This is a genomic window from Mesorhizobium sp. USDA 3734, from assembly GCF_056279665.1.
Genome location: NZ_JBWCCW010000001.1, coordinates 7,362,192 through 7,417,558 on the forward strand (window position 1 = coordinate 7,362,192; position 55,367 = coordinate 7,417,558).

54 protein-coding genes and 1 pseudogene (2 of these 55 cut by a window edge) are annotated in these 55,367 nt (G+C 62.6%); 31 read left to right on the forward strand and 24 right to left on the reverse strand.

The window, feature by feature from the left end:
- From ACZ89F_RS35345 to phoB, 7 genes are all read left to right on the forward strand, one after another.
- Positions 1-2,677, forward strand: partial view of a PAS domain-containing protein gene (locus ACZ89F_RS35345; RefSeq protein WP_476096828.1) — the 3' portion only. It extends 1,904 nt beyond the left edge of the window; the window shows 2,677 of its 4,581 coding nt (coding positions 1,905-4,581); its start codon lies beyond the left edge, outside the window; its stop codon occupies positions 2,675-2,677.
- A 513-nt stretch (positions 2,678-3,190) separates the two neighbouring features.
- Positions 3,191-4,249 (forward strand): phosphate ABC transporter substrate-binding protein PstS, encoded by a 1,059-nt coding sequence (gene pstS, locus ACZ89F_RS35350; RefSeq protein WP_476096830.1) that lies wholly within the window; start codon positions 3,191-3,193, stop codon positions 4,247-4,249.
- Positions 4,250-4,311: 62 nt separating this feature from the next.
- Positions 4,312-5,301: a phosphate ABC transporter permease subunit PstC gene (gene pstC / locus ACZ89F_RS35355; RefSeq protein ID WP_056587429.1), complete on the forward strand. Its 990-nt coding sequence runs from the start codon at positions 4,312-4,314 to the stop codon at positions 5,299-5,301.
- A 3-nt stretch (positions 5,302-5,304) separates the two neighbouring features.
- Positions 5,305-6,156, forward strand: coding sequence for a phosphate ABC transporter permease PstA (gene pstA, locus ACZ89F_RS35360; RefSeq protein WP_476096831.1), 852 nt, complete (start codon positions 5,305-5,307; stop codon positions 6,154-6,156).
- On the forward strand, positions 6,153-6,956 hold the full coding sequence (gene pstB / locus ACZ89F_RS35365) for a phosphate ABC transporter ATP-binding protein PstB (RefSeq protein WP_476096833.1): 804 nt from the start codon (positions 6,153-6,155) through the stop codon (positions 6,954-6,956). The genes pstA and pstB overlap by 4 nt, the downstream gene beginning before the upstream one ends.
- A gap of 25 nt (positions 6,957-6,981) precedes the next feature.
- Positions 6,982-7,689 carry a phosphate signaling complex protein PhoU gene (gene phoU / locus ACZ89F_RS35370; protein WP_476096835.1) on the forward strand — a complete coding sequence of 236 codons (708 nt, stop codon included), beginning with the start codon at positions 6,982-6,984 and terminating at the stop codon, positions 7,687-7,689.
- Between the two features lie 19 nt (positions 7,690-7,708).
- Complete coding sequence (phoB, locus tag ACZ89F_RS35375) at positions 7,709-8,398, forward strand: phosphate regulon transcriptional regulator PhoB (protein ID WP_010911896.1); 690 nt, start codon at positions 7,709-7,711, stop codon at positions 8,396-8,398.
- Positions 8,399-8,414: 16 nt separating this feature from the next.
- Here the strand turns inward: phoB and ACZ89F_RS35380 are convergent, their stop codons facing one another.
- Positions 8,415-9,662: an ROK family protein gene (locus ACZ89F_RS35380; protein WP_476096837.1), complete on the reverse strand. Its 1,248-nt coding sequence runs from the start codon at positions 9,660-9,662 to the stop codon at positions 8,415-8,417.
- A gap of 270 nt (positions 9,663-9,932) precedes the next feature.
- Here ACZ89F_RS35380 and xylF point away from each other — a divergent pair, with 270 nt between their 5' ends.
- The 4 genes from xylF (at position 9,933) to ACZ89F_RS35400 (ending at position 15,061) form a co-directional block, all read left to right on the forward strand.
- Positions 9,933-10,973, forward strand: coding sequence for a D-xylose ABC transporter substrate-binding protein (xylF, locus tag ACZ89F_RS35385; protein ID WP_476096838.1), 1,041 nt, complete (start codon positions 9,933-9,935; stop codon positions 10,971-10,973).
- A gap of 144 nt (positions 10,974-11,117) precedes the next feature.
- A complete protein-coding gene (locus tag ACZ89F_RS35390; protein ID WP_476096839.1) occupies positions 11,118-12,470 on the forward strand; it encodes a sugar ABC transporter permease in 1,353 nt (450 codons plus the stop codon).
- 10 nt (positions 12,471-12,480) lie between these two features.
- A complete protein-coding gene (locus tag ACZ89F_RS35395) occupies positions 12,481-13,281 on the forward strand; it encodes an ATP-binding cassette domain-containing protein (protein WP_013529276.1) in 801 nt (266 codons plus the stop codon).
- A 151-nt stretch (positions 13,282-13,432) separates the two neighbouring features.
- Complete coding sequence (locus ACZ89F_RS35400) at positions 13,433-15,061, forward strand: CHASE domain-containing protein (protein ID WP_476096840.1); 1,629 nt, start codon at positions 13,433-13,435, stop codon at positions 15,059-15,061.
- Positions 15,062-15,154: 93 nt separating this feature from the next.
- Here ACZ89F_RS35400 and ACZ89F_RS35405 read toward each other — a convergent pair whose 3' ends face one another.
- The 6 genes from ACZ89F_RS35405 to ACZ89F_RS35430 all read right to left on the reverse strand — a co-directional run bounded on the left by ACZ89F_RS35405 (position 15,155) and on the right by ACZ89F_RS35430 (position 18,629).
- Positions 15,155-15,400 carry a YMGG-like glycine zipper-containing protein gene (locus tag ACZ89F_RS35405; RefSeq protein ID WP_015315393.1) on the reverse strand — a complete coding sequence of 82 codons (246 nt, stop codon included), beginning with the start codon at positions 15,398-15,400 and terminating at the stop codon, positions 15,155-15,157.
- Between the two features lie 85 nt (positions 15,401-15,485).
- Positions 15,486-15,812, reverse strand: a complete 327-nt coding sequence (locus ACZ89F_RS35410) for a hypothetical protein (protein WP_476096842.1) — start codon at positions 15,810-15,812, stop codon at positions 15,486-15,488.
- Between the two features lie 112 nt (positions 15,813-15,924).
- Complete coding sequence (locus ACZ89F_RS35415) at positions 15,925-16,104, reverse strand: hypothetical protein (protein ID WP_476096843.1); 180 nt, start codon at positions 16,102-16,104, stop codon at positions 15,925-15,927.
- 139 nt (positions 16,105-16,243) lie between these two features.
- Complete coding sequence (locus ACZ89F_RS35420) at positions 16,244-17,275, reverse strand: sensor histidine kinase (RefSeq protein WP_476096844.1); 1,032 nt, start codon at positions 17,273-17,275, stop codon at positions 16,244-16,246.
- Between the two features lie 184 nt (positions 17,276-17,459).
- On the reverse strand, positions 17,460-17,627 hold the full coding sequence (locus ACZ89F_RS35425) for a DUF1328 domain-containing protein (RefSeq protein ID WP_013529282.1): 168 nt from the start codon (positions 17,625-17,627) through the stop codon (positions 17,460-17,462).
- Between the two features lie 207 nt (positions 17,628-17,834).
- Entirely contained in the window at positions 17,835-18,629 is a 795-nt protein-coding gene (locus tag ACZ89F_RS35430) for a response regulator (RefSeq protein ID WP_136618858.1), read from the reverse strand.
- A 223-nt stretch (positions 18,630-18,852) separates the two neighbouring features.
- Between ACZ89F_RS35430 and ACZ89F_RS35435 the strand changes: the two genes are divergently transcribed.
- Both ACZ89F_RS35435 and ACZ89F_RS35440 read left to right on the forward strand, forming a co-directional pair.
- A complete protein-coding gene (locus ACZ89F_RS35435) occupies positions 18,853-19,056 on the forward strand; it encodes a NepR family anti-sigma factor (protein ID WP_476096845.1) in 204 nt (67 codons plus the stop codon).
- A 3-nt stretch (positions 19,057-19,059) separates the two neighbouring features.
- Complete coding sequence (locus ACZ89F_RS35440) at positions 19,060-19,611, forward strand: sigma-70 family RNA polymerase sigma factor (protein WP_476096847.1); 552 nt, start codon at positions 19,060-19,062, stop codon at positions 19,609-19,611.
- Between the two features lie 42 nt (positions 19,612-19,653).
- Here ACZ89F_RS35440 and ACZ89F_RS35445 read toward each other — a convergent pair whose 3' ends face one another.
- Entirely contained in the window at positions 19,654-20,058 is a 405-nt protein-coding gene (locus ACZ89F_RS35445) for a response regulator (RefSeq protein ID WP_476096849.1), read from the reverse strand.
- Between the two features lie 127 nt (positions 20,059-20,185).
- Between ACZ89F_RS35445 and ACZ89F_RS35450 the strand changes: the two genes are divergently transcribed.
- The 3 genes from ACZ89F_RS35450 to ACZ89F_RS35460 all read left to right on the forward strand — a co-directional run bounded on the left by ACZ89F_RS35450 (position 20,186) and on the right by ACZ89F_RS35460 (position 21,873).
- The gene (locus tag ACZ89F_RS35450; protein ID WP_056587389.1) at positions 20,186-20,947 is read left to right on the forward strand and encodes a Crp/Fnr family transcriptional regulator; all 762 of its coding nucleotides are present in this window, start codon (positions 20,186-20,188) and stop codon (positions 20,945-20,947) included.
- A 129-nt stretch (positions 20,948-21,076) separates the two neighbouring features.
- Entirely contained in the window at positions 21,077-21,403 is a 327-nt protein-coding gene (locus ACZ89F_RS35455; protein ID WP_476096851.1) for an ElaB/YgaM/YqjD family protein, read from the forward strand.
- Between the two features lie 11 nt (positions 21,404-21,414).
- The gene (locus tag ACZ89F_RS35460; RefSeq protein ID WP_476096852.1) at positions 21,415-21,873 is read left to right on the forward strand and encodes a hypothetical protein; all 459 of its coding nucleotides are present in this window, start codon (positions 21,415-21,417) and stop codon (positions 21,871-21,873) included.
- A 19-nt stretch (positions 21,874-21,892) separates the two neighbouring features.
- Here the strand turns inward: ACZ89F_RS35460 and ACZ89F_RS35465 are convergent.
- Positions 21,893-23,405, reverse strand: a pseudogene (locus ACZ89F_RS35465) (sensor histidine kinase).
- A gap of 180 nt (positions 23,406-23,585) precedes the next feature.
- Here ACZ89F_RS35465 and ACZ89F_RS35470 point away from each other — a divergent pair.
- On the forward strand, positions 23,586-23,759 hold the full coding sequence (locus tag ACZ89F_RS35470) for a hypothetical protein (RefSeq protein WP_476096854.1): 174 nt from the start codon (positions 23,586-23,588) through the stop codon (positions 23,757-23,759).
- A 29-nt stretch (positions 23,760-23,788) separates the two neighbouring features.
- Here the strand turns inward: ACZ89F_RS35470 and ACZ89F_RS35475 are convergent, their stop codons facing one another.
- Positions 23,789-24,709 (reverse strand): diacylglycerol/lipid kinase family protein, encoded by a 921-nt coding sequence (locus ACZ89F_RS35475; RefSeq protein ID WP_476096855.1) that lies wholly within the window; start codon positions 24,707-24,709, stop codon positions 23,789-23,791.
- A gap of 272 nt (positions 24,710-24,981) precedes the next feature.
- Between ACZ89F_RS35475 and ACZ89F_RS35480 the strand changes: the two genes are divergently transcribed.
- Positions 24,982-26,322 carry a PRC-barrel domain-containing protein gene (locus tag ACZ89F_RS35480; protein WP_476096857.1) on the forward strand — a complete coding sequence of 447 codons (1,341 nt, stop codon included), beginning with the start codon at positions 24,982-24,984 and terminating at the stop codon, positions 26,320-26,322.
- Positions 26,323-26,378: 56 nt separating this feature from the next.
- On the opposite strand, the gene ACZ89F_RS35485 is transcribed toward ACZ89F_RS35480, so the two are convergent.
- Positions 26,379-27,980: an alkaline phosphatase family protein gene (locus ACZ89F_RS35485; protein WP_476096858.1), complete on the reverse strand. Its 1,602-nt coding sequence runs from the start codon at positions 27,978-27,980 to the stop codon at positions 26,379-26,381.
- Between the two features lie 187 nt (positions 27,981-28,167).
- On the opposite strand from ACZ89F_RS35485, the gene ACZ89F_RS35490 reads away from it, so the two are divergent.
- The 4 genes from ACZ89F_RS35490 to ACZ89F_RS35505 all read left to right on the forward strand — a co-directional run bounded on the left by ACZ89F_RS35490 (position 28,168) and on the right by ACZ89F_RS35505 (position 31,243).
- Positions 28,168-29,100, forward strand: coding sequence for a VOC family protein (locus ACZ89F_RS35490; protein ID WP_476096860.1), 933 nt, complete (start codon positions 28,168-28,170; stop codon positions 29,098-29,100).
- Positions 29,101-29,104: 4 nt separating this feature from the next.
- Positions 29,105-29,740, forward strand: coding sequence for an alpha/beta hydrolase (locus ACZ89F_RS35495; protein ID WP_476096862.1), 636 nt, complete (start codon positions 29,105-29,107; stop codon positions 29,738-29,740).
- Positions 29,741-29,742: 2 nt separating this feature from the next.
- On the forward strand, positions 29,743-30,042 hold the full coding sequence (locus ACZ89F_RS35500; protein WP_056587365.1) for a GNAT family N-acetyltransferase: 300 nt from the start codon (positions 29,743-29,745) through the stop codon (positions 30,040-30,042).
- A gap of 142 nt (positions 30,043-30,184) precedes the next feature.
- On the forward strand, positions 30,185-31,243 hold the full coding sequence (locus ACZ89F_RS35505; protein ID WP_476096863.1) for a dipeptidase: 1,059 nt from the start codon (positions 30,185-30,187) through the stop codon (positions 31,241-31,243).
- Between the two features lie 6 nt (positions 31,244-31,249).
- Here ACZ89F_RS35505 and ACZ89F_RS35510 read toward each other — a convergent pair whose 3' ends face one another.
- From ACZ89F_RS35510 to ACZ89F_RS35525, 4 genes are read right to left on the reverse strand one after another with little or no spacing between them, the layout of a single operon-like run.
- Entirely contained in the window at positions 31,250-31,510 is a 261-nt protein-coding gene (locus ACZ89F_RS35510) for a hypothetical protein (protein ID WP_476096865.1), read from the reverse strand.
- Positions 31,511-31,512: 2 nt separating this feature from the next.
- Positions 31,513-32,784: an aminomethyl transferase family protein gene (locus ACZ89F_RS35515; protein ID WP_476096866.1), complete on the reverse strand. Its 1,272-nt coding sequence runs from the start codon at positions 32,782-32,784 to the stop codon at positions 31,513-31,515.
- 3 nt (positions 32,785-32,787) lie between these two features.
- The gene (locus tag ACZ89F_RS35520; RefSeq protein WP_476096868.1) at positions 32,788-34,353 is read right to left on the reverse strand and encodes a phytoene desaturase family protein; all 1,566 of its coding nucleotides are present in this window, start codon (positions 34,351-34,353) and stop codon (positions 32,788-32,790) included.
- Positions 34,340-35,959 (reverse strand): phytoene desaturase family protein, encoded by a 1,620-nt coding sequence (locus ACZ89F_RS35525; protein WP_476096869.1) that lies wholly within the window; start codon positions 35,957-35,959, stop codon positions 34,340-34,342. The genes ACZ89F_RS35520 and ACZ89F_RS35525 overlap by 14 nt, the downstream gene beginning before the upstream one ends.
- Positions 35,960-36,160: 201 nt before the next feature.
- Between ACZ89F_RS35525 and ACZ89F_RS35530 the strand changes: the two genes are divergently transcribed.
- From ACZ89F_RS35530 to ACZ89F_RS35550, 5 genes are all read left to right on the forward strand, one after another.
- Entirely contained in the window at positions 36,161-36,955 is a 795-nt protein-coding gene (locus tag ACZ89F_RS35530) for a class I SAM-dependent methyltransferase (protein ID WP_476096870.1), read from the forward strand.
- 6 nt (positions 36,956-36,961) lie between these two features.
- On the forward strand, positions 36,962-37,675 hold the full coding sequence (gene betI / locus ACZ89F_RS35535) for a transcriptional regulator BetI (RefSeq protein WP_476096871.1): 714 nt from the start codon (positions 36,962-36,964) through the stop codon (positions 37,673-37,675).
- Between the two features lie 29 nt (positions 37,676-37,704).
- Complete coding sequence (locus ACZ89F_RS35540) at positions 37,705-38,787, forward strand: ABC transporter substrate-binding protein (protein WP_476096873.1); 1,083 nt, start codon at positions 37,705-37,707, stop codon at positions 38,785-38,787.
- A gap of 114 nt (positions 38,788-38,901) precedes the next feature.
- A complete protein-coding gene (locus ACZ89F_RS35545; protein WP_476096874.1) occupies positions 38,902-39,978 on the forward strand; it encodes an extracellular solute-binding protein in 1,077 nt (358 codons plus the stop codon).
- On the forward strand, positions 39,975-41,285 hold the full coding sequence (locus ACZ89F_RS35550; protein ID WP_476096876.1) for a flavin monoamine oxidase family protein: 1,311 nt from the start codon (positions 39,975-39,977) through the stop codon (positions 41,283-41,285). Before ACZ89F_RS35545 ends, ACZ89F_RS35550 begins: the two co-directional genes overlap by 4 nt.
- On the opposite strand, the gene ACZ89F_RS35555 is transcribed toward ACZ89F_RS35550, so the two are convergent.
- Genes ACZ89F_RS35555 through ACZ89F_RS35565 form a run of 3 tightly spaced genes read right to left on the reverse strand, consistent with a single transcriptional unit; the run spans position 41,249 to position 44,077 of the window.
- The gene (locus tag ACZ89F_RS35555; RefSeq protein WP_476097460.1) at positions 41,249-42,322 is read right to left on the reverse strand and encodes an ABC transporter ATP-binding protein; all 1,074 of its coding nucleotides are present in this window, start codon (positions 42,320-42,322) and stop codon (positions 41,249-41,251) included. The genes ACZ89F_RS35550 and ACZ89F_RS35555 overlap by 37 nt on opposite strands.
- Positions 42,323-42,338: 16 nt before the next feature.
- A complete protein-coding gene (locus tag ACZ89F_RS35560; protein ID WP_183447856.1) occupies positions 42,339-43,163 on the reverse strand; it encodes an ABC transporter permease in 825 nt (274 codons plus the stop codon).
- Positions 43,160-44,077: an ABC transporter permease gene (locus ACZ89F_RS35565; RefSeq protein ID WP_109665225.1), complete on the reverse strand. Its 918-nt coding sequence runs from the start codon at positions 44,075-44,077 to the stop codon at positions 43,160-43,162. The genes ACZ89F_RS35560 and ACZ89F_RS35565 overlap by 4 nt, the downstream gene beginning before the upstream one ends.
- A gap of 272 nt (positions 44,078-44,349) precedes the next feature.
- On the opposite strand from ACZ89F_RS35565, the gene ACZ89F_RS35570 reads away from it, so the two are divergent.
- Complete coding sequence (locus ACZ89F_RS35570) at positions 44,350-45,771, forward strand: aminotransferase (RefSeq protein ID WP_476096877.1); 1,422 nt, start codon at positions 44,350-44,352, stop codon at positions 45,769-45,771.
- A gap of 37 nt (positions 45,772-45,808) precedes the next feature.
- Here the strand turns inward: ACZ89F_RS35570 and ACZ89F_RS35575 are convergent, their stop codons facing one another.
- Positions 45,809-47,011, reverse strand: coding sequence for an aromatic ring-hydroxylating oxygenase subunit alpha (locus ACZ89F_RS35575; RefSeq protein WP_476096879.1), 1,203 nt, complete (start codon positions 47,009-47,011; stop codon positions 45,809-45,811).
- A gap of 516 nt (positions 47,012-47,527) precedes the next feature.
- Between ACZ89F_RS35575 and ACZ89F_RS35580 the strand changes: the two genes are divergently transcribed.
- The gene (locus ACZ89F_RS35580; protein WP_476096880.1) at positions 47,528-47,938 is read left to right on the forward strand and encodes a hypothetical protein; all 411 of its coding nucleotides are present in this window, start codon (positions 47,528-47,530) and stop codon (positions 47,936-47,938) included.
- 120 nt (positions 47,939-48,058) lie between these two features.
- On the opposite strand, the gene ACZ89F_RS35585 is transcribed toward ACZ89F_RS35580, so the two are convergent.
- Positions 48,059-50,146: a GAF domain-containing sensor histidine kinase gene (locus ACZ89F_RS35585; protein WP_476096882.1), complete on the reverse strand. Its 2,088-nt coding sequence runs from the start codon at positions 50,144-50,146 to the stop codon at positions 48,059-48,061.
- Positions 50,147-50,225: 79 nt separating this feature from the next.
- Entirely contained in the window at positions 50,226-50,999 is a 774-nt protein-coding gene (locus ACZ89F_RS35590; RefSeq protein ID WP_476096884.1) for a response regulator, read from the reverse strand.
- Between the two features lie 46 nt (positions 51,000-51,045).
- Between ACZ89F_RS35590 and ACZ89F_RS35595 the strand changes: the two genes are divergently transcribed.
- Positions 51,046-51,732: a winged helix-turn-helix domain-containing protein gene (locus ACZ89F_RS35595; protein ID WP_476096886.1), complete on the forward strand. Its 687-nt coding sequence runs from the start codon at positions 51,046-51,048 to the stop codon at positions 51,730-51,732.
- A gap of 71 nt (positions 51,733-51,803) precedes the next feature.
- Here the strand turns inward: ACZ89F_RS35595 and ACZ89F_RS35600 are convergent, their stop codons facing one another.
- Together ACZ89F_RS35600 and ACZ89F_RS35605 are read right to left on the reverse strand one after the other, a co-directional pair.
- A complete protein-coding gene (locus ACZ89F_RS35600; protein ID WP_136620565.1) occupies positions 51,804-51,971 on the reverse strand; it encodes a hypothetical protein in 168 nt (55 codons plus the stop codon).
- Positions 51,972-52,026: 55 nt separating this feature from the next.
- Positions 52,027-52,359, reverse strand: a complete 333-nt coding sequence (locus ACZ89F_RS35605) for a hypothetical protein (protein WP_476096888.1) — start codon at positions 52,357-52,359, stop codon at positions 52,027-52,029.
- Positions 52,360-52,715: 356 nt separating this feature from the next.
- Between ACZ89F_RS35605 and ACZ89F_RS35610 the strand changes: the two genes are divergently transcribed.
- Positions 52,716-53,177, forward strand: a complete 462-nt coding sequence (locus ACZ89F_RS35610; protein ID WP_476096890.1) for a L,D-transpeptidase — start codon at positions 52,716-52,718, stop codon at positions 53,175-53,177.
- Between the two features lie 235 nt (positions 53,178-53,412).
- On the opposite strand, the gene ACZ89F_RS35615 is transcribed toward ACZ89F_RS35610, so the two are convergent.
- Positions 53,413-55,367 carry the 3' portion of an efflux RND transporter permease subunit gene (locus ACZ89F_RS35615; protein WP_476096891.1) on the reverse strand. 1,129 nt of this gene lie beyond the right edge of the window, so 1,955 of the gene's 3,084 nt are visible here — the last part of the coding sequence; its start codon lies beyond the right edge, outside the window; the stop codon is at positions 53,413-53,415.

A 55,367-nucleotide genomic window follows, 5' to 3' on the forward strand; every position in this document is an offset into this window, starting at 1 on the left:
CGGCGACCCGCAAGTCGACAAGCTCTACGACGACGATCCCGATCGCTGGCTGGATGCGATCCTCGCCCGCTACCGCTTGCCCAACTCCTCCTACGAGCGCCACAATCCCGACGGCCGCTGGTATCAGGTCTATGACATGCGGACCGACGATGGCACTTTCATCGGCGTGCGGGTCGACATCTCCGAGATCAAGAGCCGCGAAGCGGCATTGCGCGACTCGATGCGCCAGATCGATCTGTTCCGACACGTGCTGGACGAGTTGCCGGTGGCCGCCTTCATCAAGGCGCAGGATCTAAGCATCGAATTCGTCAACAAGGCCTGGTGCGCGATAACCGGCTTCGCCAAGGAGGATGTCATCGGCCGCACCGACCGCCAGCTGTTCGGCGCGCAGGACGCCGATGGCTACAGTCAGGACGACACGCAAGTCGCCGTGACAGGCGCCGTCAGGGAGGTCGAAGAACCCGTCACCCATCGCGACGGCACGGTTCGGCAATTGATGACGCGCAAGAGCCGCCTGGTGGCGCTGGACGGGTCGGTGCATCTGGTCGGTTCCAGCACCGACATCACCGACGTCAAGGCGCGCGAGCGTGCGCTGGAGGAGAGCATGCGCGAGAACGAGGTGTTCCGCAGCCTGATCGACAATGTGCCGGTGTCGATCTACGCCAAGCGCTCCGACCTCAGGCAGTTCTACGTCAACAAGGGCTGGTGCGATCTCACCGGTTTCAGCAAGGAAGAGGCTATCGGCAAGACCGACATCGAGATCTTCGGGCCGGATGGCCAAGCCTTCGTCGACAGCGACCTTGCGGTGCTGCGCACCGGTGAAACGCAGGAGGTCGAAGAGACCGTGACGGCGGCCGACGGCAGCGTCAGGCATCAATTTGCCCGCAAGGGGGCGATGATCGCCTCCGACGGGTCGCTCTACCTGATCGGCTCGACCACCGACATCACCGAGTTGAAGACGCGCGAGGCGGAATTGCGCGAGGCCCGGCAGCGCGCCGTGCTCGCCGATCGCGCCAAATCGGAATTCCTCGCCAATATGAGCCACGAGATCCGCACGCCGATGAACGGCGTGCTCGGCATGGCCGAACTCCTGGCCAAATCGGACCTCGACCCGAAGCAGAAGACGTTTACCGACATCATCGTGAAATCGGGCAACGCGCTGCTCACCATCATCAACGACATACTGGACTTCTCCAAGATCGATGCCGGTCAGCTGGTGCTCGATCCGGCGCCCTTCAATCTTGCCGAGGCGATCGAGGATGTGGCGACGCTGGTGTCGACACGCGCCAAGGAGAAGGACCTCGAGCTCATCGTGCGCGTCGAGCCTCGTCTCGAAAATCTGTTCATCGGCGATGTCGGCCGCATCAGGCAGATCGTCACCAACCTGCTCGGCAACGCGGTGAAATTCACCGATGAAGGCCATGTGCTGGTCGACGTCACCGGGGAGAGGGTTCCGACCGGGACGAAGCTGACGATCTCGGTCACCGATACCGGCATCGGTATCCCCGAGGAAAAACTGAAACTCGTGTTCGAGAAATTCAGCCAGGTCGACACCTCGTCGACGAGGCGGCACGAGGGAACCGGCCTCGGCCTCGCCATCACCTCGCGGCTGGTCGAGCTGATGGGCGGCGACATCGGGGTCGAGAGCGCCGAAGGCAAGGGCTCGACCTTCTGGTTCTCGGTGACGCTGCCGCGAGCCGGACAGCAGAACGGACAACGCATCATGCCGATCGACGTGACCGGCGCGCGCGTGCTGATCGTCGACGACAATGCCGTCAACAGGGCCATCCTGACCGAGCAGATGACATCGTGGACGTTCGATTCCTGCGCGGCCGAAAGCGGCGCCGAGGGTCTCAAGGTGCTGATCGCCGCCGCCGCCTATGGCGTGCCGGTCGATTGCGTCGTGCTCGACTACCAGATGCCTGAGATGAGCGGCGCCGAAACGGCGCGGATCGTGCGCAACACCGCCGGCCTTGCCGGCACGCCGATCATCATGCTGACTTCGGTCGACCAGTCGCTCGCCAACACCAGCTATCGCGATCTCGGCATCGATGCCCAGCTGATCAAGCCGGCGCGCTCATCGGTACTGCTGGAAACGCTGGTCGCTACCATCCAGCGGCATCGCCACAACACGAGTGGCAGCGACGCGCTGCCGCTCGCAGCCGACGTCGCTGCAAACAATGTTGCGCGGCCGCAGCCCTCTGCGCCTTCCGAACAGCGGGCGCTGCTGCAGCCGCCTTCGATTCGCCCCCGGCCATCCGTGGCGGGTGGCGGCGACAGACTGGACATCCTGGTGGCCGAGGACAACGAGGTGAACCAGATGGTGTTCACCCAGATTCTCGGCGAGACCGGTTATGGTTTCGAGATCGTCGGCAATGGCCGCAAGGCGCTCGACGCCTTCGGCCGGCTCAATCCGTGCATGATCCTGATGGATGTCTCGATGCCGGAGATGAACGGGCTGGAGGCGACCGCCGCCATTCGCAGGCTGGAGGAAGAAACCGGCACGCATGTGCCGATCGTCGGCGTCACCGCGCATGCGCTGAAGGGCGATCGCGAGCGCTGCCTGGAGGCCGGCATGGACGACTATCTGCCCAAGCCGATCAGTCCACGGGCCCTGCTCGAGAAGGTCGAGCGCTGGATCGGCGCCAGCCGCCAGGCCCAGCGCAACGCCGGGTAAGGGATTCTCGTCGCACCTGCTGGCGAGAAGCCATGCGGAGATTCGTGACGCGTCGCGCGTGCAGCACCATGGTGCGATCGCACCATATCAAAACTGTGCCTGATCGAGACAATGACCATATTCGAATTCCGCTCTTCCCAGTTACGGGCGGGAGCAGCGACCGCCGGCATGAGACAGCGTCAACCTACCCCAACGGACCTGTTTTCGGCGATGGCCCGGCCACGACACCGTCTGGCCGAGAGCAACGCGCTCCCGTCCGGATTTTCTTTGCCGAGGCGGCGATGCCGAAACCGCGGGCCAGCCGTGGTCTGAAACGGCGCAAGTGCCTGATTCCCGGAGCAAAGCCGGGCTCTATCGCGAGCGCCTGCCGGCCGGCATTTTCCTCACTCCGATGACGCGTTACCGGGGTGACATCAAACTGTCATGCGACTGTAATAATCGAAGGCTATTGGCCTCAGCGGGCGCCGAGAGGAATGGCGCCGAGAGACCATCTTCCGAACAGGAGCAGGCCACATGAGACATTTCATCCGCTCGGCGGCCGTTGCGATTGCAATGGCCGCGGCGTCCACCCTCACCCTTTCCGCGGCAATGGCTGCGGACATCTCCGGTGCTGGCGCCACTTTCCCCTATCCGATCTACGCGAAGTGGGCTGATGCCTACAAGAAAGAGACTGGCAACGGTCTCAACTACCAGTCGATCGGCTCTGGCGGCGGCATCAAGCAGATCAAGGCCAAGACTGTTACCTTCGGCGCCTCCGACGCGCCGCTGAAAGGCGAGGATCTCGAGTCCATCGGGCTCGTCCAGTTTCCGATGGTGATGGGCGGCATCGTCCCCGTCGTCAATCTGGAAGGCATCAAGCCGGGCGAACTGGTTCTCGACGGCCCGACCCTTGGCGACATCTTCATGGGCAAGATCACGCAGTGGGACGACGCCGCGATCAAGAAGCTCAATCCGGATGCCAAGCTGCCTTCGCAGGCGATCGCGGTGGTGCATCGCTCCGACGGTTCGGGCACCACGTTCAACTTCAGCTACTATCTCGCCGACGCCAACGCGGACTGGAAGTCGAAGGTCGGCGTCAACACGGCACTCGAGTGGCCGGTTGGCATCGGCGCCAAGGGCAATGAGGGCGTTGCCAACAACGTCTCGCAGACCGGCGGTGCGATCGGCTATGTCGAATACGCCTATGCCAAGCAGAACAAGCTCACCTACACCGACATGATGAACAAGGATGGCAAGAAGGTTGAGCCGACGGCTGCAGCCTTCTCGGCCGCGGCCGCCAATGCCGACTGGAACTCGCAGCCGGGCTATGGCGTCATTCTCGCCAACCAGGCGGGTGCGGAATCCTGGCCGATGACGGCGGCAACATGGGTTCTTCTGTACAAGAAGCCCGATGATGCCGCTGCCACGGGTGAAGCGCTCAAGTTCTTCGCCTGGTCCTATGCCAAGGGCGACGAGATGGCCAGCGAACTCGACTACGTCCCGATGCCTGACAACGTGGTCAAGAGCATTGAGGAGACCTGGGCCAAGGAAGTCGTCGGCAGCGACGGCAAGCCGATCTACTCGGCCATGTAATCCTTGACAGGGAGGGCGCCTTCCAGGCGCCCTCCCGTTTTTCTTTCGAACGCGAGGGCTAGATGACTACCGTTTCCGAAGCCATGCCATCGTTAGCCGCCATGCAGGCCAGGGAAGCGACGGTGCGGCGCTTCGCGCTCACGGATGCGATTTTCCGGGCGGCCACACGCTTCTCCGCCATTCTCGTTCTGCTGATCCTGGGCGGCGTCGCGATTTCGCTGTTCGTCGGATCATGGCAGGCGATGTCGACTTTTGGCGTATCGTTTCTGACAACCGAGAGCTGGAATCCGGTCACCGAGAAGTTTGGTGCGCTGGCGCCGATCTACGGCACCGTCGTCACCGCGGCCATCTCCATCCTGATTGCGGTGCCGATCGGCATCGGCATTGCGATATTCCTGACCGAGCTGTGCCCGCGCCCGCTGCGTAGGCCGATCGGCATCGCGGTCGAACTTCTGGCCGGCATCCCATCGATCATCTATGGCATATGGGGCCTGTTCATCTTCGCTCCTTTCGTGCAGACCACGATCCAGCCTTTCTTCATCAATCTTTTCCATGACGTCCCGGTATTATCGAGCCTCTTTGCCGGCCCGCCCTACGGCATCGGCCTGCTGACATCGTCGATGATCCTTGCCATCATGGTGCTGCCCTTCATCACCTCGATCACCAAGGACGTCTTCGACACGGTGCCGGCGGTGCTGAAAGAGTCCGCTTACGGCATTGGCTGCACGACCTGGGAGGTTACGCGCCGCGTCGTCATTCCCTACACCCGCGTCGGCATCATGGGTGGTGTCATGCTGGGATTGGGCAGGGCACTTGGCGAGACCATGGCGGTGACCTTCGTCATCGGCAATGCGCACCGTATCAGCGCCTCGCTGTTCGCGCCTGGCACGACGATTTCAGCGACCATCGCCAATGAATTCACCGAGGCCGATGGCGAGCTTTACACGTCATCGCTGATTGCTCTGGGCCTGATCCTTTTCGTCATCACCTTCCTGATCCTTGCCATCGCACGTTACATGCTGATGCGCATCGATCGCCGAACCGGAGCCTGACCGATGTCGACAGCCACATCGCTTCACCGCCGTCGCAAGACGAGGAATTCCGTGATGATGACGCTTTGTCTGGTCGCGGCGGGCATCGGCCTTGCCTGGCTGGCGCTCATTCTCGGCGCGCTTCTCTACAAGGGTCTCGCAGGCCTTTCGTTGTCGGTGTTCACCGAAATGACGCCGCCGCCCGGCGATGCCGGTGGCCTGCTCAACGCCATCTATGGCAGCGTGGTGATGACGGTCATCGCCGTCATCGTCGGCACGCCGATCGGCGTGCTGGCCGGGACCTATATGGCCGAGTATGGCCGCTTCTCGCGCCTCACCACGATCGTGCGCTTCATCAACGACATCCTGTTGTCCGCACCGTCGATCATCATCGGCCTGTTCGTCTACGAGCTCCTGGTGCGGCCGATGGGGCATTTCTCGGCCCTTGCCGGTTCCGTCGCGCTCGCCATCCTCGTCATCCCGGTTGTCGTGCGTACCACCGAAGACATGCTGAATTTGGTGCCGAACGCCTTGCGCGAAGCCGGCACCGCGATCGGCGCGCCGCGCTGGGTGGTCATCAAGTCGGTGGCCTACCGTGCCGCGCTTTCCGGTATCGTCACCGGCATCTTGCTGTCGATCGCCCGCATCTCCGGCGAGACGGCACCGCTGCTCTTCACAGCGCTCAACAACCAGTTCTGGTCGAGCAATCTCAACGCGCCGATGGCCAGCCTGCCTGTCACCATCTTCCAGTTCGCTCTCAGCCCTTACGAGGAATGGCAGCAACTGGCCTGGACCGGTGCACTCATCATCACATTGACGGTTCTCGCGCTCAGCATCGTTGCTCGCAGCCTGACCGGACGCAGAGAGGACAAATGAGCCAGATGTTGTCTCCAGACATGACGATCGCTGCCGAGGCAGCCGCCAAGATCAAGATCGAGGTGAAGAACCTCAACTTCTACTACGGCCAGTCGAAGGCGCTGAAGGACATCACGCTGTCCTTGCCCGAGCGCAGCGTCACCGCCTTCATCGGGCCTTCGGGTTGCGGGAAGTCGACGCTGCTGCGCGTCTTCAACCGCATCTACGAACTCTATCCCAAGCAGACCGCCGAGGGTCAGGTGCTGCTTGACGGCCAGAACGTCCTCGACCGCTCGCAGGATCTCAACCTGCTGCGGACCAAGATCGGCATGGTGTTCCAGAAGCCGACGCCATTTCCGATGTCGATCTATGAAAACATCGCTTTCGGCGTCAGGCTCTATGAAAAGCTCAGCAAGTCCGAGATGGACGGCCGTGTCGAGCAGGCGCTGAAGCGCGCGGCACTCTGGACCGAGGTCAAGGACAAGCTCAACGCCAGCGGCCTCAGCCTCTCCGGCGGCCAGCAGCAGCGGCTCTGCATCGCCCGCACCGTGGCGGTGAAGCCGGAAGTCATCCTGCTCGACGAGCCGGCCTCGGCGCTTGACCCGCTGTCGACCGCCAAGATCGAAGAGCTGATCGACGAGTTGCAAGCCGACTACACGATCGTCATCGTCACCCACAACATGCAGCAGGCGGCGCGCGTGTCGAAGCAGACGGCCTTCATGTATCTGGGCGAACTGGTCGAGTTCGACCGCACCGAGAAGATCTTCACGTCGCCCCGCGAGAAGCGCACGCAGGACTACATCACCGGCCGCTTCGGCTGAGTTCAGGCATACGAGGGACAAGATCATGGGCGAACACACAGTCGCTTCTTTCGACGAGGATCTCGGACAGATCAGCAGGCTCATCAGTGACATGGGCGATCTCGCCGGCTCGATGGTCGGTGGCGCCACCAAGGCGCTTTTGAATTCCGACAACGCCCTGGCACAGCGCGTCGTCTCCGACGATGCGATCATGGATGCGCGCCAGCGCGAGCTCGACGACCGCGCCATCACCTTGATCGCCAAGCGGCAGCCGATGGCCGACGATCTGCGCCATGTCGTCGGTTCGATCCGCATGGCCGGCGATCTCGAACGCATCGGCGACCTTGCCAAGAACATCGCCAAGCGCGTCGGCACCGTCGGCCTCAGCGTCACGCCGCGCGAGTTGTCGCATTCCATCGACGCAATGGCGCAGCTGGTGCTGATCCAGGTGCAGGGCGTGATCGAGGAGTATGCGGCCCGCGACGCCGCGGCCCTGGCAAAACTGCGTGCCGACGACGAACGCATCGACGTCAAATACACCTCGGTGTTCCGCGAACTCCTGACCTACATGATGGAAGACCCGCGCAACATCACGGCCTGCACGCATCTGTTGTTCTGCGCCAAGAACCTCGAGCGCATCGGTGACCATGTGACCAACATCGCCGAAAATGCCTATTATGTTCTGACCGGCACGCAGCTGCCCGCCAATCGTCCGAAGCAGGACGAGACGGCAATGTCCGCGCCGGCGGCATGACGACAGGGGTGACCAGTCTATGATCGCGCCACGCATCATGGTGGTGGAGGATGAGGAGCCGCTAGGCGTGCTGCTCCGCTACAATCTCGAATCCGAAGGCTACCAGGTCGAGGTGGTGACGCGCGGCGACGAGGCCGAGATCCGGCTGCAGGAGAACGTTCCCGACCTTCTGGTGCTCGACTGGATGGTGCCTGCGGTTTCCGGCATCGAACTCTGTCGTCGGCTAAGAATGCGTCCCGAGACCGAGCGGCTGCCGATCATCATGCTGACCGCGCGCGGCGAGGAAAGCGACCGCGTGCGTGGCCTGTCGACCGGCGCCGACGACTATCTGGTCAAGCCGTTCTCGACACCGGAATTCATGGCTAGGGTAAAGGCGCTGCTGCGCCGCGCCAAGCCGGAAGTGCTGTCCAGCGTGCTCAAGGTCGGCGACATCGTGCTCGATCGCGAGTCGCACCGGGTCTATCGCAAGAAGAGCGAGATCCGGCTCGGGCCGACCGAATTCCGCCTGCTCGAGTTCATGATGCGCCATCCCGGCCGCGTGTTCTCGCGCAGCCAACTGCTCGACAATGTCTGGGGCGAGACGATCTATATCGACGAGCGCACGGTCGATGTGCATGTCGGCCGGCTGCGCAAGGCGGTCAACAATGGCCGCATGCCGGATGTCATCCGCACCATTCGTGGGGCCGGATACGCGATCAGGGAAGACTGAACTCCCTCGTTTGAACTCACGCCACGTTCTTGCCGGTGAGGCCGGATCTCGTCTGCGCGCCGGGTGCAAAAATCTCCTGGTCGACGAAGGTCAGCGCGCGCATGGCGCAGCCTTCGCGGATCAGCGGCAGTTCGTTCGGCTCGGTGTCGAAGGAAATCGATTTCGAGTGCTGGCCGCCGGCGGTCTGGGCAATCGCCTTGCGCAATGCGGGCTCGATCAGGTCGAAGGCAGCGGCGCTGACGCCGACCATGGCAACGGGCGCCGGATCGATCAGCGCGAACAGGCTGCCGAGACCGTAGCCGAGCGCTTCGCCGGCCTTGCGATAGGCCTCGCGCTCGGGGCCATCCTTTTCGCGGGCCGCGGTCGCCAAGGCGCGCATGTCGGCGTCGCTGACATCGGCGACGGGTTCTGCGTCCTCACCCAACTGCCTGGCGTTGCGCCAGATGGCGTAGTTGCCGGCATAAGCTTCGACGCAGCCGCGCCGTCCGCAGCGACACAGCGCACCGTTCGGCTGATGGATCATGTGGCCGAACTCACCGCCCGAGGAATGAGTGCCGGTGAACAGCTCGCCCTTCAGCACCAGGCCCATGCCGATGCCGTGCGACAAAAGGATGGCGATGAAATCGTCGCGGTAGCGATCAGGATCTCGCCATCGCAGCGCTATCGCCATCATGTTGCAGTCGTTTTCCATGGTGGCGGGGATGCCGAACTCGTCCTCGAGTATGTCGGCGAAGGCGATGTCGGTGTGCGGCGTGATCGGCGACCACAACATGGCGCGGGCGCGGGTGTCGGTGATGCCCTGGATCGCCAGCGCGATGCGGGCGACGCTGCGGACGTCAAGGTCGGGGTCCTCAAGACGGCGCCGCACGATGGCGACGCATTCGCCGATCAGCGCCTCGCGGGACATCGTCAATGTGTCCAGCCGGCGCTGTTCCTCTGATATCACTTGGCCGGCATAGTCGATGACGGCGACGGAGAGAAAATTCAGCGACAGCACCACGGTCATCACCGCCGCCGCTTCCGGATTGAGGCCGAGGCCGACCTGCGGCCGGCCGCGTTTGAGCGAGCCGGCCTCGCTTGGTTTGCTTTCGGTCAGGATGCCTTCGCCGATCAGGTCGGAGGAGATCGCCGATATGGTCGAGTGGCTGAGGCCCGTGGTCGCGGCGATCTCGGTGCGTGATGGTTGTCCGGCGCGGCGCACGGCCGCAATCACCATCGCCCGGTTGCGCCGGCGCAAATCGTCGTGGCGGATTCCGACCGACATGTTTACTCAAGTCCTCCCGGTCGCCGCGGCTCTCCGTGCCCCTCGAACGCTGTCGGCAACGCAGGCAAATACTGGCAGAAGCCGCCCACTCTGTCATTTATTTATTCCGGAGCTCGAAAAAAATTCGCGAGCACATCAAAATCCATCAGAATCAATGTTGACAGCGTTCGGGTGTTGGACCAGTATTTTTTCGAGGCTCGAAAAAATAGAGCCTCTGTGCCGGCCTTCGGGTCAGTTTGGTCGCGCCATACGCGGCGCAGGGAGGATATTATGAAAAGATTCACAGCCGCCATCCTGGCGGGTGCCGCCATGTCGCTGACGCTCGCGTCGGTTGCGCAGGCGAAGGACAAGGTCATTGGCGTTTCGTGGTCCAACTTCCAGGAAGAGCGCTGGAAGACCGACGAGGCCGCCATGAAGACGGCGATCGAGGCCGCCGGCGACAAGTACATCTCCGCCGATGCGCAGTCCAATCCCGGCAAGCAGCTTACCGATGTCGAAAGCCTGATCTCGCAGGGCGCCAATTCGCTGATCATCCTGGCGCAGGATGCCTCGGCCATCGGCCCGGCGGTGCAGAAGGCGCTGGACGAAGGTATTCCGGTCGTCGGCTATGACCGTCTGATCGAGAACAAGGACGTCTTCTATCTGACCTTCGACAATAAGGAAGTCGGCCGCATGCAGGCCCGCGAAGTGTTCAAGGTCAAGCCGGAAGGCAACTATGTCTTCATCAAGGGTTCGGGTGCCGATCCGAATGCCGACTTCCTGTTCTCGGGCTCGATGGAAGTGCTCAAGGAAGCCATCGACAGCGGCAAGATCAAGAATGTCGGCGAGGCCTATACGGACGGCTGGCTGCCCGCCAACGCCCAGAAGAACATGGAACAGTTCCTCACCGCCAACGACAACAAGGTCGATGCCGTGGTCGCGGCCAATGACGGCACAGCCGGCGGCGTCGTCGCGGCGCTGACGGCGCAGGGCCTTGCCGGCACCGTGCCGGTCTCGGGTCAGGACGGCGATCACGCCGCGCTGAACCGCATCGCGCTCGGCACGCAGACCGTGTCGGTGTGGAAGGACGCGCGCGAACTCGGCAAGAACGCCGCAGAGATCGCCTCGCAGCTCGCCGACGGCAAGAAGACGAGCGACATCGCCGGCGCCAAGGACTTCACGACGCCTGGCGGCAACACCGTCAAGTCGCTGTTCCTGACCCCGGTTGCCATCACCAAGGACAATCTCAACGTGGTCATCGACGCCGGCTGGATCAAGAAGGACGAAGTCTGCGCGGGCGTCGCCGCCGGCACCGTCGCGGCCTGCAACTGATCTGGATCACGTCGAAATATCTGAACGCCGCGGCCTAAAAGCCGCGGCGTTTTCTCAAAAAGATTTGTGTTTCCGCATCACGCGGATAGCTTCTAGGCTGGGTTCCGGCATCCGCGTCAGACGGCCAGCCGGTGGGAGGAAATCATGACCGATACGACGTCCAACCCGCAGGCCGACACAGCACGTGCGTCGGAACTCGGCGCGGTCGCCCGGTTCCTGAAGGCGACCGAGATCGATACCCGCATGCTCGGCATGATCGGCGCCCTGCTGATCATCTGGATCGGGCTGCATGTCATTTCCAGCCTGCGCCTTGGCGTCAATCCGCTCGATTTCGACAGCCGCACCTTTCTCACGCCGCGCAATCTGTGGAATCTGTCGGTGCAGACATCGGCGGTCGCCATCATGGCCTGCGGCATGGTGCTGGTCATCGTCATGCGCAACATCGACCTCTCCGTCGGTTCCGCCGAAGGCCTGATCGGCATGGTGATGGGCTTTGCCCAGGTGCATTTCCTGGTCCGGTTTGTCGGGCTCGAACTCGGCAATCCGTGGATCTGGGTCCTGGCATTGGTCATCGGCCTGGCGCTCGGCCTGCTGATCGGGGCCTTTCAAGGCTTCGTCATCGCATATCTCGAAGTGCCCGCCTTTATCGTGACGCTGGGCGGACTGCTGGTCTGGCGCGGTGCCGCCTGGTGGGTCACATCAGGCCAGACGGTGGCACCGCTTGACGCCACCTTTCAGCTCATGGGCGGCGGGCCATCGGGATCGATCGGCGCGACCTGGAGCTGGGTCGTCGGGGTCGTCGCCTGCCTCGCCGTGGTGTTTGCGCTGTTCAACGGGCGGGTGCAGCGCAAGCGTTTCCGTTTTCCGCTGCGTCCGATCTGGGCCGAGACGCTGCTCGGCGTCGTCACCTGCGCCGTCATCATGGGTGCGGTCTGGCTCGCCAATTCCTATCCCTGGCCGATCGGCATCGTGAACAGATATGCGGCCGCCAACAACATCACCGTTCCCGAAGGTGGCCTGTTCATCGCTCACGGCATAGCCATACCGGTGTTGATGGCGATCGCCGTCGGGCTGGTCATGACCTTCATCACCAACCGCACCCGTTTCGGCCGCTATGTCTTTGCCATCGGCGGCAATCCCGAGGCTGCCAATCTCGCCGGCATCAACACGCGCTGGATCACCATGAAGGTGTTCATGATCATGGGCGTGCTGGCGACGATCGCCGCCGCGATCTCCTCGGCCCGGCAGAATTCGGCGACCAACGTGCTTGGAACTCTGGACGAACTGCTGGTCATTGCCGCCGCCGTCATTGGCGGCACATCGCTCGCCGGTGGCTCGGGAACGATCATCGGTGCCATGCTTGGCGCGCTGCTGATGCAGTCGCTGCAGTCCGGCATGGTGCTGCTCGGCGTCGACTCGCCGCTGCAGAGCATCGTCGTCGGCGCCGTGCTGGTCATCGCCGTCTGGCTCGACACCGTTTATCGCAAGCGCGTCTAGGAGGCATGCCATGACTGACAAGACTGCTCCTGCAGCCACCGCGCTGATCGACATGAGGAACATCTCGATCGCCTTTGGCGGCATCCGCGCTGTCGACGACGCCTCGATCGATCTCTTCCCGGGCGAGGTCGTGGCGCTGCTCGGCCATAATGGCGCCGGCAAGTCGACGCTGATCAAGATACTGTCCGGCGCCTACAAGCGCGACTCCGGCCAGATCTTCGTCAATGGCGAGGAGGCATCGATCTCCAACCCGCGCGACGCCAAGAAGTATGGCATCGAGACGATCTACCAGACGCTGGCATTGGCCGACAATGTCGACGCCGCCGCCAACCTTTTCCTCGGCCGCGAGTTGATGACCGCCTGGGGCACGCTCGACGACGTCGCCATGGAGGCAGAGGCGCGCAAGGTGATGGGCCGGCTCAACCCCCGCTTCCAGCGCTTCAAGGAGCCGGTGATCAAGCTGTCGGGCGGACAGCGGCAATCGGTGGCGATCGCGCGCGCCATCCTGTTCAACGCACGCATCCTGATCATGGATGAGCCGACGGCAGCGCTTGGTCCGCAGGAAACGGCGCAGGTCGGCGAACTGGTCAAGCAGCTCAAGTCCGACGGCATCGGCATCTTCCTGATCAGCCACGACATCCACGACGTGTTCGAGCTCGCCGACCGGGTCTGCGTCATGAAGAACGGCCAGGTCGTCGGCACGGCCCGCACCACTGACGTGACCCAGGACGAGGTGCTCGGCATGATCATTCTGGGCAAATGCCCGCCCGGCGCCATTCCTGGACCGGGGGCGCTGAAGATCGCGGCCTGAGACCGCTGAAGATTGCGGCCCGAGGTCAGACCAGATCGCGGGTTGCCGATCACGTGATGTGCCAGCCGTCAGCATGGCTTGGCCTTGCCATTGTGTTGGCGCGGCGACTTGCCCATAAAGGTCTCAATTCGCTCAGGGACCACATCATCCGTTGAAGAAGCTTTTTCCAATCGTCGCGTTCATCGCCGTTGCGCTGATCAGCATGACGATGGCGGGGTTTGCCTATTTCGCGACGCAAGAGGCCGCCCGCATCAAGTTCGAAGCGACGGCCGACGACGCGCTCAACCGGATCGAGAGCCGCATCGACCTGCATTTGTCGCTGCTGCGCTCGACGCAGGCCCTGTTCGACGCCCGCAACGGCGATATTTCCGGCAACGAGTTCAAGGCGTTCTTCAAAGCGCTCGATGTCGACAACAATTTTGCCGGCTTGCGCGGCATCGGCTATGTCAGGCTGGCGAAGGCCGGAGACGAGGCGGCGGTCGAACGCGATATGCTGCGCGACCATGGCGTCAACCATCCAATCTATCCTGACACCACGCAGCCCTGGCGCACCCCCATCGTGCTGTTCGAGCCGCTCGACCCGTCCAACCAGGGTAGCATCGGCTACGACATGTTCAGCGAACCGGTGCGGCGCGCGGCGATTGAAAAGGCGATGTCGGATGACCACCAGCACGCCAGCGGGCTGGTGCAGCTGGGCCAGGACACGGGTGCCGCGCAGACGTTCACCGGCTTCCTCGTCTTCGTGCGGCTCAATGTCGAAACCGCGCCCGACGTCATCAATGCGTCCAGATCCTCCACGGCGGGTTTTCTCTATGCGGCCTTTCGGGCTCGCGACCTGTTCCAGACCGCGCTCAGCCGGTCGCCGCTGCTTCCGGTCAACACCGAAATCTACGACGGCGAGGGCGCGGTGAACGGCGACAATCTGTTGTTCCGCTCGGAGACGCCCCCGGCTTCGACCTTCGGGGACAGGCTGCTGGTCACCCGCAAGATCATGGTGGCCGGCCGGCCATGGACTGTCCTGTTCCGGCCGACGAGCGCCTTCTCGCAGCCGTCGTCGCGCGCCATTCCGGTGATGCTGGGGCTGTTCGGCCTGTTGCTGGCGGGCGCCATCGCGCTGGTGGCGCGGTATCAGGAGCGGGCCTATGAGGCGGCGTCGCGCTTGCACGAAACGACGGAAAAGAGCCTGCTCGAAAAAGACCTGATGCTGCAGGAGATGAAGCATCGCATCAAGAATTCGATCACCAGGGTGCTGGCGATCGCACGCCAGACGGCATCGCGGGCCACTGACGTCAACGAGTTTTCCGCATCCTTCTCGGCCAGGCTGCAGGCGATGGCGGCATCCCAGGACATGCTGACGCGCTCGCGCTGGCAGAAGGCCGATCTTGGCGATCTCCTGCGCATCGAGCTAGGGCAGGTGTTCGGCAAGGAGCTGCCCGATGAGCTGTTGTCGGGGCCACAGGTGCTGCTCGACGAAACCACGACGCAAGCGCTGGGCCTAACCTTCCACGAACTGGCGACGAATGCGCTGAAATACGGCGAAGCCGGCAATTCCGTTGGGGCGCTGAAGGTGGACTGGTCGGTCGAAGGGCGCGGGCGCGACAGGATGCTGGCTCTCAACTGGCGCGAAACCGGGCAGAAGAAACTCGAAGCGCCCGCCAAGACCGGATTCGGCACCAAGCTGATCGATCTCAACGTCACGCGCGAATTGCGCGGTACGATCAAGCGTGATTTCCGGGCCAATGGGCTGAACGTCGAAATCAAAATTCCCCTGGCAAGTTGACGGCGATCGTCAGGCGGCCAGGATCAAGCATCCAGACATAGAAAATCCGGAGGCCGGCAGGCCGGTCTCCGGATCGTTTCAATTATCGCCGAACTAGTTGCAGCGCGCCGTGTAGATCCGGCCGCGATGATCGCGATACTGGCAATAGCCATTGCGCAGGTTGCGCACCAGCAGGCCGGAACCGGCACCAACTGCCGCGCCGATCAGCGCGCCCTTGCCGCCGCCGACCAGGCCGCCGACACCAGCGCCGATCAAGCCGCCGCCAACCACGTCCTGCTCCGTCGAGGTGCAGCCGCTGACCGCGACCACAGCAACCATGGCAATAAGTATCTTCCGCATAGAGTCACTCCTCACTTTTTGTCCTCACTTTAAATAAGCTCCGACCGCCATTTAGCATGAAATGGCGCCCTTTGCCCGCCTGAATTTATTGTTGGCTAAGATAGTCTTTTTCGGGACGCGTCATGTTCGACGCAACCATGATATTTGAGATTTCCAACGATGCGTCAAGACTGCCGTCCCGACCAACCTTCCACACGACCTGATCGTAGTCATCTTCTAGCCCCGGGTCGACCGCAAGGCACTTGGCGACGATGTGCTGGGCTTGCCCCTGCACGTCACCCATGGCGAATGGCCGTTCGGCGACACATTGGTCGGCGGTTTCGAAAACACTGACAGGGACCTGAAGCTCACGGCAATCGGCCATCGTGTTTGAGCAGCCGATGACCAGCAGCAATGCGGCGATGTGTTCCATGGCGAAAACGTCCTCTCGCCACAGTAACGGTCCACATTCCGCAAAGTTCCTGCACTGCAAGACCTACCAGCGAATTAACATGGAGTGATCGGAGGGCCGCAGCGCGCGGAGGTCAGTAAGCCAGCTGGAAGAGGACGACCGCGACGACAAGCGCGGTTAGAGCCAGAGCGACAAGGCGCAAGGAAGCGTGAGGAACAGGAGGCAGCGGCGGCGCGGATGTCTCGGAGTCTTCAAACGCGCCCATGGAGATCCGAGCGGCCTGTTCCAGTCTGTTCATGTCGGCAACCGTCAAGGCATTCCTCCCGCACCATGCTGCAAGTCCTGCTGCGGAAATGTCCGACGGTGCAACAGGTTCCAGCGGTATCTGGGAAATACAGCATCGGCTTTTATGGTGAACAGCTGGTTAAGGACCTGGCGCAGATGCGGGTCGCTCAATCCGTCTCGAAATTGCCGTGTGGAACGACAAGGCGGTACTCGAGGCGACCAGCCGCGATTTCAAGCGTCGCCGTGCCATTCAGCGATGCCGGCACGACCCGTTCGAGCGCGACACTGCCAAAGCGCTTCTCGCTGCGCCTGTTGTCATTGGCTCCGATCGCTTCGGCCCACGTCAGCGACAGGGAGGTCCCGTTGTCGTCGGCGGTCAGGTTGGCTGTAACCTCGACGAATCCATCGGGCCGTGACAGCGCGCCATAACTCACCGAGTTGACGGCGAGTTCATGCATGGCAAGGCCGATGTGCAGGGCGGCGTTCGGATTGAGATAGGGGTTTGCTCCCTGAAAACGCAGGCTGCGAACCGGATCCCCGCCGTAGCGGCCGACCTGCCCCGATACCAGTTCGCGAAGTGCGGCACCTCGCCAGTTGGAAGAGGTGACGAGATCCTGGGACGAAGCCAACGACTGCAGCCGGCCGCGAAAGCGTGTCAGGAAATCACCGATGCCGTCGGAGTAGCGCCCGGTCTGGGTGGCTATGCTTTGAATGATCGCCAGCAGGTTCTTCGAGCGATGACTGACTTCGCGCAGCAGCGTCGTTAGCGTCTGCTCACGGCGTTTCTGTTCGGTCGTTTCGACCATCGTGGTGACGACGCCTTGCACCGTGCCGCCATCGCCGTGGTCGGCATCGATCCAGACTTGAAACCAGCGGATGCCATCCTCGACGGGAACGCTGATCTCGAGACGTTGTGGGTTGCCGGATGCGACGACGTCGCGCTTGGCCGCGCCGATGCGGTCGGCCTGCGCCACCGGCAGGATACCGTTGCTGTCGGCGGTGTCGGAAACCCAGGGCGCGCGCATGTTGCGCGCCCATACGGTTTTCATCTCGCGATCCTGATAGAGAACGGAAATACCGGCATTGTGCAACGCATGAAGGAGAGCTCGGCCAAGCTGCATGCCGCTTTCGGCAGGATGCAGGGCGATGACCTCATCGCTTTGCACGTCGTCCTTCCTATCTCCGGTTCTGGAACGCATCGGCCAATCTGTCCACCCAACTCAGGCTGAACGGCTCACGATTGAATGGGTTCCAAAAGAGGTTTCCCGAAAATCAGCCGCTAAAAAACGGTCCGCCGGACGGTGCCCTTTGCAGGATACCGCCCGGCGGTGGCTGGAAACCGTTTGAGGGGTGCGGCTTCCAGTGTTCGGTCGCCGTTCGTCCTCACGATGCCCGTTTGAACAGGCCCGCGAGAAGCGAAATGACCAAGAAAGCGAGGAAGATGAAAAACAATATCTGCGCGATGCCGGCAGACGTACCGGCGATGCCGCCGAAACCAAGCGCGCCGGCGATGATCGCCACGACGAGAAATACGAGCGCCCAGTAAAGCATGATCCATCTCCTTCGAATGGTGTGATGAAAACGTGGGTAGATGCGGTTTGTTCCACCCTTTGCCGAAAAAGGCGATGCTTGCAAATCGTTCGGAGCAGGAGGCGCGGGAATTTCGCCGACGACGGTTCCGGCTTGCGAAAAGGCCGCCCGATGTATCGCATCGAGCGGCCTTCAATGTCGTGCCGTGCTGTCAGGAGTGCTGCGAGCCTATGCCGCGGCTTTCGCCTGACGGTCGAAGAACAGCGCCTGGCTGATCAGCGCCTTGACCATGTCGGGATTGAACGGCTTGGTGACCAGGAAGGCCGGCTCGGGACGCTCGCCAGTCAACAGACGCTCGGGAAAGGCGGTGATGAAGATGACCGGCACCGATGTCGACGACAGGATCTCGTTCACGGCTTCAATGCCCGAACTGCCGTCGGCAAGCTGGATGTCGGCCAGCACCATCTTCGGCCGTGTCTTGCCGAACATCATCACCGCCTCGGCATGGGTGCGCGCCGTTCCGACGACGCGGTGCCCGAGGCTCTCGACCATTTCTTCTATATCCATGGCGATCAGCGGTTCATCCTCGATGATCAGCACGTCGGTTGCCACCTGGCGGGATATCTCGTTGCTTGCCTGGGCAAGCAACTCGGAAAACTCCTGGTCGCCGACATCGAGGATCTCGGCCGCCTCGTCCTCGCTGAAGCCTTCGACGGCAACGAGCAGGAAGGCCTGGCGCGGGCGCGGCGCGATTGCATTCAGATTGGCGGCGGCGCGCTGTTCCCATGCTGATTGCGCGTGCTCCTGGGGAACGCGGATGGCCACCGATGTGAACAGCTTGGCAAAAACCTTATACAGAGCGATGCGGTCGCTCGATGCTTCAGGAAAGATTTCGACATCGGCGATGATGGCTTCGAGCATCGCGGCGACCAGCGCATCGCCACTCTCCTGCGATCCGGAAACGGCCCGCGAGAAGCGGCGCAGGAATGGCAGGTTCGGCGCGATGGTGGCGGATAAGCTCATGGTAAGACGTCTCCCTCAGAATGACGTGATTGCATAGATTGCCGGTCAAGCTGATTGCAAGCCCGGTCAAACAACGCCGGTCTTGAGAAAAAGTTCCGGCCTTGATGGAACTAATGCGTGGGGACGGCGTTTGAGGTCGGGATGGGCAACCAGACGAGGGTGTCGCTTGCGTTGTGTTGAGTAATATTGTGAGCGGCTTGGGCGCTGGGAATACAAGGGCGAAATGAAGGATATGACGAAAGATATTCTGGCTGGCGCCGAGAGCAGGCGCCGGAACGGTTCCGGTGACGCCCTTGGGCCGAACTCCGAAATCGGGCGCAAACTCAAACAATATTACGACGAGCTGATCTCCGACGATGTGCCGGATCGCTTTTCCCAGTTGCTTAGCCAGCTGGAACGGGCCGAACCCGCACAGAAGAAGGACTGAGGCATGGCTGCGGTCTCCCAAGGCTTCAAGACAGATCTGCTTGGGGCAATCCCAAGTCTGCGCGCCTTTGCGGTGTCGCTGACGCAAAACGCCGACAAGGCCGACGACCTCGTCCAGGAAACGCTGGTCAAGGCATGGGACAAACACGAGAGCTTCCAGCCGGGCACCAATCTCAAAGCATGGCTTTTCACCATCCTGCGCAATGAATTCTATTCGCAGATGCGCAAGCGTGGACGTGAAGTGCAGGATAGCGACGGCATCATGACAGCTAGGCTTGCCGTTCATCCGGCCCAGCATGGTCAGCTCGACCTGAAGGATTTTCGCGGGGCGCTGGAGCAATTGCCGGAGGACCAGCGCGAAGCCATTATCCTCATTGGCGCGTCGGGTTTCTCCTACGAGGAGGCCGCCGAGATTTGCGGTTGCGCGGTCGGGACGATCAAGAGCCGCGTCAGCCGAGCCCGCACGCGCTTGCAGGAGATCCTGAAAATATCAGGCGAAGACGAGTATGGCCCGGATGCGATTTCGACCCAGGTAACGGGTTCTCAGGCCAGCTGACTTGCGATCGCCAGGCGCGATCCGCAAAGATCGGGATCGCGCTCAACCGGGAGAAGCGCGTCCGCAGGCCGCCGCCACCGCTTGCACGAGGTCTTCACCCGAATAGGGTTTGCCGACCAGCCTGACGCCCGGAAAGGATGCCTTGATTTCATCGGCATCCGAATAGCCTGACGCAAACACGAAAGGTACGCCTGCCGCGTGCAGCCCCGAGGCGAAATCGAGTGTCGAGGCGCCGCCTAGCATGAGGTCGACAATGGCTGCGTCGAATTGCGTCGCGACCTCCCGGCCATCGACCTCGGTCAGATCGCGGGCGATGACCACCTCACCGGCGCCATGATCACGGCAAAGCTGCTCGACATCCATGGCGATGAGAAATTCGTCCTCCAGGACGAGAATCCGCAATCCGTCAAGCAATGTGGGCACAGGCAACGACTCCTTGAAACGCATGGAGTCATGATCGCTAATTGGCGTGCTGTCATTTAAAAAAGACATGTGGCCGGTGGCGGAACCTCAATCCTTGAAACGCGTTGAAATGCAGCTCTTCCAAAGAGCGGGCTTTCGAAGAGGGGTCGAAATGTCAGCCCAGAACAGTCGCGCCTTCTCCAGCCGTCAATATCCTTGCGAGAACTGCCCGTTGCGGCCGTTGCCGATTTTTCGCGACTTCGAAAAACAGGAGCTGGCCTTCATCAGTACATTCAAGAAGGGCGAACTCGCCGTCGACAAGGGGGCTACCGTGTTGGTCGAGGGTAGCCACAGCGCCCATCTCTACACCGTTCTCTCCGGCTGGGCGTTCCGCTACAAGCTGTTGCGAGACGGCCGCCGCCAGATCCTCAACTATCTCATGCCCGGCGATCTGATCGGCCTGCAGGGCAGTGTGATGGGCGAGATGCAGCATTCCGTCGAGGCCCTGTCGCCGATGCTACTGTGCGTTTTCGAGCGTGAGTATCTGCACGAGCTCTACCGCAATCATCCAGGGCTCGCCTACGACATCACCTGGATCGCATCGCGCGAAGAGCGCATGCTGGATGAAAATCTGCTCAGCCTCGGGCGGCGCAGCGCGATTGAGCGCGCCGCCTATCTTATCGCCTTCATCGCCAGCCGGGCCAAGGTCGTCGGGTTGAACGGCAAACAGTCCATCCAGATACCGATCACGCAACAACACATCGCCGACACCCTCGGCCTGTCGCTGGTTCATACAAACAAGACGATCCGCAAGCTGATGGATCGCAAGCTGATCGTCTGGCGCGACGGCGGTTGCGAGGTCACCGACATCGAAGGACTCAAGCGGCTGGCTGGATGGGAAGGGCTGGGCGAAGCGCGCCGGCCGCTGATTTGACGAAGCGCCTTTTTGCCAGAGCCGTCGGATCGGGTGCGCGCGGATCCGTTTTCGGCTACTTTGTCCCCAATGCCGGAACCTTGAGGCGCACGGCGCGTTTGAAATCGAGCAATCACAAGGAGTTAAGCCATGGCAACTGCCGCAGGAAAGACCGCAAACGACGCCCGCGCAAATTCGGACCTGGAAGCCGACATCAGGCAATTGAAGGCCGACATCGACAAGCTCACCAAGCAATTGGCCAAGACCGGCGAGCACGGCTATGGCACTGCCCGTCGCGCGGCCACGGAAGGGGTCGAGCAGCTGCGCGCGCAGGGCGAAGCAGCCTTCGACAGTCTGCGCAGCAACGCCAAGGACATCGAAGCGCAGATGATGGCAAGCGTGCGTGAAAAGCCGGTGACGTCACTGGCGATCGCTGCCGGCGTCGGCTTCCTCTTCGCGCTCATCGCACGTCGCTAGTCGCATTGCAGATGGGAATGCTCGCATCCCTGATTTCGGGTCTCGCCTCGGGCGAAACCGTTGCCGCCATGCGCCGGGCGCGCACGGCGGCAATCGTTTATGGGCTCGCCCTGTCGGCAGCGCTGTGTGGTCTCGGCTTTCTGGTCGGCGCAGCCTATATCTGGGCGGCGGTGCGCTACGGGTCGCTTGCCGCCGCACTGGGCTTTGGCGCCGGTTTCCTGGTGCTTGCCGGGCTGATCCTGCTGATTTACCAGATATCCGCAGGCTCGCGCGCCCGGCGTCGGGCGCAACGCCGCAATGCCGACATGAAGGCGATCGGCATCACCGCCGCACTCGCCGTGCTGCCGACCTTGCTCAAGGGAAAAGGCGGTCTCGGCGTCATTCTGGGTCCGGCCTTGGCGCTCGCGGCTTACGCGATCTACCGCGAGAATGTGAAATCCGACGATCCGGATGAGAGCGACCGGAAATAGAACTGTGTTTCATGGCCGATCACTTCGACAGATCTTCCAGCGGCATCGATATTTCGGCAAACACCCCTTCCGGCCGGAACTCATGGGTCACTTCGCTTGAAATGACCTTGGCAAGGCTGCGGCGGATGAGGATCGAGCCGAAGCCGTGCCGTTCCGGCGGGGTGACCTGCGGGCCGCCGCTTTCGCGCCAGGTCAGCACAAGGCGCCGGGCACCCTTCCTGCCTTGCGTCTTCCAGCCGAGATCAACCTTGCCTGATACCACCGACAGCGATCCATATTGCAGTGCATTGCTGGCCCAGTTCATGCAGGATCAGGCCAAGCCCGACGGCCTGGTCGGGCGACAGCAGCAAGTCGTCGCCGGAGATCGTCATGCGCGGCTGCTCGGCCGTTTCGAATGGCCTGACCTCAATCTGGACGAGTTCGCGGATGCCGATGCCGCGCCACTCGCGGTCCGACAACAGATTGTGGGCGATGCCCAGGGCCTGAAGCCGCGCGCCGAAGGCCTCGAGGAACTGGCTCGGCTGGCGGGCATGGCGCACGGTCTGCGTCGCCAGCGCCTGGACGGTCGCCAGCGTATTCTTGACGCGATGGTTGAGCTCACGCAGCAGCAGCCGTTGCCGTTCGTCGCCTAGCTTGCGCTCTGAGATGTCGTAGTTGACGCCGAAGATCAGCGTCGGCTTGCCGTCGCCGTCACGCTCGATGACACGGCCGCGCGTGGCGAGCCAGCGCGGCGGATGAAAGCCCTTCACCCGGTATTCGCCGAAATAGTCGTCGCTGCCGGTCAAGGCGTCGCGAAAGCGGGTTTCGGTCTGGTAGACGTCGCGCGGATCGATGGCGGTGAGGATGTCGCGCGCCCGCAACCGGTTCGAGTGCGGCAGGTTGAACAGCTCCGCCAGCAAGGTGTCGCATTCGATGATGTCGGTGCGGATGTCCCACGCCCAGCTGGCGAGCGACGCCGCATCGAGCGCGATGGCGCGCCGTTTTTCCTCACGCGCCAGTGCGGCCTCGGCGATGGCGCCGCTGCGGGTCGCGTCCTTCAAGGTGAACAGGCTGGCGGCGAGGCCGGCGAGCGCCTTCAACTGGTCGAGCTCGGCACGGGATGGAAAGGCATGCGGCTTGCGGTCGAGCACGCAGAGTGTGCCGATGCGGGCACCTGCCACGACCATCGGCGCGCCGGCATAGAAGCGGACATGATGCTTGCCGGTGACCAGTGGGTTGGCCTTGAAACGTGGGTCCGTCGTTGCATCCGCCACCACCATCGGCTCTTCGCCGGCGGCAATCGCATGAGCGCAAAAGGAGATGTCGGTCGCGGTTTCGGTCTGGTCCAGGCCGAAGCAGGATTTGAACCACTGCCGCTCGTGGTCGACCAGCGTGACCAAGGCTATAGGCGCCTGCATCACCGCCGCGGCAAGGCTGCTGATCCGGTCGAAATCCGGGTCGGCCGCCGTATCCAGCATCTCCAGCCCGTGCAGCACGGCCAGCCGGTCTTCGGCACTGACCGCCAGCGCAACGTCAGCCGGCAGATCCGGCACTCTTTCCGCCTTGTTATTCACCCAGGTCCCCGTTGCCCAGTCTTGGTCTTCGTCGTCGCTTCGCCGGTCTGTCGATCCAGAACCAGCCGGCCGGCCGGAACCATCCTAGCGAGGAACCGTTACCCGACCATGTTGTTTTGCCGGACGCGCAACTGGCGCAAACCGATCCGAGGGCCGACCATGATCAAGATCATTCCTGAGGACAAAGCCCGTCAGGGGCGCTGGGGCCGGCATGGTCTGCGCATTCTGATCGCTGCGTTGCTGCTGGCCTTTGTCGCTTGGGGGGCGGCCGAGATTTATGGCGAATTGATCAAGAAGGACACGACCCAACAGGGCAGTGTTCCCAGCGGCTAGCTTGTCGGCGGCAATGGGTTCGAAACGCATCAGGCAGCCTTTGCCTCGGCGACGCTGGCCGGCACCAGGACATTGAGCGCGCCCGGCTGGATTTCGATCGTCGTTTCACGCTCAAGCCTGACCAGTTCTCCGTCCATCACGGCGCGAAACTTCCGGCTCCCCGAGTGGATTTTCAGGACCGTCCTACCCGCCTGATGGATTTCGACATGTTCGTTGTCGCGCCATTTGCCGCGCGCCACGTTGAAGAAGAACTTGACCAGTTCCGCGCGCTGCTGCGCCACCGTGACATAGACGCCAAGCACGCCGCCCACCGGGTTGTCGGCGTAAGGCAAATGGCCTTCGCCGAACAAATTGTTGGTGATGCCGATGCCGGTGATGCGGGCCGCCATCTCGGCTTCGCCGATGCTGAGCGTCACGTTCATCGCCGGTGGATTGTTGATCGTCGCCCAAGCCGCCCTGGCCGAGGCACGGATCTTTCCCAGGCGAGAACCAAACTCCATCTTCTGGCGCAGCTGCACCATCTTGGCATGCATGCCGATCGAGAACTGGTGAACGAACGGCCGGCCGTTGGCGGTCGCCATGTCAACCGCGATGATTTCGCCATCAGTGAAGGATTTCAGCGCGGCATCCAGGGACTGCGGAATGCCCAGCCCGCGCGCGAACAGGTTCATGGTGCCGGCCGGCAATATGGCAAGCGCCTTCTTCGTCCCCATCAGCCGGGCGGCCGCGGCAGAAATTGTCCCGTCGCCGCCGCCGGCCAGCACGACGTCGACGGAGCGGCGTGAAGCCACGCTGTCGAGCGTTTCCACGACATCCTTGCCGGCGACAATCTGGATGCTGAGAGAGTGACCTGCCGTCTCCAGCGCCTGGTGCATCTTGTCGGAGAAAGCGGCAAGGTCAATCGTCCGCAAGGTGCCGCCGTCCCGGTTCAGCACCGCTGCGAATTTCATGCCCCACTCCACTGTGTCAGCCAAAAACAGGCCGGGACGCGCCCAGCCGGAGGCTGAAACGCGGCGGCGGTAGAAAGGTTCCGTTGGCAAGCGGCGTCGTTAATCCGAACGATCAACCATCCCGTGTTTTCGTCTTGAGATCCGCAGGGCTTTTTGTCGGAACAACAGCATGGTCACGACGTTGTGAACGTGTAGATGCCGCGTCCGATCTCCCCAGCGACGGTTCAACCGGGCGCGGCGTGCATGAAGATCACGCACCAGGAGAGACTATCATGATCCGCAATCTTTTAGCCACGACCGCACTCGCAACACTGATCGCGACCGGCGCTTATGCGCAGAGCGCGACAACCCCAGCACCTGCGGATGCCCCTGCCGTGCAGGAGCCCGCCGCAGCTCCGGTGTCGCGCGCCGAGGGCAGCATCGTCACCAACATCATCGGTGAATCCGTCTATAACGGCACTGGCGATGATGCCGAGAACATCGGCAAGGTCAGCGACGTCGTCTTCGACAAGGATGGCCAGGCGAAATCCGTCGTCATCGGCGTCGGCGGCTTTCTGGGTGTCGGAGCGAAGAATGTCGCTTTCGACTATGACAAGCTGCAATGGGCCGAGAAGAACGGCGATCGCTGGCTGGTCGCCAAGACGACCAAGGACGAGCTGACGGCGCATCCGGAGTTCGACAGCAAGGCTTATGGCCCGGTCCCGGCACCTGCCGCATCGACTGACGCAGCAGCGCCGGCGGCACCCGCGACGACGGATACGGTGCAGAAGCCTGTCGACCTGAACGCCGCTTCGGCGGAACCGGTGAAGCGGGCTGACGGCAACCTTGCCACCAACATCATCGGCGAAACCGTCTACAACGGCACCGGTGATGACGCGCAGAACATCGGCAGCGTCAACGACATCGTTCTGACCAGGGAAGGCAAGGCCGAGTCGCTGGTCATCGGCGTCGGCGGTTTCCTTGGCCTCGGGGCCAAGAATGTCACCTATGATTTCTCCAAGGCGCAGTGGGCCGAGAAGAATGGCGACCGCTGGCTGGTGGCCCAGACCACCAAGGAAGAGCTGCAGGCGCAGCCGGATTTCAACCGCAAGACCTATGATCCGGTACCCGCGACAACGGCATCCAATGAACCGGCTGCCACCGCCCCGGCCGCTGTGCCGTCCGACGCTACGGCTCCTGCTGCCGCTCCCGCGGACAAGACGGCCGTGGCTCCGGCAGTGACGACCCCTGATGCCTCGGCTCCCGACCAGACGCAGACGGCAGCTATCGACAAGTCGACGCTGACGGAAATGCCGGTTGGCGAGATCCGTGCCGACGATCTGAAGGGCACCACTGTCTACGGCGCCGACGACGCCAAGGTCGGCGAAATCGGCGATGTCGTGCTCGCGCCCGACAACAAGGCCGACGCGGTGATCGTCGATGTCGGCGGTTTCCTCGGCATCGGCGAAAAGGAAGTCGCGGTCGGCGTGGATAATCTCAAATTCATGACCGACAAGGACGGCAAGAAGTACCTGTACACGACCTTCACCAAGGAACAGCTCGAGGCTCAAACCGCCTATGACAAGGGCAGTTATGCCGAGAAGCGGGACCAGCAGCGCTTGATTGTGAAGTAGGAAAGTAGGGCAGTAGGGTTGGACGGTCGTCTTACCGGTTTGATTTCCCTACTGCCCTATTCCCTTGCTGGCCCAGCCACGTGGCCGACAACGCCGTGCTCCGTAAGTTCAGCCAGCGCTAGCGACTGGTCAAGATGCTCAGCCCGCCAGGCGAGAAGCCGTTCGGCGAACTCCAGCCGCACGGCCAGATAAGCTGGGTGCTTGGCCAGGTTGTTCAATTCACCCGGATCTGTTTCCAGGTCGAACAGCAGTGGCGGCAGGTTGCCGCCGAAATGCACATATTTGAATTTTTCCGTGCGGATGACGGCGAGGTTGCATTGGCGTGAGGTGATGCCGAAATGGTGTTCGGCTTCGCCTTCAGCAATCGAGCGGAAATCGAACTCCCAATGCGCGGCATCGCGCCAGGCTGCAGGGCTCCGGCCGTTCAGGAACGGCTCCAGCGAATAACCATCGAGATGTGGTGCGGGGTCTTCGCCAAGCAGGTCGAGAAGCGTCGGCGCAATGTCCACCGCTTCGGTGAAGCGATCGATGCTCCCGCCGGCCGCCTGGCCGTGGCGCGGATCGCGGATGATCAGCGGAATGTGGTAGCTGCCGTCGAAGTAGCCGCCCTTGCCCAGCATGAAATGGTCGCCCATCATCTCGGCGTGATCTGACGTCAGCACGATGATGGTGTCGTCCCACGCGCCCGCGGCCTTGACCGCTTGCCAGACGCGGCCGAGCTGCGCGTCGACCTCGGAGATCATGCCGTAATAGATCGCCCGGATGCGGCGGAAATCGTCATCGCTCCAGTCATGTACCGTGCCACGGGCGTCGGGACGGAACTTGGCCTGCTTCTGTTGGCCAATGTCATAGGCGAGGTAGGGATGGCTCTGCGCCTCTTCCTGCCAGCTTGCCACGCGTCGGAAGGCCGGGCCGTCGGCAGGTTGATACATCGTGTTGTAGGGTTCCGGCACAATAAAGGGCGGGTGCGGGCTGATGAAGGAAAGATGTGCGAACCACGGTACGGCGTCGTCCTGCTCGCCAAGCCAGCGCGTGAATTCGCCTGTCAGGAAGGCGGCTGGAGTTTCGTCGCTGGAATAGACGGGCGGTGCGTTGCTGACAGTGCCGGCCTTGTCGCTGTTCACCGGTCGATGGATGTCGGGAGATCCGGCGCTGATATCGATACCCCGCTGCTTCAGCCAGGACAGCCACTGTTTCTGATGTTCGGGCAGCAACTGGCGCACCGTAAAGCCCGGCAGCACACCCTCATAGCTCTGCAGGCGCGGGTCGCCTGGCGCCAGCAGGCGTGGGTCGAGCGAGACGTCGGTGTAGCCGAACAGCGTCGGATCATAGCCGAGGGCGCGCGCGTGCAGCGCGATGTTGCCGTGGCGGGCATCGAGTGGCGTGCCATTGCGGCAGACGCGGTTGTTCATCTGGTAGAGGCCAGTGTAGAGGCAGGCGCGGGCCGGCGAGCAGGGCGCCGCACCGCCATAATGCCGCTTGAACAACACACCCTCGGCGGCCAGCGCGTCGGCATTCGGCGTCTTCACAACCGGATGGCCCGCGGACGACAGACAGTCTCCGCGCCACTGGTCGCATGTGATCAGCAGAATGTTAGGCCGCCTGGCTTTTCCAATCACGCGCGATACTCTGTCCCAGGATGGTCGAACGCCGCTCATGGAACCGAATTCTGGCGCCGGCGCAAGCCTGTCATGTGAGTCAATTGGTGAACAAACTGCTTTCCAGTGTTCACTTTTGCAGCACAGTCCATTCTGTGTTTGCCGCCTTTGCCTGGAGCGGTCGCGTCCTCATATTGGCGTGGACAGCGGCGAGGGCCGCACAAGCACCAAGGGAAGGAGCAAGACAATGCTCGACCAGATCAAAGGGCTGCATCACGTCACATCGATGGCCAGGGATGCCCGCCAGAACAATGAGTTCTTCACCAAGAAGCTCGGCCAGCGCCGGGTCAAGAAGACCGTCAATTTCGATGCGCCTGATGTTTACCACCTCTACTACGGCGACGAGGCCGGAACGCCCGGTTCGGTTATGACCTATTTCCCGTTCCCCGACATCGGCAAGGGCCGGCATGGCGTCGGCGAAGTCGGCACGACGGTCTACTCGGTGCCGGAAGGCACGCTCGCCTACTGGGAGAAGCGTTTTGCCGATGAGGGCGTCATCGGTGTTTCCCGCGAGGAGAGCTTCGGCGAGAAGCGTCTGGCCTTTGCCGGTCCCGATGGCGACGGTTTCGCGCTGGTCGAGGGCAAGGCTGACAGCAGAGCGCCATGGGCGAAAGGCGGTGTTCCCACTGATGAGGCGATCCGAGGCTTCCACTCGGTGTCGCTCCGGCTGAAGGACGGTGGCGCCACTGAGGAGCTGCTGAAGTTCATGGGCTATGAGGAAGTCGACAAGTCCGGCAACGTCAGGCGGCTGGCGCTGAAGAATGGCAACGGCGCCGATGTCGTCGACATCGAATCGCTGCCGGCTGCTGCCTTCGCCGATCTCGGCGCCGGCTCCGTCCATCACGTCGCTTTCGCCGTCGAGAATCGCGCCAAGCAGCTCGAAGTGCGTAAGGCGTTGATGGATACCGGCTATGGCGTGACGCCGGTGATCGACCGCGACTATTTCTGGGCGATCTATTTCCGCACGCCGGGTGGCGTGCTGTTCGAAGTCGCCACCAACGAGCCGGGTTTCGATCGCGATGAGGACACCGCTCATCTCGGCGAGGCGCTGAAGCTGCCGACGCAGCACCAGCACCTGCGGCCCTATCTCGAACAACACCTGCAGAAGCTGGAAGGCTGAGGCCATGAGCAAGGACGCTTACATCCACAAGCTGCTGCCCGGTTCGCCGGGCGGTCCGCTGCTGTTCGTCTTCCATGGCACGGGAGCCGATGAGAACCAGCTTCTGTCGCTGGGGCGCGATCTCGCGCCCCAGGCAACCATCATCTCGCCGCGCGGCGATGTGTCGGAACAGGGTGCTGCGCGCTTCTTTCGCCGCACCGGCGAGGGCGTCTACGACATGGACGATCTGGCACGGGCGACGGACAAGATGGCGGGCTTCCTCAAGGCCCATGTCGAGGCGGCCCATGTCGGGGCGGCAAAGCCGTCATCCGTGCTGGGCCTTGGCTACTCCAATGGCGCCAACGTCCTGGCCTCGGTGGTGTTTGCGGCACCGCTGCTGTTCGACGCTGCGGTGCTGATGCATCCGCTGATCCCATTCGAACCGCAGGTGAAGGGCAGCCTCGCCGGCCGCCATATTCTGCTGACCGCCGGCAAGCGCGATCCGATCTGCCCGCCGAACCTGACCACGCGGCTCGAAGCCTATTTGCGTGCCGACGGTGCCGATGTCACAGTGGAATGGCATGAAGGCGGGCACGAGGTGCGGCCAAACGAGATCGAAGCGGCGCGACTTTTCTTTGCCGGTGTCAGCCAGGGAGTATAGCGATGCCTGACCAACTGCCTGAGATCGAACTTGAGGATCGCGGTTCCAAGGGTCGCTATGTCCTGCGCGGACCCGGCGGTGCCGAGGCCGAGATGACCTTCACCAAGATCGGCGAACACCAGATCATCATCGACCACACCGAAGTGCCGGACGCATTTCGTGGCCAGGGTGCCGGGCTCCGGCTCGTCACCCGCGCCGTCGAGGATGCGCGCGCGGCGGGCAAGAAAATCATCCCGCTCTGTCCCTTCGCCAACGCCCAGTTCCGCCGCCATCAGGAATGGGCCGACGTGCTGAAGCAGTAGGATTTCGTCGCTCGGAAACGGCGCGGCAAGCGGCTGCCACCCCATCGGGGTGGCTTTGGCATTTGCGCGGGTGGCGCATCCTGCCTAAGTAGATATGATATATCTCAGCCCCTTGCCGACAAACGAACCGAATGATCCCCCTATGACCGAAACCGACCTCGTTCCCGTCTTCGACGGCCACAACGATACGTTGCTCAGACTCTACCAGTCAAAAGACACGGACGTCGAAAAGCTGTTCATCGAGGGGAAATCGGGCGGCCATATCGACCTGCCGCGTGCCAAAGCCGGTGGCTTTGCCGGCGGCATGTTCGCCATCTTCCCGCCGCCAGTCGAGAAATCCAGGCGCAGCGCCGTGCCCTTGGCGCCGAGCGCTGCCGAGCCGCTGCCGCCCGAGGTCCCGCGCAATGACGCGCTGACCTCGACGATCGCGATGGCCTCGATCCTGTTTAGGCTGGAACGGGCCGGAGCGCTCACCGTCTGCCGCAGTGCCGGCGATGTGCGCAACGCCATGGCGCAGGGTTCGATCGCGGCGGTGTTCCATATAGAAGGGGTCGAGGCGATCGATCCCGAACTCACCATGCTCGACGTGCTGCATGCCGCCGGCCTGCGCTCGCTCGGCATCGTCTGGAGCCGGCCTAATGCTTTCGGCCACGGCGTGCCGTTCCGCTTTCCGTCCTCGCCCGACACCGGGCCTGGCCTGACCGATGCGGGCAAGGCGCTGGTCAAGGCCTGCAACCAGCTGAAGATCATGATCGACCTCTCGCATCTCAACGAGAAGGGTTTTCGCGACGTTGCCGCGCTCAGCGATGCGCCGCTGGTCGCCACCCACTCCAACGTGCATGCGATCTGCGGCCATTCACGCAACCTCACCGACTGGCAGCTCGGCGCGATCCGCGAGTCCGGCGGCATGGTCGGGCTGAATTTCGCCACCGGCTTCCTGCGCGAGGACGGCCGCATGAATGCCGACACCAGCCTCGACATCATGGTGCGCCATGTCGATTCGCTGCTGCAGGCTTTGGGTGAAGACGGCGTCGGCCTCGGCTCCGATTTCGACGGCGCCATGATCCCGGCCGTCATCGGCGACGTTGCCGGCCTGCCGAAGCTGATCGATGCCTTGGCGGCGCGTGGCTTCGGCCGCGCGCTGATCGAAAAGATCGCCTATCGCAACTGGCTGGGCATGCTCGAGAAAACCATAGGTTAGAACGATCTATTGGAAGCCCATGCGCTTCAGCCAGTCCTTGCCGACGCCGCGATCGCGGATGATCGGCAGCGGATCTTCTGAATCGAGCCGCGCGCAAATGCGGTAGACTTCGAGCGTCTCGGCGCTCATCTCGTCGCGCTTGTAGAAGAACATGGCGGCGGCATAGCGCGTGCGGCCCGACCATTTCTCGCCGAGCGGCGTGTTGACCAGCTCCCACTGTTCGGCTGTTTCCCCATCTTCTCCAGGCTTGTCGGCTTCGTCGGTCATGGTCAGAAGTCCGCCGGTGGATTGGCGGTACGGCGGTCGAGCTTGATGAACGGCCGCGCCACCACCTTGGCCCGCTTCATCAGCTTCTGATACTGCAACTCGCGCATGGCGTAGATCTCGACCCAGAGGTCCTCGACCATGGTATCACCGTACGGCCGCGCCAGCGAGGCGATGGCGATGTTGCGCTTGGCCATCGGTGACCACATGGCGGCGCTGACCAGGCCAACCTCTCGGGCTTTCTTGTGGTAGACGATGGCGTGTTCGGCCGGGATGTTGCCCTCGATCTCCAGCCCGACCAGCACATAGCGCAATTTGCGTTTCGCTCTCGCCTCGAGGATGGCACGGCGGCCGTTGAAATGGCCCTTTTCCAGATCGATCATGAAGCCGAGCCCGATCTCGTCGGGCATGCGCAGGCGGTCGGCGCGGATGGCGTGCTCGGCGGTTGTGAAATCCGCATTGGCAACGATCAGCCCGGCCTCCAGACGGGCGCGGTTGAGCGCGGTGTAGCCGATGGCGCGGATGCCGCGCAGTTCGCCTGAGGTCATCAGCCGATCCCACAGGCTCAGCGCCTTGTCGGCCGACACGAACAGCTCGTAGCCGAGATCACCGGTAAAGCCGGTTCGCGAAATGGTGACTTGGGTGTTTCCCTTGGGGCCGCCATCATGCGGGAAATCGGCCAGGTCGAATATTTTCAGCCTTTCGACACCGGCGAAGCCGGCATCGCGCAGCACTGCAAAGGAGGTCGGCCCTTGCAAGGCGAGGCCTGCAACGGCTTCAGTCTCTTCCTCGACAACCACATCGAAACCAACGGCGCTGTCGAGCAGCCAGGGCAGATGCCGCTCCTGCGAACACAGGCGGAAGCGTGTCGGCGACAGGCGGAACAGCGTGCCGTCGTCGAGGACAAAGCCCTCGTCGTCACACCAGGCGGTGTAATGGACGCGGCCGGGTCTGAGCTTGGTGACGTCGCGCAGCGTGACACGATTGAGCAAGGCTTCGGCGTCCGGCCCCTCGATCCGGTATTTGGTCATTGGCGAAATGTCGAACAGCGCCGCCTGGCTGCGGATGGCGAAATATTCGAGCTCCTCGTCCCACAGCGAATGGGGCGCGCGGTAGCCGGCCCAATTGTACCAGTCCTGGGTTTTGGCCAGCGCGTCGATGCGCGGCTGGAACGGCGTGCCCGGACGCAGCGTCCGGAAATGAGATTGGGCGGCGATGCGAGCGGAAACAGCCGTGTCGACTCTCCTTGCGATGGGCTTTCTGGTTGCCTGGGCCATGGCTTATCCCTTCATCGCAATGATGCGCCGCGCGGCATTGAGGCCGGGCGCGCCGGAGACGCCGCCGCCGGGATGCGAGCCGGCGCCGGCCAGGAACAGCCCTTCGAGCGGCGTGTCGTAGCCGGACCAGCCGGTTACGGGGCGCGAGACCAGCATCTGGTCGGCCTGCAATTCGCCGTGATGCCAATGGCCGCCCGGCATGCGGTAGCGTGTCTCGATGTCGGCTGGCGTCAGAAGCTCGGCGTGGACAACGCTTTTGCCGATGCCTGGGGCGTGAGACTCGAGTTGCGCCATGATCGCCTTGAGGAATTTCGGCTTGCCGGCATCCCAACCCTCTTTCAGGGCATAGGGCGCGTATTGCACGACCGCGGACAGCACGCAGGCGCCACTGGGCGCGAGCGACGGGTCGGCGAGGCTTGGCAGCGTGATCTCCATCACCGGCTCGGGTGAGAACTCGCCATATTTGGATGGGTTGAAGGCGCGCTCGACGTGATCGGGTGAGGGCGCAATGACCAGCCGGCCCTTGTGGCCGGCGGCATCGACACCGGTGAATTGCGGCGGCCGGTCGAGTGCCAGATTAAGCTTGGCGGCATCGCCCTTCATGCGGATGTTTTTCACCTTGCGCACGAAGCCGGTGTCGATCTCGCGCGGTCCGACGAGGTCGAGGAAAGTCGTCGCCGGGTTGATGGCGGAGACGATCGTGTTCGCGCGCAACACCTCGCCATTGTCGAGCGCGACACCGACGACGCGGCTTTTCTCGACGATGATTTTTGCTACGGGCGCCGATGTGCGGATTTCGACGCCAGCCTTCTCCGCCGAGGCACGAATGGCGGCGACGACCGCGCCCATGCCGCCTTGCGGCAGGACTTGCGCGCCGGCCGCACCACCAGTCTCGCCAGCCAGACGATAGTAGAGGCCGAGCAGCGAGGTCGGCGAGCGCGGGCCGAGGTGGCTGCCCAGCGTCGCATCGAAAGCAAGCAGGCCTTTCAGCCTGATATCGGCAAGCTGTTCGTCGAGCAGGTCGGCAACGTTCATCAGCAGCACGCGCAGGAAGTCGCGCATATCTTCCTTGCCGAGCTTCTTCAGCGCCAGCGCGGTCTGACCGAGTGAAGCTGCTTCCAGCAGCGATATGCCGGCGAGATCGGGCGGCCGGCGGGACAGGAATGGTTTCAATATGCCGGCATAGCGCAGCAGCTGCCCGCGCAATCCCTTCCAGGCGGATTGCTCGGACGAACTGGCGCCAGTCAGCACCTCGCCATAAGCGCCATGCAGGACAAGTGGCGGGCCGTCTTTCGACAAAGCCACCGACGGCATGAAGTCGACGCGGCCGAATCGCAGGCCGTGCTTTTCCAACTCGAGCGTCTTCACCACATCGGGATGCAGCCGGTTCAGCAGATGGGCGATGGACGAGACACGAAAGCCCGGCGCGAATTCCTCGGTGCGCGCGGCGCCGCCGACTTCGGTGCCGGCTTCCAGCACCAGCACCTTGCGGCCGGCTCTGGCCAGCGTGGCGGCAGCGACGAGGCCGTTGTGGCCGCCGCCAATGACGATTGTTTCAAATGACGTCATGGGACGGGCTCATATGCGAGGTGGACTTGGCAAGATCGCGCAGGATTTCCGCCGCGGCGTTGCGGCCTGGGGCGCCCATGACGCCGCCGCCAGGGTGAGTCGAGGAGCCGCACATGTAGAGCCCACTGAGCGGCGAACGGTATTGCGCGTAGCCCGGCACCGGGCGGTTGAACAGAAGCTGGTCGAAGGTCAGTTCGCCCTGGAAGATGTTGCCCTCGGTGAGGCCGACCTCGGCCTCGATCTCGCGCGGCGTGCGCACCTCCATATGGACGATGCGGTCGCGGAAACCCGGCGAGTATTCAGCGATCTGCGCAATCACGCTATCGGCGAAGCCGTCGCGGTCGGCATCGGTCCACTCGCGGCCGCCGATCTTGGGCGGCGCGTATTGCACGAAGCAGCTCATGAAATGCTTGCCGGGTGGCGCCATGGTCGGGTCGAGCGTCGTCGGGATGACCATGTCGAGGAAGGGATCGGCCGACCAGCGGCCAGCCTTCCAGTCGTCATAGGCGCGCTCCATGCGCTCCACCGAATCGGTGAAATGCATGTCGCCGCGATAGACCGGCGAATCCTTCGGCAACGCCGGGAATTCCGGCAGCGAATCGAGCGCGATGTTGACCTTGCCGGAGGAGCCGCGGATCTTGAAGTTCCTGACCCGGCGCAGGAAGATGTCGGGCAGTTCCTTTTCCTCGACGAGCTTGAGGAAGGTGCGCTTTACGTCGGCATTGGAGACGACGAGCTTGCTGTAAATCTCCTCGCCGCCGGCCAGCACCACGCCCTTGGCTTTTCCTCGGCCGACCAGCACATGGTCGACCTCGGCGCCGATGCGGATGGTTCCGCCCGATGCCTTGAACGACGCGGCCAGTGCCTTGGTCACCGCGCCCATGCCGCCGCGCGCATAGCCCCAGGCGCCGACCGAGCCATCGACCTCGCCCATATAGTGGTGCAAAAGCACGTAAGCCGTGCCCGGGGACATTGGACCAAGCGCGGTGCCGATGATGCCGGACAGAGCGAAGTTCGCCTTGATGACGTCGGTCTCGAAATACTCGTCGAGGAACTCCGAGATCGACATCGTCCAAAAGCGCAGCGTCAGCGCCATTTCCTGCGCCGACAGGCCGGCGAATTTCTTGCCAAGATAAAGCAACTCGCCGAGGTCGCGCGGCCGCAGGCTGGTCGGGTCGGGCGCGGTGCGCATCAACAGCGGCTGGATGAAGCGGCACTGCCGCGTCACGTCGCGGGCATAGCGGTCATAGGCTTCGGCATCGCGCTTGGAGAAGCGGGCGAACTCGCGCCGGTGGGCATCGTGGTCGCGGTAATTGGCGAGATAGTCGCCGTCGCGCGTGAACACCGCGCCGCCCTCGTAGGAGATGACCTGCAGCCCGAAGCGCGGCAGTTCGAGGTCGCGCATGATCTCGGGGCGAAACAGCGAGCAGACATAGGAGCAGTTGGAGTAGAGGAAGCCCGGCGTCAGCTCGCGGCTGGTGGCGGCACCGCCGACCCAGTCGTTCTTCTCGACCACCAGCACGTCGAGCCCGGCGCGCTGCAGGTAGCAGGCATTGACCAGTCCGTTGTGCCCGCCGCCGATGATGATCGCGTCCCAAGCTTTCATTTTGGCCCAGTCTTCATTCTGACCCGCTCTTCATTTTTGCGTGATCTGTTCCCCGAATGCGCGGAATTTGGCACGGCACCAGCCATTCTGTCCAGCCATACTGAATGAATGTTCAACAAATGGTGTTGCGTTTTCTCATCCTTGGGATACGCTTTGCCGGCATTCCAAAGTGCTTAAATCGGCTGACGGGGACGACATCCGATGATTGAGACGGCAGATGCCGGGCCGGAGTATGACGACACTGCCATCCGCTTCCTCGAGGCGCTGTGGGGTGACGGTTATCTGTCGCCGGGCGGACCGGACGAGGTCGACCGGGTGGTCGAAGGGCTTTCGCTTAAGGGCAAGACGATCCTCGACATCGGCTGTGGCTCCGGCGGCATCACACTGCATCTGGTCGAGCGCCACGGTGCCGCCCACGCCACCGGCTTCGATGTCGAACAGCCGGTGATCGAAACGGCGAAACTGCGTGCCGCGGCGCGCGGACTCGCGGATCGTGTCAGCTTCATCCAGGCGCCACCGGGATCACTGCCTTTCGCCGATCGCTCCTTCGACGTCGTCTTCTCCAAGGATGCGCTGCTGCATGTGCCTGACAAGGATGCGCTGTTTGCCGAAGTCTTTCGGGTGCTCAGGCCGGGCGGCGTCTTTGCTGCCTCCAACTGGATGATCTCGCATGACGGCGAACCGTCACCCGAGATGAAGGCCTATATCGCGGCGGAAGGGCTGTCCTTCGCCATGGCGTCGCCGGCGCGCTATGCGCAGGCTATGCGGAGTGCCGGCTTTGCCGATGTCACCGTCAGGGACCGCAATCCCTGGTATCGCGACGTCGCGCGCGGCGAGCTGGAAAGGCTGAAGGGACCGCTCTATCCGACGGTCGCGGCCGCGGTTGGCGCAGCCTATGTCGACAAGAACATACGAACCTGGGAAGCCATGCAAAAGGTGCTTGACAGTGGTGAGCACCGTCCCACTCATCTTCGCGGTCGAAGGCCGGTTGAATAGCCGGCGATGCTGGAGAACATCAGACCCATGAAGACAGCAGTCGCCAAGGAAGCTCTCCTTGAATCGGTGCGGAAAAGCGAGGCCGAGAAGCGTGGACGCAAGGCCTCGAAGGAGGTCAGGCAGCTTCAGCTCATCGAGGCGACGATCGATTCGCTCGCCAAGCGCGGCTATTCGGAAACGACGATGGCCGATGTCGCCGATGGCGCCGGCCTGTCGCGCGGCATCGTCAATTTCCATTTCGAGAGCAAGGAAAAGCTGCTCATCGCGACCTTGCAGCATATGTATGACGAGTATTCGGCGCATTGGCGCAACGCCCTGCAGAAAGCAGGCGATGATCCCGCCGATCAGCTTCAGGCGCTGGTCTCCGCCGATTTCGACCGCTCGATCTGCAACAAGCGCAAGCTCGCCGCCTGGTGCGCCTTCTGGGGCGAGGCCAAGTCGCGGCCGACCTACCAGGCGCTGAGCAGCGCGCGCGACGCCGTCTATCAGACCATCTTCATCGACCTGTGCGCGACGCTCAAGCAAAGTGGCCTCTATGCCTATGAGCCGCAGGTCATGGCTCTGGCACTCAGCGCGATGCTGGAAGGGCTGTGGCTGCGGTTGATGATGGGGACCGAGGACACCACGCGCGAAACCGCCTTGCAGGCGGCCAATGAATTCCTGTCGGTGGCCTTCCCGAAACACTATCCGTCGAAGGCCGTCGGCGCGACAAAACCATAAGAACACCAGAACAGATAGAGGATGGAACAATGAAGAAACTGACCCGACGCCTGACATTGACCCTGGCGCTGACTGGTGCGCTGGCGGCTTCGGCCGCGGCACTTGCGGTCGCCGCCGACAAGGACCTGATCGTGTTCGACTGGTCCGGCTACGAGGACCCGAGCTTCCACCCGAAATATGTCGAGAAGAACGGCGACTCGCCGACCTTCGCCTTCTTCGGCGACGAGGACGAAGCGTTCGAGAAGGTTCGCTCCGGCTTCAAGGCCGATCTCGGCCACCCCTGCTCGCAAAGCGTGGTGAAATGGCGCGAGGCCGGCCTGCTGCAGCCGCTCGACACGTCGAAGATCACGGGCTGGAAAGACCTCAATCCCGGCATCATGGCGATGAAGGATCTTGCCACCACACCAGATGGCAAGGCGTGGTTCATGCCCTGGGACTGGGGCAACACCCAGCTCACCTACAACACCTCCAAGATCGACGCCAAGGACGTGCAATCGCTGAAGGCTTTCGCCGATCCCAAGTTCAAGGGCAGGGTGTCGATCGGCGACAATGTCGACGATGCCTATGCGCTGGCGAGCCTCGCCATCGGCGTCAAGGACTGGACCAAGATGACCGACGACCAGTTCAAGCAGGCGTCCGACTTCCTGCGCCAGGTGCACAAGAACGTCCGCTCCTATTGGACCGACACCACCGACGTCGTGCAGCTGCTGAGCGGCGGTGAGGTCGACCTCGCCTGGGCCTGGAATGATGCAACCGTGCAGTCGGTCGCAGCCGGCGTGCCGATCATGGCGAAGAAGGACACCGACGAAGGCATCTCGACCTGGGTCTGCGGCTATGTGCTGTTCAAGGACGCGCCCGGCAATATCGACAAGGCCTATGATTATCTGAACGCCGTCAACGATCCGGAGACCGCCAAGGTGCTGGTCAAGGATTGGGGCTATGGCCAGGCCAACGCCAAGGGCATGGCCGGCGTCGACCAGGCGGTGCTGAAGGAAAAGGGCTATGACGACGTGCAGAAATTCGTCGACAAGACGCTGTTCCAGTCGCCAGTGCCACCCGACCTCAAGCTCAAGATGATCGCCGAATTCGAGAAGATCAAAGCCGGGTATTGAGGCCTGTTTCGATTGACCGTTTGCCCGCCGACATGGCGGGCGGACGGGCTCGCCAAGTGAGCCGAATTCTCCTAACGTCGCAGCAGTTTTTTCGCGATGGGGGAGTCTCGCGCCATGACGTCAGTGTTACGCCGCCTTGCCCTTGCTGCCGCGTGCATGATCGGCGCCGGTGCGGTCCATGCCTTCGCCGAAGGCGGCGGCGATCTCGTCGTGTTCGACTGGTCGGGCTATGAAGATCCGCTCCTGCACCCCGCCTACACCGCCAGATACGGTGCCGAGCCGACCTTCGCTTTCTTCGGCGACGAGGATGAAGCCTTCGAGAAGATGCGGGCGGGCTTCAAGGCCGACATCGCCCACCCTTGCTCGCAAAGCGTGGTCAAATGGCGCGAGGCCGGCATGCTGCAGCCGCTCGACACCTCCAGGATAGCAGGCTGGAAGGACCTCAATCCCGGCATCATGGCGATGAAGGATCTCGCTACCACAGCCGACGGCAAGGCTTGGTTCATGCCGTTCGACTGGGGCAACACCTCACTGCTTTACCGCACCGACAAGGTGACGGCTGAAGAGGCGCAGTCGCTCAGGATCTTCGCCGATCCCAAGTTCAAGGGCCGCGTCACCATCGGCGACAATGTCGATGATGCCTATGCGCTGGCGAGCCTGGTGATCGGCCTCAAGGACTGGACCAAGATGACCGATGCGCAGTTCCAGGAGGCATCCGCTTTCCTGCGCGATGTGCACAAGAACATCCGCTTCTACTGGACCGACGACACCGACCTCAACCAGGCTTTTATCGGCAATGAGGTCGATCTCGTCTGGGGCTGGAACGAGACCTTTGTCACGCTCAAGGGACAAGACATGCCGATCGCCATGAACCGCGACACCAAGGAAGGGATTTCGACCTGGGTGTGCGGCTATGTGCTGATGAAGGACGCACCTGACAAGCTCGATGAGGCCTATGAATTCCTGAGCGCCGTCAACGCACCCGGCGTGTCGGACTACATGGTCAAGACCTTCGGCTATGGCCATGGCAATGGCGCCGGCATGGCAGCGATAGACCACAAGGTGCTGGTCGATCGCGGTTTCGACAATCTCGACAAGTTTCTCGACAAGACGCTGTTCCAGCAGCCGGTGGCGCCGGAACTCAAGCAGCGCATGGTCGCCGAATTCGAGAAGATCAAGGCCGGCTATTGAGGGGCGAACTGGAAAAAACCGATGTCGTCATCGTCGGCGCCGGCTTCACCGGCCTGTCGGCGGCGCTCGAACTGAAGGCAGCCGGCATCGGCTTTCTGTTGCTCGAAGCGCGCGACCGCGTCGGCGGGCGGGTGGAAGCCGTTCTGGACGGGCTTGGCGAGCGGCTCGACAGTGGAGGTCAGTTCTTCTGCGAAGACATGCCGGAGGTGATGGCGCTGGCCGGGGCACGTGGCAAGACCTTCGTTGAGACCTATGTGAATGGCGATTTCATCACCCATCCATCGATGTCGGTCGAACAGGCCGAGCGGACCTATCATGGCGCAATGGCAATCCGCGAGCGCATGAACAGGATCGAGCCGAACGATCCCTCGATAGCAAGGCTGACCGTCAACGTCTGGCTCGATCGCCAGAAGGACGCAACCGATGCCAAGGCGGCCTTCCGGTCGATGATCGAAGGCCTGTGGTGCCTGGCGCTCGACAAGATGCCGCTGTGGCACCTGATCGACAATGACCGGCGCATCACCAACGAGGTGCCGGAGCTGCAATACTTCCTGCGCGACACCATGCAGTCGCTGGCCGAGGATCTGGCCGGGGATCTCATTGGCCGGGTGCGGCTGAACGAACCGGTCACGCACATCGAACATGGACAATATGGTGTTCGCACAGTCTCGCTCAACGGCATTGTCGAAGCACGGGCGGCGTTGATTGCCGTGCCACCGGCAACGGCCGCGAAACTCGATTTCGCACCTGCCTTGCCGGCTGTGCTCGGGAAAGCACTTGGCGTGTGGAAAAGCGGAGCGGTGATCAAGATCCAGGTGCGCTATGCCATGCCGTTCTGGCGCGATCGCGACTTGTGCGGCATGGTGATGTGGCGAGATCTGCCCGGCCTGTTTGCCTGCGATGCCAGCAAGGATGCGGACCATGCCGCGCTTGTCGTCTTCGTCGGCGGTCCGCTGGCGCTGCGTTGGCATACGCTTGGCGAAATGGCGCTGCGCGCCGAAGTGACGGCAAGGCTGAAGGACGCCCTTGGCCCGGAGGCGGCAGACGTCCTGGATTTCAGCTATCGCGACTGGACGGATGATCGCTGGAGTGGCGGCGCCTACAGCGACCTCATCGTCGACGTGACGGCTGTCGACGCTGAGCGTACCATCCTGGCCGGCGCGCCACCCGTGTATTTCGCCAGTTCGGAACTATCACCGTCATTTCCGGGCTATGTCGAAGGCGCGATCGTTGCCGGGCGCATCGCCGCGCGCAAGATCATCGCCGAGCTTCAGTCGGCCATCGCGACCAGCGCTTCCGGATCGTAGGCGAGGCGGATCGAGGTGCCGACCGGGATGTCGTCGGCGCCGAAATCGTTGGTCTCGGTCACCGACAGGGGTTTCTCCAGGCCCGGTATCTCGACGATCAGATGGGTGATCTCGCCGAAATAGTGGCGTTCGACCACCTTGCCGGCGACCTCGAACTTGGCGGTCGCATTGTCCCACAGCACACGCAGCCGCTCCGGCCTGATGCCGAGCGTGGCACCGCTGCCATTGCGCACGAAAGCCTTGGGCTTGTCAGTCTTGATGCGGCCGAAGCCCAGCGTGTCGACGACCAGCGACGCGCCGTTTTCCTCGACGATCTGAGCCTTGACGAAATTCATGCCGCCGAGGAAGTCGGCGACCTGGCGGGTGACCGGCCGCTGGTAGATCTCCTTCGGCGAAGCGACCTGCGCGATCTTGCCGCCGAACATCACGGCGATGCGGTCGGACATGGCAAGCGCCTCATACTGGTCGTGGGTGACCAGCACGAAGGTGATGCCGACCGCCTGCTGCAAGCGGCGCAGTTCGACCTGCATCTGCTCGCGCAGTTTCTTGTCGAGCGCCGACAGCGGCTCGTCGAGCAGCAGCACCTTGGGACGCATCACCAGCGCGCGCGCCAGCGCCACGCGCTGCCGCTGGCCGCCGGAAAGTTCTGTCGCCAGGCGCTTGCCGAGGCCGGTCAGCGAGACCTGCGCCAGCGCCTCCTCGACCCGGCGCTTCTCCTCGCCGCCCTGCAGCTTCAGCCGCTTCAGCCCATAGGCGACGTTCTGTTCGACATTGAGATGCGGGAAGATCGCATAGCTCTGGAAGACCATGTTGGTCGGCCGGCGGTTGGCGGGGATGCCCTCCATCGGCTGACCGCCGACAGAGATCGACCCGCTGGTCGGATTGTCGAAACCGGCGATCATGCGCAACAGCGTGGTCTTGCCGCAACCGGATGGGCCGAGCAACGAGAAGAACTCGCCTTCCCGGATGGTCAGCGAGGCGTCGTCGAGCGCTTTGAACGCCCCATAGCTGCGGGTAACGTTCTTGATCTCGATCATGGATCGTTGCTGCTGCTCAGGCATAGAGGCCTCCCTCGTTCTGGGTGCGTCTGGCGGCGCGGCGACGCAGGATTTCAGCGACGGTCATCAGCAGGAAGGAGGCAACCAGAAGCAGCGTGCCCAGCGCCAGCACGCCGGGCAGCTTGGCCGCGAAGCGCAACTGGCCCCAGATGTAGATAGGCAGCGTCGCTTCAGTGCCGGTCAGGAAGAAGGCGATGATGAATTCGTCGAGCGAAATGGTGAAGCAGACCAGCAGGCTGGAGATGATGGCCGGCGCCACCATCGGCAGCGTCACCCGCCGGAAGGTGCCGAAGGCGCTTTCGCCGAGGTCGGCGGAGGCCTCTTCCAGGCTGCGGTCGAAGCCCTCGAAGCCGGAGGTCAGCACCGTCATCGAATAGGGAATGCAGACCAGCACATGGCCGAGCACGACGGTGAACAGCGACAGGCTGAGGCCAAGCTGCAGCATCACCAGCAGCATGGAGATGGCGACGATCACCTCTGGCAGCACCAGCGGCGCCATGATCAGCCCGTGAATGGTGCTGCGGCCGGGGTAACGATAGCGGGTGATCGAGCGCGCGGCGAGGATGCCAAGCAGGGTGGACAGGACGGCGGCCGACACGCCGACGATCAGGCTGTTCCAGGCGGCGTCGAGCAAAGCCGGCGTGCGCGGCAAATCCTCATACCAATGCAAGGTGAAGCCGGTGAGCGGAAATTTCGGTGTCGCCGCCGTGTTGACCGAGAAGATCGGCAGGAAGATCACTGGCAGATAGAGGAACGCGACGTAGAGAAACGCATAGGTCGCCAGCCAGCCGCCGGACAGGAAGCGCCGCACCGCAATCATCGCGCCAGCCTCTGCACGGCACGGATGATCAGCACCGTGGCGCCCGCCATCAACGTCACGATCAGCATGGTGGTGACGGAAAGCGCGGCACCCAGCGGCCAGTTGGAGGCCTTGCCGAATTGCGCCTGGATGGCGTTGGCGATCATGACGCCATCCTTGCCGCCGACGAGCTTCGGCGTGACGTAGTCGCCGACGGTCGGGATCATGACGATCAGCGCCGCCGAGATGACGCCTGGCGCCGACAGCGGCAAGGTCACGCGCAGGAACGAGCGCAACGGGCCGTCGCCGAGATCGGTGGCCGCTTCGACCAGCGTGCGGTCGACCTTCTCCAGCGAGACGAAGATCGGCAGGATGGCGAAGGCCGCCCAGGCATGGGTGAGCGTGATGATGACGGCGCTCGAATTGTAGAGCAGCGCGGTCGACGGCTCGTCGATGATGCCGAGGCCCATCAGGCCGGAATTGAGCACGCCGTTATAGCCGAGGATGACCTTCCACGACATCACCCGCAGCAGATAGCTGGTCCAGAACGGGATGGTGATGAGGAACAGCCACAGGCTCTTGTGGCGTCCGCCGTGGAAGGAAATGAAATAGGCGATCGGATAGGCCAAAAGGACGGTGAGCAGGCTGACCGTCAGCGAGATGTAGAGCGAGCGCCATAGCAGATCACGGTAGATCGGCTCGGTCAGCGCAACGCGGTAGTTTTCCAGCGTGAAGGTGCGGTCGATGGTCAGGTAGTGCTGCGTCCAGAAGGAATGCGCGATGACCACCAGGATCGGCAGCACCAGAAGGATGAGCGCGTAGATGAAGGTCGGGCTGATCAGGGCGAGGCCCTGTACGGGTTCGGACTGCAGAAGGGCATTTCGTCTGGCCCGCGTCATGCGCAACGGGGGCGACCCTTCCGCGGCCGCCGTCATTGCCAGGCTCCGGGGGGCAGGGCTCCGGGTGTGATCTCGGTTGCTGGCCTGGACTGTCCCGCCATGCGGTATCCCATTGTGCTGACGCCAGCTGCCTGTTCCCCTTGCCGGCTTTCTTTCATCATGCGCGCATCCTTGGATTGAAATCAAGCGCTAATTCTGCAATATTGATTGAACGGACATTCAAAATGAAGTGAAGAAAGCCGCTGTTTCCAATGCTTGGCATCTCACTTCATGTCCGATGAAAATTTGTGAAGCAATGTGAGGCGATGATGGCTGCGGCAAGGGACCTGAAGGCGACCGAGATGGCCGGCGCGGAGCCCGGCGACGATGCCGTCGAACTGGCCAAGCGCCATCTCATCCAGCCCTGGCCGTTCGCCGGTTCGGTCGGTGCCGAAGCACGCGCGCTGATCGGCGAAGGCGACGGCATCTACATCACCGACAGCACCGGCAAGCGGCTGATCGACGGGCCGGCCGGCATGTGGTGCGTCAATGTGGGCCACCGCCGGGAGGAGCTCGCCAAGGTGATGTACGACCAGGCGATGGCGCTGTCCTACAACACGCCGTGGTACACGATGAACGCGCCGTCGGCGGAACTTGCCATGCGCATCGCCGGCCACGCGCCGGGCGATCTCAGCCATGTCTTCTACACCACCGGCGGCTCTTCGGCCGTAGAGACGGCGCTGCGCTTCATGCAGTTCTACAACAATGTGCGCGGCCGGCCGGAAAAGAAGCTGATCCTGAGCCGCGGCGGCGCCTATCACGGCTCGACCTATCTGTCGGCCTCGCTCAACGGCCGCCCGCGCGACCGCGACTGGATGGACGGCGCCGACGAACTGGTCATCAAGCTGTCCTCGCCCGATCCGTTCCGCCGCCCGCACGGCATGAGCCTTGCCGCCTTCACCGATTTCCTGGTCGATCAGTTCCGCGACACGATCGCCCGCGTCGGCACTGAGCGGATCGGTGCTTTCGTCGGCGAGCCGGTACAGGCATCCGGCGGCGTCGTGGTGCCGCCCGACGGCTACCTCAAGCGTATCCGCGAGATCTGCCGCGACAACGACATCCTCTATGTGTCCGACGAGGTGGTGACGGCATTCGGCCGGCTTGGCCATGTCTTTGCCTCCGGCGACGTGTTCGGCATCGATCCTGACATGATCACTTTCGCCAAGGGCATTACCTCGGGCTATTTCCCGCTCGGCGGCGTCATCATTTCGGAGCGGTTGCTGGAAGAGCTGCGCCGCTCGAACCATCCCGACGCGATGTTCGGCCATGGCCTGACCTACACCAGCCATCCGGTCGGCTGCGCGGTGGCGCTGAAAAACCTCGATCTGCTTGAAGAGGGCGTGCTTGCCCACACGCAGGCGGTCGCGCCCTATTTTCAGGCGCAACTGAAGACACTGGAAGAACTGCCGCTGGTCGGCGAGGTGCGCGGGATGGGATTGATGGGCTGCGTCGAATGCGTGGCGGACCGCGAAAGCAAGGATCCGCTGCAGCTCGACAAGGATGTCGGCAAGCGCATCGACGCCCATTGCCACGAACTTGGCCTCTTGGTCCGGCCGCTGATCAACATGTGCGTGATGTCGCCGCCGCTGATCATCACCCGCGAGCAGATCGACGACATGGTCGGCATCCTGCGGGAAGGCATTTCAAGGACGATGGATGATTTGAGGAAAGAGGGCGTGTGGCGAGGATAACAGCCAATCTCCCCCCACGGGGAGATCGGCAGCTTGGCTACGACCGCGACCTCAGCGCATCGTTCAAATTCCACATGTCCTTCTCCTCGGGCGCGGTTTCCAGGCCCAGCACCGGCAGCATCTTGCGCAGATGGTCGTGGTGGGTGCGCACGCCATATTCGAGATCGGAGAGATAGAAACCCTCGAAGGCTTCGGACAGCATGGATTCGTTCGACCATACCGAGAGCTGCACATCTTCCGACATGGTGTCGCGGTCGATGCGGAAGGAGAGGTAGCGGGCGGCGGCCTGCTCGCGGCTTTCGTCGCGGTAGCGGTAGATGGCGCCGCGCAGCAGCGTCTCACCCGTCGACAGCGGAAACTCCTGATAGAACTGCACCGATTCCGGCATCACCGAAATGACCGCATTGGGGAAGATGCCGTAATAGACCCATGCCTTCTTCAGATAGTCGGGTAGATGCGTCGGCTCGGGCGCGATCTTGACGTAGTTCCTGACGCTCCAGCGCCGGCCGGCATGCGGGTTGTAGGTGGCGAAGGAGCGCGACACGCCGTTGATGAAGGGCTCGTCGAAATAGGTGGCGCCATAAAGATCCTGCAAGGCGGGATGCGCCATGGCGACGTGATAGCCCTCATTGTCGACGTCGCGCACCGACTTCCAGTTGACCGGAGTCTTCTGGTTCCAGATGCCCCAGGAGGGCACCATGTCGGCGGCGTTGTAATGCGCGAATTCGGGCTCGATCGGCTTCATCAGCTCGGCGACCGAAGGCTGCGGCCCGCCATTGCGGAAGCGGATGAAGATGAAGCCCATCCAGATTTCCAGATCGAGCGGCATCAAGCCGAACTCGGTCTTGTCGAGGTCGGGGAAGGAGCGCGGGCGTGCGGCACCACGCAGCGTGCCGTCGAGATTGTAGACCCAGCCGTGGAACGGGCACACCAGCGCGTTCTTGCAATTGCCCTGGCTGTCGGCGACGACGCGGCTGCCGCGGTGGCGGCACATGTTGTTGAAACCGCGCACGACGCCATCCTTGCCGCGCACGATCAAGGCGCGCTCGCCGACGACGTCCATGGTCAGATAGTCGCCGGCATTCGGAATGTCGGAGACATGTCCAACGATCTGCCAGTGGTTGCGGAAGACGTGCTCCTTCTCGAGTTCGAGAAGGGCATCGGAATGGTAACTCCAGCCCGGTAGTCCCCGCCGGTCCCAATCGTTGGGGATCGCCACGTCACGGAGGTGCGGGTTCATAAAACGTCTCTTCTTTTTATTGAATACTCATTCAATAAAATCATATTTTTCATTGAAATGCAATGGCTTGTGAAAGTATCGAACTTTTGCTCATCCGTGCCGAAGTCGATTTTCGACCGATGCAACTGAGGAAAATCCCGGAAATTCCGAGCCTTAACCTGGCTTGTGGAACGCGTGTCTTGGGCGAGGGGGCAGCGCTCGATGCTGACAAAATCTCACCCGTTTCCCGCAAAAATTGCTGCTTCCCTGTCCGGAGTGTGAGGTTGCTCATAGTTCGCGGGCCGAGGTTTGGGCTTTGCTGCCGGATATCGACGTTCCAGAAATATCCCGAGCGCGCGCATGAAACAGCTTCGCAATACAGACCAGCCTATGCGGCTGTGGCCGGTTTTGCCCGAATATGCCCGTTTCCAGTGTTGCGATGCTGTTACACGGGCAAGCTATCCGTATCATCCGCCCGTTACCAAGTGCGATTAAATTCGTTTCATCACTAAAAGAAACTCAGCGAAGGGGAAGGCAATGCATGCGAAAATCCAGGCGATCCGCGGCGAGAGCCGCCTTCAAGCTCCAGAGCGCAATGACCGCCGTCCGAAACTGGCGCTGCGCCAGCGGGCCAGCGACCACCCCATGGCGATGTTCATGGTGCTGGCTGCTTGCGCCTTCATCGGAATGGCGTTCACGCCGACAATCGGGCCAGCCTTCGCTTCGTTGAATCCACCGGCCAACCTCGTCGAGGGTGCGCAGACGACGACCAGGACCGCGCGTCTGCCGATGCCGATGACCGATTTTGCCTGCAGGGGGCAGGCCTGGGGCGCCGAGAGCATCGATTGCCTGCGCGCTATTGCCGAGCAGTCCGGAGCACACAAGAGCCGCGCAATCCGCATGATCGCCAATGCCGCGCCGTTAACCGGTACGCCGAACATTTTCTGATTTCTGTCGAAGCATGATCCCGAAAACCGGTTCCCTCTTTGGGGATCGTGCTCTGACCTCCCCGAGCGCCTCCAGCGCTCCTTTCGGCTCCCGCCGCGACATCGGTTGGGGGCCTCTTTTTTATCCTTTTATTGCCGCCTGTTCGGCAATGGCGGACAGCACACTGCGCACATCCAGCGTGCTGAACGGCTTTTCCAGGATCTGCGGCCGCTGCTGTGCCGGCAGGGCCTCGATTTCGGCTTTCGCGCCGATCAGGTCGCCGGTGACCAGCACGAAACGCCGCGCCAGGTCGGTCTTTTCGATGAGCAGTTCACGATAGATCGATATGCCGCTGATGCCGGGCATGCGCAAATCCGAAAAGACGATGTCCGGCGGCATGTGGCCGCTCAACGTGGCGGCGCCCGATTCCCAGACAGGGACGATCCGCGACTTGATGCCCATCAATTCGAGAATGTCGGAGAGCGAGCCGGCGACATCCGGCTCGTCGTCGATGATCAAGGCGTGGCGCAGGCCGCTCGATCGCGGCTGGTTCTCGCCGGCAGCAACAAGGCCGGCTACAATGGCGGGCAGTTGGACGACAAAACGCGCCCCTCTCGGTAGCACTTCCTCGAACCAGACACTGCCATTGTGCCGCTCGATGATCGATTTCGAGATCGACAGACCGATGCCGGTGCCCACGCCAACAGGCTTGGTGGTGAAATAAGATTCGAAGATGCGGTTGCGGATCGCTTCCGGCACGCCGGGCCCATTGTCCTCGACCGAGAAGCAGGGGTTGCCCCGGTCGCTGCGGAACGTCCGTACCTTGATCAGCCGGTCGCCGGCAATGCCGGCCAAAGCGTGCTGGCTGTTGATGAGGAAATTGGCCGCCACCTGCGTCACGTGGTCGGCGTCGGCCATGGCCAGCAGCGGGCCGGCGGCGAAGTCGGTGTCGATGATGATGCCGCTCGAGCGCGCGCCATAGGCGGTCACTTCCAATGCTGCACGGATCACCTGGTTGAGGTCGGTCTCGGCCTGTGCCGCAGGATGAAGGCGCACCATCGACAGGAAGCTCTTGACGATGCGGCCGCAGCGCTCGGCGGCGGCACGGACTTTCTCGGCGCGCACCTTGGTCTGCGGATCGGAGGCGAATTCGTGCAGCAGCGTCGATTGCGCCACAACCACGGCCAGCGGGTTGTTGAGCTCATGCGACACGCCGGCCAGCAACGAGCCCATCGCCGCCATCTTCTCGTTCTGGTGCAGCTTCTCGCGCTGGCGACCAATCTCCTCCTCGGCGCGCAGCTTGTCGCGCAGGTCGCGGATGGAGCCGAAGATCAGGCGGCGGTCGGCGACCCGCATCTCGGTCGCCGTCAGCTCGATCGGGAACACTTCGCCGGCGGCGTTCTGGGTCACCGTCTCGAGCCGCTGGCCGACCATCGGCGCCCCACGGCCAGACATGTATTCGGCCCCCGAAGCATAGCCCTTTCGGTAATAGATCGGCACGATGGTATCGAGCAGGTCCTTGCCGAGGATGTCGCTGCGCTGGAAGCCGAACATCTTCTCGGCGGCCGGATTGAATTCGATGATAGAGCCGGTCTCATCGATGACGACGATAGCGTCGAGCGAGGCCTGCAGCATGGTGCGGCGAATGACCTCGCTGGCATGGGCTTCGGATGGCGAGCGTTCGATGGCATCGCCGATGGCCAGCGCAATGATGTGCAGCGTCGCCTCTTCCTCGTCGGTCCATTCGCGCTCGTTGACGCAGTCATTGACCGCCAGCGTGCCCCAGAGATGGCCATGCGCGAAGACCGATACCGACAGGAACGACTTGATGTTCTGCTTTTCGAAATCGGTTCTCAGAAAGCCATCGAGATTGCGCGTATGGCCGGCGAAGATCTTGCCTTGCCGCTCGTCCTCGGCCAGCCGCTCCAGCAGTGGGTCCGAATTGACGATCGACTGCATGATGACCGTCGGTGACGCCAGTTCGCCGCCAAAGAGCGGGTCGATCCAGTAGGCGGCGACGGATTGGGCGAAGCCCTGGCCAGGCAATTCGCGCAAGCGAAACAGGATGCCGCGCTGGCAATCCATGGCTCGGCAGAGCGTTTCCAGGATACCTTCCATCTCGCGCTGCCAGTCGCCGGCCTCACGCAGCCGGCGAACGACACGCACGGCCGCCATCGCAGCGCCCTGCCTGAAACCCTGCATCTCCGTGCTTGCTGCTTCAGCGGTCATTGTCAGCCGTCATTCCAGAGGTCATGCCAATTCGATCGACGAGCAACGGCCCGAACCTGAAACCCTCTGGCCTCGCTGCTCAGTTGCCGTCGCCGGTCGGCAGCGAGAAGATATAGCCTTCGCCGCGCACCGTGCGCAGGAATTTCGGATTGGCCGGGTCGGTCTCGATCTTCTTCCTCAACCGCATGATACGAATATCGACCGCGCGCGACGATTCCGGATCCTCGGTGAAGCCGATCGCCTCGGAGATCGCGGCGCGGGTCAAAAGCCGGTTGGCGCGGGTCAGGAAAACCTCCAGCACGTCGAATTCGCTCTTGGCCATCTCGATCACCGCGCCATTGGCGCCGGTGACCAGCCTGCCGTCGAGATCGGCCTGGAAAGGGCCGAAGGCAACGGAACGGCGATCGGTCCTGGCCTTCTTGTCCTGAAGCTCCTGCGGTTGGGGAACGCGGCGCAACACGCTGCGCACCCTCGCCAGCACTTCGCGCAATTCGTAGGGCTTGACGATGTAGTCGTCGGCACCAAGCTCCAGTCCGACGATGCGGTCGAGCGCGGTGCCGGCGGCGGTGGCGTAGATGATGCCGATCGGCAGCTTCGAGCGCAGCCAGCGGCCGAGCGACAGGCCATCTTCGCCCGGCATGGCGATATCGAGAATGGCGAGATGGAACGACTGCGTTTCAACGAGGCTGCGCGCGGCGGCAGCACTTTCGGCGGTGACGACCTCATAGCCCGCGGCTTCGAGATATTCGGCAACCGCGTCCCTCAGGTCGGGCTCATCCTCGACGATGACAATTCTTGCCCGCACGATGCTCTCGCTCCCACTTTCAGTGGAAAGTAGATTGGGTATAAACATGATGTCCAGCACTCATCTCGGGATGTCTGTTGCAGGGTGGGAAAACATGGCCGCACGATCGATCATCGCGCTTGTTTCCGTTGCCGAAGTGGTCGCGACCGAACTCGCCGACCATCTCGAGCGGCGCGGTCACGATGTGCGTCAGGCGCGGCAGCCCTGGGAGGCCGAATCGCTGCTGTCGGGAAAGGGCATCGACGTCGTCGTCGTCGGTGACAGCCTCAGCCAGGCGGAGGGGCGCGACCTGCTCCGCCGCCATGGCGGCGAAGGCGGACCGGATTTCATCCTGATCTGCCGGCCGGCCGATCTCGTCGACAAGGTGCTGGCGCTCGAGCTTGGTGCGGCCGACGTCATCGAGAGCCCGCTCAATGTCCGGGAACTGGCTGCCCGTGTTGGCGGTCTGCTTTCGCGACGCGGCAGGGGCAACCAGGAACTGATCGTGCTGGAGAACGCGACCGTCGATCTGAGGTCGGCCATGGTCATGCATCGCTCCGGCACGGAGGAACAGCTCTCGCCCGGCCAGGTGGCGCTGCTCAGGCTGTTCCTGGCCAGTCCGCGCAAGGTGCTGACGCGCGACGACATCATTGCCGCGGCACCGGCGGAAAACGCCGACGCCTTCGATCGCTCGATCGATTCGCGCATCGTGCGGCTGCGCCGCAAACTCGACACCGAAACCATCACCACCATACGCGGCGCTGGCTACCGGTTCGATCCGCCGCAGCAATTCGCCGGCTGATTGCCGGACGCTGAAGAAGTCTCTTCTGTTGGGCATCGGATTTTCCATCTCTGGGCCCGATGCTCCTAGGGTCAGCGTACCAGCAGAAGCGATGGCCCCACCGGCATGTCGCTGCCCATGGTGATCTCGCTTGCATGGGCGCGATCCCTGAGCAGTACGGTGGCAAGGGCGGCAAAGCCGAGCAGGCCCTGCGCGTAAAGCAGTGCGGAAAGCACCGAAGCGGCAAATTTCGTTTTCATCGTACCAATTCCCCAAAAAGCCAATTCTTCAAAAGTGAATGTGTTGCGGGTCGCTTCAGGACACCCCCGAAGTGCCCGCGCCGCCCACGGAGCCCCCCGTCGCGGCGCGGGCCTTCGGTCCTCTCGGCAGCAAGTTGCCGGAGGCGCCGCGCAAACCCGTCAGCCTAAGGCCGACCCGCCAGAGGGCCTTTAGCCGGGCGATGCGCAGGCTGGAAACAATCCAGACCGTGGCGAAAAACAGTGCGGCATGCAGCGTCGAAACCTCACCCGACGTCATCGCACCGAGGCTTGTCAGCGGGGTGCCGGCAACCGTCCCGACGCCGCCGATGACCGCTGCCGCGATGCTGATCCTGAGGAGCCAGGACAGTGCGTTCGATTTCGTTCCCATGTTTCGTTGCCGGCTGTTTTCGTTACGTCAACTTTGCTTGCGGCCCGTATCCGGATCATGCCGCTTGAAGCCTCGCTTTGTTGCAGTTTGGTTTCGAGATCGCCGATCTTTCTTTCGTATGCTGCTAATTCGCACCTTCGTTTAGAGGCAGATACCCATGTTCCCTGACTTTGGCCTCGCCGGAAGGTCGAAGATCTGACTCACATTCGGTTCTATGAAGGGCTGCGCTTGTTAACCAGAGGAAACAGATTCGAAACACAAATGAGCATTTTGCGAAATCTCCTCGAAACATGACATTGGGATAAGCAGCCATCGAATTGGAGCCGGCCGGACCGGCAGAGAGAGGGGATTTCATCATGCATACCGCCATTTTCGCCAAGCTCATCAACATCACCGCCGCCGCGCTCACGGGTGCCGCCCTGCTGCTCGGCGCCGGCTCGGGTGCCGCACATGCCGCCAACAAGATCGTGGCACGCGTTTCGCTTTCACAGCAGATCATGGAAGTCTCGGTCGACGGCCGGCCGACCTTCGCCTGGAAGGTTTCCACCGGCGACCGGGCCCATGTGACGCCGACCGGCTCGTTCAAGCCGACGCGCATGCATGAGATGTGGTATTCGAAGAAGTACGACAACGCCCCGATGCCGCACTCGGTCTTCTTCAGCGGCGGCTATGCGGTGCATGCGACCTATGCGATCAAGCGTCTCGGCCAGCCGGCTTCGCATGGCTGCGTACGGCTGCATCCCGACAACGCCGCGGATTTTTACCAGCTCGTCGAAACGTTCGGGGCGACCAACACCAGCATCGTCATCGTCAAGTAGCAGGCTGGAAACGATGGCGTGTCGGCATGCTGCCGCGCCTCAAAGCTCCCACCGGAAAACGCTGCAGTATTGAGTACAGCTCAAACCGGCGGTATCGAGCCCAGCCAAAAAAGAAAAGGGGCCGGAAATTTCCGGCCTCTTTTCTTTTGTTTCCAACTTGTCTTGCGAAATTCCCAAGGGAAAGCGCTATGCGCTTTTCCCGGGAAAACCGTTACACAGTTTTCCTGGAATTGCTCTAGCTCGGCAGCGCCGGCATCAGCTTGGGATCCGGTTTCTCGGCCAGGTGAGGCAGGTCCTTGCTGGCGATGAAGGTGTAGAACATGGGCACGACGAAGAGCGTGAACATGGTTCCGACCAGGATGCCGGTGAAGATGACCAAGCCCATCGAATAGCGGGCCGCGGCGCCAGCACCGCTGGACGTGATCAGCGGCACCACGCCAAGCGCCATCGCCGCCGTCGTCATCAGGATCGGCCGCAGGCGCACCTTGGCCGAGGCGATGATGGCGTCGCGCCGCCGCATGCCATGCTTTTCGCGCTGCTGGTTGGCGAACTCGACCAGCAGGATGCCGTGCTTGGTGATCAGACCGATCAGTGTGATCAGGCCGACCTGCGTGTAGATGTTGAGTGTGCCGAGGCCCAGATTGAGCGGCACGATCGCACCGAAGATCGATAGCGGCACTGCCATCATGATGATCAGCGGATCGCGGAAGCTTTCAAACTGCGCCGCCAACACCAGATAGATGACGACAACGGCCGCCGCGAAAGCGATCAGGATGGTGTTGCCCTGTTCCTTTTCCTGTCGCGATTGACCGGAATAATCGACGAAGAAGGTGTCGGGCAGACTCTCCTTGGCGATGTCCTCCAGCGCCTTCAGCCCGTCGCCTGTGGTGACGCCGGGCAGCGGAAGCGCCGAAATCGTCGACGAATTCAGCTGGTTGAACTGCTCGATTGCCGCCGGCGCCGCATTGGTCGAAATCTTGACCACCGCCGACAGCGGCACCATCTCGCCCGTCACGCTGCGCACGAAGTATTCGCCGAGCTTGTCGGGGTTGTCGCGAAATTCCTGCGGCACCTGCGGGATGATGTCGTAGCTGTTGGAGTCGCGGTCGAACTGTGCCACTTCGGCGCCGCCGACCAGCAAGGTCAGCGTGCGGCCGATATCGGCGATCGGCAGGTTCAGCGCCGCGGCGCGGTCACGATCGATGGTCACCGTCACCTCCGGTGCGTCATAGGCCATCGAATTCTGCACGACGATGAAGCGGCCGGAGGCTTGCGCCTTGTTCTTGATCTGCTCGGCCACCTCGTACACTTCCGAGGAATCGCCGGTCGATCGCACCACCATGGAGATGGGCAGGCCGCCGCCGGAGCCCGGCAGCGTCGGCGGCGCGAAGACGAAGGCCTGGACACCCGCCACCTTGGCGATACGGGCCGTAATGTCGGCCTGCAGTTCCTTCGAATTGCGCTTGCGTTCCGCCCAGTCCTTGAAGGCGAAGCCGACGAAGGCGCTGTTTGTCGTGCCGCCGAAGGCGACGGCCGAGAACTGCGCCCGAGTTTCGGGAATGTCCTTCACCAGACCAAGAATCTGATTGACGTATGTCTCGGTATAATCGGAGGTCGCATAACGCGGCCCTGTCACAAGCGAGAGCAGAAAGCCCTGGTCCTCTTCCGGCGCCAGTTCGGTAGAGGTCTTGGTGAACATGAAACCGGTGACACCGACAAGCGCAAGCACGATGATCAGCGTCAATGGACGATAGTTGAGCGACCCGGTGACGGCCCGTTCATAGACATGTTCGACACGCGCGAAGGTGCCGTCGACAATGCGCTGGAAACGGCCCGGCGTGCCGGACTTCAAGAGGCGTGCCGACATCATCGGGGTGATGGTGATGGCGATGATGCCCGATAGCACCACCGAGCCGGCGAGCGTGACCGCGAATTCGCGGAACAGCGCGCCGGTCAGGCCGCCGGTGAAGGCCAGCGGTGCGAACACGGCGGCCAGCGTCATGGTCATGGCAACGATGGCTGACGCAATTTCGCGCATGCCGCTGAACGCGGCCTGCATCGGCGACATGTGGTCTTCTTCCATATGGCGATGGATGTTCTCCACCACCACGATGGCGTCGTCGACGACCAGGCCGATCGCCAGCACCATGGCCAGCAGCGACAGAAGGTTGATCGAATAGCCGACCGCAA

What these genes read in the sequence shown, in the direction of transcription:
- pstS (WP_476096830.1), top strand. Translation starts at nt 3,191, where the DNA reads ATGAGACATTTCATCCGCTCGGCGGCCGTTGCGATTGCAATGGCCGCG.
- pstC (WP_056587429.1), top strand. Translation starts at nt 4,312, where the DNA reads ATGACTACCGTTTCCGAAGCCATGCCATCGTTAGCCGCCATGCAGGCC.
- pstA (WP_476096831.1), top strand. Translation starts at nt 5,305, where the DNA reads ATGTCGACAGCCACATCGCTTCACCGCCGTCGCAAGACGAGGAATTCC.
- pstB (WP_476096833.1), top strand. Translation starts at nt 6,153, where the DNA reads ATGAGCCAGATGTTGTCTCCAGACATGACGATCGCTGCCGAGGCAGCC.
- phoU (WP_476096835.1), top strand. Translation starts at nt 6,982, where the DNA reads ATGGGCGAACACACAGTCGCTTCTTTCGACGAGGATCTCGGACAGATC.
- phoB (WP_010911896.1), top strand. Translation starts at nt 7,709, where the DNA reads ATGATCGCGCCACGCATCATGGTGGTGGAGGATGAGGAGCCGCTAGGC.
- ACZ89F_RS35380 (WP_476096837.1), bottom strand. Translation starts at nt 9,662, where the DNA reads ATGTCGGTCGGAATCCGCCACGACGATTTGCGCCGGCGCAACCGGGCG.
- xylF (WP_476096838.1), top strand. Translation starts at nt 9,933, where the DNA reads ATGAAAAGATTCACAGCCGCCATCCTGGCGGGTGCCGCCATGTCGCTG.
- ACZ89F_RS35390 (WP_476096839.1), top strand. Translation starts at nt 11,118, where the DNA reads ATGACCGATACGACGTCCAACCCGCAGGCCGACACAGCACGTGCGTCG.
- ACZ89F_RS35395 (WP_013529276.1), top strand. Translation starts at nt 12,481, where the DNA reads ATGACTGACAAGACTGCTCCTGCAGCCACCGCGCTGATCGACATGAGG.
- ACZ89F_RS35405 (WP_015315393.1), bottom strand. Translation starts at nt 15,400, where the DNA reads ATGCGGAAGATACTTATTGCCATGGTTGCTGTGGTCGCGGTCAGCGGC.
- ACZ89F_RS35410 (WP_476096842.1), bottom strand. Translation starts at nt 15,812, where the DNA reads ATGGAACACATCGCCGCATTGCTGCTGGTCATCGGCTGCTCAAACACG.
- ACZ89F_RS35420 (WP_476096844.1), bottom strand. Translation starts at nt 17,275, where the DNA reads ATGCGTTCCAGAACCGGAGATAGGAAGGACGACGTGCAAAGCGATGAG.
- ACZ89F_RS35425 (WP_013529282.1), bottom strand. Translation starts at nt 17,627, where the DNA reads ATGCTTTACTGGGCGCTCGTATTTCTCGTCGTGGCGATCATCGCCGGC.
- ACZ89F_RS35430 (WP_136618858.1), bottom strand. Translation starts at nt 18,629, where the DNA reads ATGAGCTTATCCGCCACCATCGCGCCGAACCTGCCATTCCTGCGCCGC.
- ACZ89F_RS35435 (WP_476096845.1), top strand. Translation starts at nt 18,853, where the DNA reads ATGAAGGATATGACGAAAGATATTCTGGCTGGCGCCGAGAGCAGGCGC.
- ACZ89F_RS35440 (WP_476096847.1), top strand. Translation starts at nt 19,060, where the DNA reads ATGGCTGCGGTCTCCCAAGGCTTCAAGACAGATCTGCTTGGGGCAATC.
- ACZ89F_RS35445 (WP_476096849.1), bottom strand. Translation starts at nt 20,058, where the DNA reads ATGCGTTTCAAGGAGTCGTTGCCTGTGCCCACATTGCTTGACGGATTG.
- ACZ89F_RS35450 (WP_056587389.1), top strand. Translation starts at nt 20,186, where the DNA reads ATGTCAGCCCAGAACAGTCGCGCCTTCTCCAGCCGTCAATATCCTTGC.
- ACZ89F_RS35455 (WP_476096851.1), top strand. Translation starts at nt 21,077, where the DNA reads ATGGCAACTGCCGCAGGAAAGACCGCAAACGACGCCCGCGCAAATTCG.
- ACZ89F_RS35460 (WP_476096852.1), top strand. Translation starts at nt 21,415, where the DNA reads ATGGGAATGCTCGCATCCCTGATTTCGGGTCTCGCCTCGGGCGAAACC.
- ACZ89F_RS35470 (WP_476096854.1), top strand. Translation starts at nt 23,586, where the DNA reads ATGATCAAGATCATTCCTGAGGACAAAGCCCGTCAGGGGCGCTGGGGC.
- ACZ89F_RS35475 (WP_476096855.1), bottom strand. Translation starts at nt 24,709, where the DNA reads ATGAAATTCGCAGCGGTGCTGAACCGGGACGGCGGCACCTTGCGGACG.
- ACZ89F_RS35480 (WP_476096857.1), top strand. Translation starts at nt 24,982, where the DNA reads ATGATCCGCAATCTTTTAGCCACGACCGCACTCGCAACACTGATCGCG.
- ACZ89F_RS35485 (WP_476096858.1), bottom strand. Translation starts at nt 27,980, where the DNA reads ATGAGCGGCGTTCGACCATCCTGGGACAGAGTATCGCGCGTGATTGGA.
- ACZ89F_RS35490 (WP_476096860.1), top strand. Translation starts at nt 28,168, where the DNA reads ATGCTCGACCAGATCAAAGGGCTGCATCACGTCACATCGATGGCCAGG.
- ACZ89F_RS35495 (WP_476096862.1), top strand. Translation starts at nt 29,105, where the DNA reads ATGAGCAAGGACGCTTACATCCACAAGCTGCTGCCCGGTTCGCCGGGC.
- ACZ89F_RS35500 (WP_056587365.1), top strand. Translation starts at nt 29,743, where the DNA reads ATGCCTGACCAACTGCCTGAGATCGAACTTGAGGATCGCGGTTCCAAG.
- ACZ89F_RS35505 (WP_476096863.1), top strand. Translation starts at nt 30,185, where the DNA reads ATGACCGAAACCGACCTCGTTCCCGTCTTCGACGGCCACAACGATACG.
- ACZ89F_RS35510 (WP_476096865.1), bottom strand. Translation starts at nt 31,510, where the DNA reads ATGACCGACGAAGCCGACAAGCCTGGAGAAGATGGGGAAACAGCCGAA.
- ACZ89F_RS35515 (WP_476096866.1), bottom strand. Translation starts at nt 32,784, where the DNA reads ATGGCCCAGGCAACCAGAAAGCCCATCGCAAGGAGAGTCGACACGGCT.
- ACZ89F_RS35520 (WP_476096868.1), bottom strand. Translation starts at nt 34,353, where the DNA reads ATGACGTCATTTGAAACAATCGTCATTGGCGGCGGCCACAACGGCCTC.
- ACZ89F_RS35525 (WP_476096869.1), bottom strand. Translation starts at nt 35,959, where the DNA reads ATGAAAGCTTGGGACGCGATCATCATCGGCGGCGGGCACAACGGACTG.
- ACZ89F_RS35530 (WP_476096870.1), top strand. Translation starts at nt 36,161, where the DNA reads ATGATTGAGACGGCAGATGCCGGGCCGGAGTATGACGACACTGCCATC.
- betI (WP_476096871.1), top strand. Translation starts at nt 36,962, where the DNA reads ATGCTGGAGAACATCAGACCCATGAAGACAGCAGTCGCCAAGGAAGCT.
- ACZ89F_RS35540 (WP_476096873.1), top strand. Translation starts at nt 37,705, where the DNA reads ATGAAGAAACTGACCCGACGCCTGACATTGACCCTGGCGCTGACTGGT.
- ACZ89F_RS35545 (WP_476096874.1), top strand. Translation starts at nt 38,902, where the DNA reads ATGACGTCAGTGTTACGCCGCCTTGCCCTTGCTGCCGCGTGCATGATC.
- ACZ89F_RS35555 (WP_476097460.1), bottom strand. Translation starts at nt 42,322, where the DNA reads ATGATCGAGATCAAGAACGTTACCCGCAGCTATGGGGCGTTCAAAGCG.
- ACZ89F_RS35560 (WP_183447856.1), bottom strand. Translation starts at nt 43,163, where the DNA reads ATGATTGCGGTGCGGCGCTTCCTGTCCGGCGGCTGGCTGGCGACCTAT.
- ACZ89F_RS35565 (WP_109665225.1), bottom strand. Translation starts at nt 44,077, where the DNA reads ATGACGGCGGCCGCGGAAGGGTCGCCCCCGTTGCGCATGACGCGGGCC.
- ACZ89F_RS35570 (WP_476096877.1), top strand. Translation starts at nt 44,350, where the DNA reads ATGGCTGCGGCAAGGGACCTGAAGGCGACCGAGATGGCCGGCGCGGAG.
- ACZ89F_RS35575 (WP_476096879.1), bottom strand. Translation starts at nt 47,011, where the DNA reads ATGAACCCGCACCTCCGTGACGTGGCGATCCCCAACGATTGGGACCGG.
- ACZ89F_RS35580 (WP_476096880.1), top strand. Translation starts at nt 47,528, where the DNA reads ATGCATGCGAAAATCCAGGCGATCCGCGGCGAGAGCCGCCTTCAAGCT.
- ACZ89F_RS35585 (WP_476096882.1), bottom strand. Translation starts at nt 50,146, where the DNA reads ATGACCGCTGAAGCAGCAAGCACGGAGATGCAGGGTTTCAGGCAGGGC.
- ACZ89F_RS35590 (WP_476096884.1), bottom strand. Translation starts at nt 50,999, where the DNA reads ATGTTTATACCCAATCTACTTTCCACTGAAAGTGGGAGCGAGAGCATC.
- ACZ89F_RS35595 (WP_476096886.1), top strand. Translation starts at nt 51,046, where the DNA reads ATGGCCGCACGATCGATCATCGCGCTTGTTTCCGTTGCCGAAGTGGTC.
- ACZ89F_RS35600 (WP_136620565.1), bottom strand. Translation starts at nt 51,971, where the DNA reads ATGAAAACGAAATTTGCCGCTTCGGTGCTTTCCGCACTGCTTTACGCG.
- ACZ89F_RS35605 (WP_476096888.1), bottom strand. Translation starts at nt 52,359, where the DNA reads ATGGGAACGAAATCGAACGCACTGTCCTGGCTCCTCAGGATCAGCATC.
- ACZ89F_RS35610 (WP_476096890.1), top strand. Translation starts at nt 52,716, where the DNA reads ATGCATACCGCCATTTTCGCCAAGCTCATCAACATCACCGCCGCCGCG.